This window comes from Anabaena sp. AL93, assembly GCF_001672085.1.
Classification (GTDB): domain Bacteria; phylum Cyanobacteriota; class Cyanobacteriia; order Cyanobacteriales; family Nostocaceae; genus Dolichospermum; species Dolichospermum heterosporum.
Genome location: NZ_LJOU01000010.1, coordinates 1 through 57,671, shown reverse-complemented (window position 1 = coordinate 57,671; position 57,671 = coordinate 1). Strand labels below are relative to the sequence as shown.

At 37.9% G+C, this 57,671-nt stretch carries 50 protein-coding genes (1 of these 50 running past the window's edge); 16 read left to right on the top strand and 34 right to left on the bottom strand.

Annotation, left to right across the window (positions count from 1 at the left end):
- From AN486_RS04150 to AN486_RS04125, 6 genes are all read left to right on the top strand, one after another.
- On the top strand, positions 1-457 hold the 3' portion of the coding sequence (locus AN486_RS04150; RefSeq protein ID WP_290599430.1) for a HEAT repeat domain-containing protein. 326 nt of this gene lie to the left of the window's left edge; 457 of the gene's 783 nt are visible here — the last part of the coding sequence; its start codon lies off the left edge, out of view; its stop codon occupies positions 455-457.
- A gap of 21 nt (positions 458-478) precedes the next feature.
- On the top strand, positions 479-916 hold the full coding sequence (locus AN486_RS04145) for a HEAT repeat domain-containing protein (RefSeq protein WP_290599429.1): 438 nt from the start codon (positions 479-481) through the stop codon (positions 914-916).
- 280 nt (positions 917-1,196) lie between these two features.
- Positions 1,197-1,946: a phycobilisome rod-core linker polypeptide gene (locus AN486_RS04140; RefSeq protein ID WP_290599428.1), complete on the top strand. Its 750-nt coding sequence runs from the start codon at positions 1,197-1,199 to the stop codon at positions 1,944-1,946.
- 406 nt (positions 1,947-2,352) lie between these two features.
- On the top strand, positions 2,353-2,568 hold the full coding sequence (locus tag AN486_RS04135; protein ID WP_290599427.1) for a hypothetical protein: 216 nt from the start codon (positions 2,353-2,355) through the stop codon (positions 2,566-2,568).
- A gap of 17 nt (positions 2,569-2,585) precedes the next feature.
- A complete protein-coding gene (locus AN486_RS04130) occupies positions 2,586-3,008 on the top strand; it encodes a PIN domain-containing protein (protein WP_290599426.1) in 423 nt (140 codons plus the stop codon).
- Between the two features lie 194 nt (positions 3,009-3,202).
- Positions 3,203-5,812, top strand: coding sequence for a PAS domain S-box protein (locus tag AN486_RS04125; RefSeq protein ID WP_290599425.1), 2,610 nt, complete (start codon positions 3,203-3,205; stop codon positions 5,810-5,812).
- Positions 5,813-5,820: 8 nt separating this feature from the next.
- Here the strand turns inward: AN486_RS04125 and AN486_RS04120 are convergent, their stop codons facing one another.
- From AN486_RS04120 to rimO, 5 genes are all read right to left on the bottom strand, one after another.
- A complete protein-coding gene (locus tag AN486_RS04120) occupies positions 5,821-6,258 on the bottom strand; it encodes a DUF202 domain-containing protein (RefSeq protein WP_290599424.1) in 438 nt (145 codons plus the stop codon).
- A gap of 42 nt (positions 6,259-6,300) precedes the next feature.
- Complete coding sequence (locus AN486_RS04115; protein WP_053540456.1) at positions 6,301-6,642, bottom strand: DUF1622 domain-containing protein; 342 nt, start codon at positions 6,640-6,642, stop codon at positions 6,301-6,303.
- 223 nt (positions 6,643-6,865) lie between these two features.
- Positions 6,866-7,720: a bile acid:sodium symporter gene (locus tag AN486_RS04110; RefSeq protein ID WP_168635589.1), complete on the bottom strand. Its 855-nt coding sequence runs from the start codon at positions 7,718-7,720 to the stop codon at positions 6,866-6,868.
- Between the two features lie 733 nt (positions 7,721-8,453).
- Entirely contained in the window at positions 8,454-10,013 is a 1,560-nt protein-coding gene (locus AN486_RS04105; RefSeq protein ID WP_053540454.1) for a DEAD/DEAH box helicase, read from the bottom strand.
- 65 nt (positions 10,014-10,078) lie between these two features.
- On the bottom strand, positions 10,079-11,434 hold the full coding sequence (gene rimO, locus AN486_RS04100; protein WP_290599423.1) for a 30S ribosomal protein S12 methylthiotransferase RimO: 1,356 nt from the start codon (positions 11,432-11,434) through the stop codon (positions 10,079-10,081).
- A gap of 923 nt (positions 11,435-12,357) precedes the next feature.
- Between rimO and btpA the strand changes: the two genes are divergently transcribed.
- Together btpA and AN486_RS04090 are read left to right on the top strand one after the other, a co-directional pair.
- A complete protein-coding gene (gene btpA / locus AN486_RS04095) occupies positions 12,358-13,170 on the top strand; it encodes a photosystem I biogenesis protein BtpA (RefSeq protein WP_290599422.1) in 813 nt (270 codons plus the stop codon).
- 190 nt (positions 13,171-13,360) lie between these two features.
- Positions 13,361-14,350 (top strand): vitamin K epoxide reductase family protein, encoded by a 990-nt coding sequence (locus AN486_RS04090; protein ID WP_190384521.1) that lies wholly within the window; start codon positions 13,361-13,363, stop codon positions 14,348-14,350.
- A gap of 54 nt (positions 14,351-14,404) precedes the next feature.
- Here the strand turns inward: AN486_RS04090 and nadB are convergent, their stop codons facing one another.
- From nadB to AN486_RS04075, 3 genes are all read right to left on the bottom strand, one after another.
- Positions 14,405-16,078 (bottom strand): L-aspartate oxidase, encoded by a 1,674-nt coding sequence (nadB, locus tag AN486_RS04085; protein WP_290599421.1) that lies wholly within the window; start codon positions 16,076-16,078, stop codon positions 14,405-14,407.
- 207 nt (positions 16,079-16,285) lie between these two features.
- A complete protein-coding gene (gene psbU / locus AN486_RS04080; protein WP_290599420.1) occupies positions 16,286-16,714 on the bottom strand; it encodes a photosystem II complex extrinsic protein PsbU in 429 nt (142 codons plus the stop codon).
- 293 nt (positions 16,715-17,007) lie between these two features.
- On the bottom strand, positions 17,008-17,739 hold the full coding sequence (locus AN486_RS04075) for a DUF3120 domain-containing protein (protein WP_081424289.1): 732 nt from the start codon (positions 17,737-17,739) through the stop codon (positions 17,008-17,010).
- Positions 17,740-18,786: 1,047 nt separating this feature from the next.
- Between AN486_RS04075 and AN486_RS04070 the strand changes: the two genes are divergently transcribed.
- The 4 genes from AN486_RS04070 (at position 18,787) to AN486_RS04055 (ending at position 25,527) form a co-directional block, all read left to right on the top strand.
- Positions 18,787-19,719, top strand: coding sequence for an Rpn family recombination-promoting nuclease/putative transposase (locus AN486_RS04070; RefSeq protein WP_290599419.1), 933 nt, complete (start codon positions 18,787-18,789; stop codon positions 19,717-19,719).
- Between the two features lie 244 nt (positions 19,720-19,963).
- A complete protein-coding gene (locus AN486_RS04065) occupies positions 19,964-20,875 on the top strand; it encodes an undecaprenyl-diphosphate phosphatase (protein WP_027404576.1) in 912 nt (303 codons plus the stop codon).
- 111 nt (positions 20,876-20,986) lie between these two features.
- Positions 20,987-22,318, top strand: a complete 1,332-nt coding sequence (locus AN486_RS04060; RefSeq protein ID WP_290599418.1) for a TIGR03279 family radical SAM protein — start codon at positions 20,987-20,989, stop codon at positions 22,316-22,318.
- A 299-nt stretch (positions 22,319-22,617) separates the two neighbouring features.
- A complete protein-coding gene (locus AN486_RS04055) occupies positions 22,618-25,527 on the top strand; it encodes a family 10 glycosylhydrolase (RefSeq protein WP_290599417.1) in 2,910 nt (969 codons plus the stop codon).
- Between the two features lies 1 nt (position 25,528).
- On the opposite strand, the gene AN486_RS04050 is transcribed toward AN486_RS04055, so the two are convergent.
- The 9 genes from AN486_RS04050 to dndC all read right to left on the bottom strand — a co-directional run bounded on the left by AN486_RS04050 (position 25,529) and on the right by dndC (position 33,816).
- Positions 25,529-26,287 carry a HEAT repeat domain-containing protein gene (locus AN486_RS04050; RefSeq protein ID WP_039204618.1) on the bottom strand — a complete coding sequence of 253 codons (759 nt, stop codon included), beginning with the start codon at positions 26,285-26,287 and terminating at the stop codon, positions 25,529-25,531.
- 35 nt (positions 26,288-26,322) lie between these two features.
- Complete coding sequence (locus AN486_RS04045; protein WP_053540440.1) at positions 26,323-26,889, bottom strand: N-acetyltransferase; 567 nt, start codon at positions 26,887-26,889, stop codon at positions 26,323-26,325.
- Positions 26,890-26,907: 18 nt separating this feature from the next.
- Complete coding sequence (locus AN486_RS04040; RefSeq protein ID WP_168466401.1) at positions 26,908-27,045, bottom strand: hypothetical protein; 138 nt, start codon at positions 27,043-27,045, stop codon at positions 26,908-26,910.
- Between the two features lie 108 nt (positions 27,046-27,153).
- Positions 27,154-27,555: an ABC transporter permease gene (locus AN486_RS04035; RefSeq protein WP_168635578.1), complete on the bottom strand. Its 402-nt coding sequence runs from the start codon at positions 27,553-27,555 to the stop codon at positions 27,154-27,156.
- On the bottom strand, positions 27,540-29,045 hold the full coding sequence (locus tag AN486_RS04030; protein ID WP_290599416.1) for an AmpG family muropeptide MFS transporter: 1,506 nt from the start codon (positions 29,043-29,045) through the stop codon (positions 27,540-27,542). Before AN486_RS04030 ends, AN486_RS04035 begins: the two co-directional genes overlap by 16 nt.
- A 37-nt stretch (positions 29,046-29,082) precedes the next feature.
- Positions 29,083-29,478 carry a DNA sulfur modification protein DndE gene (dndE, locus tag AN486_RS04025; RefSeq protein WP_290599415.1) on the bottom strand — a complete coding sequence of 132 codons (396 nt, stop codon included), beginning with the start codon at positions 29,476-29,478 and terminating at the stop codon, positions 29,083-29,085.
- A gap of 50 nt (positions 29,479-29,528) precedes the next feature.
- Positions 29,529-29,903, bottom strand: a complete 375-nt coding sequence (locus AN486_RS04020) for a four helix bundle protein (RefSeq protein WP_053540436.1) — start codon at positions 29,901-29,903, stop codon at positions 29,529-29,531.
- An 88-nt stretch (positions 29,904-29,991) separates the two neighbouring features.
- The gene (gene dndD, locus AN486_RS04015) at positions 29,992-31,980 is read right to left on the bottom strand and encodes a DNA sulfur modification protein DndD (RefSeq protein ID WP_168635717.1); all 1,989 of its coding nucleotides are present in this window, start codon (positions 31,978-31,980) and stop codon (positions 29,992-29,994) included.
- A 210-nt stretch (positions 31,981-32,190) separates the two neighbouring features.
- On the bottom strand, positions 32,191-33,816 hold the full coding sequence (gene dndC / locus AN486_RS04010) for a DNA phosphorothioation system sulfurtransferase DndC (RefSeq protein WP_290599414.1): 1,626 nt from the start codon (positions 33,814-33,816) through the stop codon (positions 32,191-32,193).
- 180 nt (positions 33,817-33,996) lie between these two features.
- Here dndC and AN486_RS04005 point away from each other — a divergent pair, with 180 nt between their 5' ends.
- A complete protein-coding gene (locus AN486_RS04005) occupies positions 33,997-35,595 on the top strand; it encodes a DGQHR domain-containing protein (RefSeq protein WP_290599413.1) in 1,599 nt (532 codons plus the stop codon).
- Here AN486_RS04005 and AN486_RS04000 read toward each other — a convergent pair whose 3' ends face one another.
- The 5 genes from AN486_RS04000 to AN486_RS03980 all read right to left on the bottom strand — a co-directional run bounded on the left by AN486_RS04000 (position 35,596) and on the right by AN486_RS03980 (position 40,002).
- Positions 35,596-36,534, bottom strand: coding sequence for an HNH endonuclease (locus AN486_RS04000; RefSeq protein ID WP_290599412.1), 939 nt, complete (start codon positions 36,532-36,534; stop codon positions 35,596-35,598).
- Positions 36,535-36,569: 35 nt separating this feature from the next.
- A complete protein-coding gene (locus AN486_RS03995; RefSeq protein ID WP_148760502.1) occupies positions 36,570-37,043 on the bottom strand; it encodes a DNA phosphorothioation-associated protein 4 in 474 nt (157 codons plus the stop codon).
- Between the two features lie 113 nt (positions 37,044-37,156).
- A complete protein-coding gene (locus tag AN486_RS03990; protein WP_290599411.1) occupies positions 37,157-37,717 on the bottom strand; it encodes a Uma2 family endonuclease in 561 nt (186 codons plus the stop codon).
- Positions 37,718-37,759: 42 nt separating this feature from the next.
- The gene (locus AN486_RS03985; protein ID WP_290599410.1) at positions 37,760-39,832 is read right to left on the bottom strand and encodes an AAA family ATPase; all 2,073 of its coding nucleotides are present in this window, start codon (positions 39,830-39,832) and stop codon (positions 37,760-37,762) included.
- On the bottom strand, positions 39,829-40,002 hold the full coding sequence (locus AN486_RS03980) for a hypothetical protein (RefSeq protein ID WP_015079891.1): 174 nt from the start codon (positions 40,000-40,002) through the stop codon (positions 39,829-39,831). Before AN486_RS03980 ends, AN486_RS03985 begins: the two co-directional genes overlap by 4 nt.
- Before the next feature lie 451 nt (positions 40,003-40,453).
- Here AN486_RS03980 and uvrB point away from each other — a divergent pair, with 451 nt between their 5' ends.
- Positions 40,454-42,451 carry an excinuclease ABC subunit UvrB gene (gene uvrB / locus AN486_RS03975; RefSeq protein WP_290599438.1) on the top strand — a complete coding sequence of 666 codons (1,998 nt, stop codon included), beginning with the start codon at positions 40,454-40,456 and terminating at the stop codon, positions 42,449-42,451.
- A gap of 123 nt (positions 42,452-42,574) precedes the next feature.
- Here uvrB and arfB read toward each other — a convergent pair whose 3' ends face one another.
- The 11 genes from arfB to AN486_RS03920 all read right to left on the bottom strand — a co-directional run bounded on the left by arfB (position 42,575) and on the right by AN486_RS03920 (position 56,366).
- The gene (arfB, locus tag AN486_RS03970) at positions 42,575-42,988 is read right to left on the bottom strand and encodes an alternative ribosome rescue aminoacyl-tRNA hydrolase ArfB (protein ID WP_039200708.1); all 414 of its coding nucleotides are present in this window, start codon (positions 42,986-42,988) and stop codon (positions 42,575-42,577) included.
- Positions 42,989-43,281: 293 nt separating this feature from the next.
- Positions 43,282-43,533 (bottom strand): hypothetical protein, encoded by a 252-nt coding sequence (locus tag AN486_RS03965; protein WP_053540429.1) that lies wholly within the window; start codon positions 43,531-43,533, stop codon positions 43,282-43,284.
- Positions 43,534-43,607: 74 nt separating this feature from the next.
- Complete coding sequence (locus tag AN486_RS03960) at positions 43,608-43,877, bottom strand: hypothetical protein (RefSeq protein WP_027404600.1); 270 nt, start codon at positions 43,875-43,877, stop codon at positions 43,608-43,610.
- A gap of 138 nt (positions 43,878-44,015) precedes the next feature.
- Positions 44,016-45,551, bottom strand: a complete 1,536-nt coding sequence (locus AN486_RS03955; protein ID WP_053540428.1) for an HlyD family efflux transporter periplasmic adaptor subunit — start codon at positions 45,549-45,551, stop codon at positions 44,016-44,018.
- A gap of 65 nt (positions 45,552-45,616) precedes the next feature.
- Positions 45,617-48,337, bottom strand: a complete 2,721-nt coding sequence (locus AN486_RS03950; RefSeq protein ID WP_290599409.1) for a peptidase domain-containing ABC transporter — start codon at positions 48,335-48,337, stop codon at positions 45,617-45,619.
- 21 nt (positions 48,338-48,358) lie between these two features.
- Positions 48,359-48,955 (bottom strand): helix-turn-helix domain-containing protein, encoded by a 597-nt coding sequence (locus tag AN486_RS03945; RefSeq protein WP_027404603.1) that lies wholly within the window; start codon positions 48,953-48,955, stop codon positions 48,359-48,361.
- Between the two features lie 1,554 nt (positions 48,956-50,509).
- Complete coding sequence (locus AN486_RS03940) at positions 50,510-50,896, bottom strand: HetP family heterocyst commitment protein (protein ID WP_233455432.1); 387 nt, start codon at positions 50,894-50,896, stop codon at positions 50,510-50,512.
- Positions 50,897-50,955: 59 nt separating this feature from the next.
- Complete coding sequence (locus AN486_RS03935) at positions 50,956-51,159, bottom strand: hypothetical protein (RefSeq protein WP_152608839.1); 204 nt, start codon at positions 51,157-51,159, stop codon at positions 50,956-50,958.
- Between the two features lie 260 nt (positions 51,160-51,419).
- Entirely contained in the window at positions 51,420-51,623 is a 204-nt protein-coding gene (locus AN486_RS03930) for a hypothetical protein (protein WP_152540518.1), read from the bottom strand.
- Positions 51,624-53,401: 1,778 nt separating this feature from the next.
- Positions 53,402-55,801, bottom strand: coding sequence for a GH116 family glycosyl hydrolase (locus tag AN486_RS03925; RefSeq protein WP_290599408.1), 2,400 nt, complete (start codon positions 55,799-55,801; stop codon positions 53,402-53,404).
- A gap of 274 nt (positions 55,802-56,075) precedes the next feature.
- Positions 56,076-56,366 carry a barstar family protein gene (locus tag AN486_RS03920; protein WP_053540425.1) on the bottom strand — a complete coding sequence of 97 codons (291 nt, stop codon included), beginning with the start codon at positions 56,364-56,366 and terminating at the stop codon, positions 56,076-56,078.
- Positions 56,367-56,564: 198 nt separating this feature from the next.
- Between AN486_RS03920 and AN486_RS03915 the strand changes: the two genes are divergently transcribed.
- Positions 56,565-56,939, top strand: a complete 375-nt coding sequence (locus tag AN486_RS03915) for a hypothetical protein (RefSeq protein ID WP_168635565.1) — start codon at positions 56,565-56,567, stop codon at positions 56,937-56,939.
- Positions 56,936-57,358, top strand: a complete 423-nt coding sequence (locus AN486_RS03910) for a type II toxin-antitoxin system VapC family toxin (protein ID WP_053540423.1) — start codon at positions 56,936-56,938, stop codon at positions 57,356-57,358. Before AN486_RS03915 ends, AN486_RS03910 begins: the two co-directional genes overlap by 4 nt.
- A gap of 110 nt (positions 57,359-57,468) precedes the next feature.
- On the opposite strand, the gene AN486_RS03905 is transcribed toward AN486_RS03910, so the two are convergent.
- A partial coding sequence (locus tag AN486_RS03905) for a type II toxin-antitoxin system VapC family toxin (protein WP_290599407.1) occupies positions 57,469-57,671 on the bottom strand: 203 nt, incomplete at its 5' end.

Below are 57,671 nucleotides of genomic sequence, written 5' to 3'. Positions count from 1 at the left end.
CGATTCGACTGCGGCTGTTCCTCTATTACAACTTTTACAATCTGGTACACCCCAACCCTACGAAGCCTTAATAGAAGCCTTGGGAGAATTGCGAGTCATAGAAGCACGTTCACTTGTTGAGCCATTTTTAAAACATGACTCCGAAAGAGTCCAATGTGCTGCGGCTCGTTATCTTTATCTCATCACCCAAAAACCGGAATATCTCGAACGCATTATCCAAAATCTTAATCACGAAAATCCCTATTTACGCTGGGCTGCGGCTTTCGATTTAGGAGCAATTGGTCATATAGAAGCAGCAGAAGCAATTGTAAAAGCAAAAGTTGGTAATAGCCTCAAACTATTAAACCTAAAACGGATTTTAGAAACAGTATTAGAAAGTGATATATCAGAAATAGAAAAACAACAAGCGACTCAAACCCTATTTCAAATAATTGATCAACTATTAATCCAACTTTAATAATAAACAAACTTACCAATTATGAACACAACATTAGAACAAATTGCCTCCCCAAAAGTAGAATCTCTAATTGCAGATTATCACACCTGCATAGATCAGAATGAACAAGCAAAAATTATCAGCATTCTCGCTGAACTTGGTGATGATCTCGCAATAGATTTATTGGTAGATGTGGTAGGTGTAGAAGTTGCCAATCATTGTCAAGGGAATGTACGTCGAGTAGCAGCTAGAGGCTTGGAAAAGATGGTAATTTCTACTACGGATTCTGAAAAAAGACAAAAGGCAATTGATAAGCTTTCTTGGGCTTTATTAAATGCTGAAGATTGGGCGTTGCGTTATGCGGCTGCGGTGTCTTTGGGAGCAATTGCGACTGTGGAAATAAATACTATCCTTTATCAAGCTATGACGCAAGAATCGGACAGAGTTGTTAAAGAAAGGATTCAGATGATTTTGAAATAATTGTCAGAATCAGGATGTCCACCGATTAAAGGATTTACAGGATTAAATTCCTGTTTTTAAATTATCGTCAGGATTCAGGATACAAAATATTTGATATAGGATTTCTGACTTCTGACTTCTAACTTCTAACTTCTAACTTCTAACTTCTAACTTCTAACTTCTAACTTCTAACTTCTGACTTCTGACTTCTGACTCCTGACTCCTGACTCCTGACTCCTGACTCCTGACAAATTATCAATTTTCTACAAATGTTCATTATTATTTAATAAACAATCTCACCATGACTATTCCATTAAAAACTTACGCTCCCTCCAGTCAAAACCAACGAGTTAAAGGATTTGAAATTCCTGGAGAGGAACAACCCAAACTTTACACTACTGAAGGAACTCCTTCCACAGTAGAAATGAATGAGTTAATTTGGGCTGCTTATCGGCAGATTTTTAACGAACAACAAATTCTTGTTAGTAACCGTTTATTGACTTTAGAATCTCAGTTAAAACACAAAAGTATTACTGTTAGAGATTTTATTCGCGGATTGGTAATGTCTGAAACTTTCCGTTTACGCAACTATGACACAAACAACAATTACCGATTTGTAGAAATGTGTGTACAGCGTGTTCTGGGACGGAAAGTTTACAATCAACAAGAAACAATTGCTTGGTCAATTATCATAGGTACTAAGGGGTTGCAAGGGTTCATTGATGCACTGTTGAGTAGTGAAGAATATCAAACCAGTTTTGGTGATAACACTGTTCCCTATCAACGTCGGCGGATTATTTCTCAGCGTCATCTAGGAGATTTACCTTTTAGCCAATTTCCTCGCTATGATCAATACCATCGTCAGCAATTAGAGAAACTGGGATATTTCAAAGCTAAAGCTCCTTTGGTATATTGGTGGAAATGGCAAAGAGATCCCTATCCCAAGGTTTATCAAGTGATTTCATCAGCTACTTGGTTCGCGGGAATTAGCCTGATAGCACTTGGGACTCTTGTGGTGATTCTGTCCTATTACGGTCTGGTTTCTTTGTAATTTCAAGTTAATTGAGATCAATTTTTATAACAGCCTGAGAATAAATTTTCAGGCTGAATTTGTTTTTTTCTGATAGTGTGGTTTGCTTTCTTGCGTTATGTAAAATGGAGAGCGATCGCAAAGCACTCCGCAGAAATCACTCATCTATCGTTAATGATTGTAGGGGTTTAGCAATGCTAAACCCCTACGTTTGTGGGAAAATGTTAAGATTGGCGTATCGCTCTTTCTGTTCTTTGGGATAATGGAGAGCGATCGCAAAGCTGACCTTTCGCGTAGCGTTCCGTAGGAAAGATATTGCCCAACATCAAAGAAAATAACAGCAAATTGCTTGATTAGGTTAAAAATAGGAAAAACACTCGTCAACTACGCTATAATAAAAAACTCTATAGTTTAATAATAACTAATTATGAAAAAAATAGAAATAGAACTAGATCAAGAAACTTATGACAAAATACAACAACTAACCCAGACTAATCATTGTCAAATCTCAGACTTAATTAAAGCAATGATTGAGCAATTGACTCAACCAGAAATTCTCAACGATTCATTTATTGGCAAATGGTCAGATGATGCGGAATTAGTTGATAAACTGATTGAAGATATGTTAAAACATAGAACCTAAAAAATGCTAAATTAACAGTGAAGAATAAAACTTTAATTGATACAGATATTTTATCGGAAATTCGCAAAGGTAAAAATATCCAAGTTATAGCTAAAGCGATTGCTTATAAAACTATTTTTAAACATTATACAATATCTGTAATTACAGTCTCAGAAGTTATCAAAGGATGGAGAAAATTAAACCGCAATGATAGGATTCAGGAATTTTTAATAGATTTACCACAAATGGAAATCTTATCTTTAGAACAAAAAAGTGCTGAATTATCTGGATTAATTTATGCTGATTTAGAAAAAACTGGACAAACTATAGGATTGGCAGATGTATTAATTGCTGCAATCGCTATAGAAAATAATTTAATTTTAGTAACAGGAAATACTAAACATTATCAAAAAATTCAATCATTAGGTTATCCTTTGCAATTAGATAATTGGAGAGATTGATTTAGGATAAATGATAGGTAGCGATCAAAAAAAGTTATAATACTCTTGATTAATGTCTTATGCTAACTACATACACCGCAAAATATACCAAAATAAATTTCATATAAAAACTATTCCCGTCAAAAAACATTCTGCAATTTGTAAACAAGCTGATTTATTATCTAAATTTTAACCCCCCTCTCTAAACCTTCCCTATGCTCAATCCATTCGGTATTTTCATTGGATTATTTATTATTGTTATTTTCACAACTTACTACCTTCTACAACGACAAATAACTCAACGAAAACGAGCAGAAAAGATTCTCCGACAGCAAACAGAAAGAGAACGTCTAATTAGTCAAATAGCTCACCACATTCGCAAATCCCTGAATTTAGATGAAGTGCTAGTGACCACAGTAGCAGAGGTAAAACAGTTTCTCCAAGCTGACAGAGTGCTAATTTATCAGATTTCGGAAGATGGTACTGGTTGTGCAATCACGGAAACTGTATCAGAAAATTATCCTTGTATTCTTGGAGAAACATTTCCAGAGGAAGTATTTCCCAGAGAGTATCATCATGCTTATACTCAAGGAAAAATTCGCGCTGTTACCAATATAGATCAAAGTGATGTAGAATCTTGTTTAGCAGATTTTGTAAAACAGTTTGGTGTAAAAGCTAAATTAGTAGTCCCAATATTACAAGAATTGCGAGATATTCCTACTAATTCTCAACCTTATCTTTGGGGTTTGTTGATTGCTCATCAATGTAGTGATATTCGTGAATGGCAACCTTGGGAAATTGAATTAATGGTACAATTAGCCAATCAAGTTGCGATCGCTATTCAACAATCAGAATTTTATGAACAACTACAACAACTGAATATTGAACTAGAAAACCGAGTTCAACAACGCACAGAAGAACTAGCTCAAACTAACATTTCCTTACGAGCAGAAATTATCGAACGTCAACGCACCGAAGCCGCACTTCGTCACACAAATCAAACTCTTGAATCTTTGATTGCTGCTTCACCCCGGGCTATTTTTACCGTAGATTTAGATAACAATATTAAAATTTGGAATCCTGCGGCCGCAAGAATGTTTGGTTGGACAGAAACAGAAATTTTAGATCAACCTAACCCCATCATTTCCATAGAATTAGAAGAATATCAAAAAATTAGAGAAAGCATCATTCAAGGTATCACTCTTCCCCGTTTAGAAGTCCGTCAACCCAAAAAAGACGGTACATTGATAGATATTGTTTTTTCTGCTGCTCCTCTCCGCAACAGCAATGGAGCAATTAATGGTATAGTCGCAGTAGTTGCAGATATCACAGAACAAAAACGTCAAGCTGAACAAGTGCGGTTACTTCAATCTGTGGTTGTTAATACTAATGATGCTGTTTTAATTACAGAATTTGAACCCATAGATGAACCTGGACCACGCATTTTATATATCAATCAAGCCTTTACACGCATGACTGGTTATAGTTCCGAAGATGTGTTAGGTAAAACTCCCCGTATTCTCCAAGGTCCAAAAACAGATCGGGTTGCTTTAGATCAAGTAAGAAATGCTCTTTCTCGTTGGGAAACTGTTACAGTTGAAGTTATTAATTATCGCAAAGATGGTTCAGAATTTTGGGTAGAATTTAGTGTAGTTCCTGTAGCTGATAAAACAGGATACTATACTCATTGGATAGCAGTACAAAGAGATATTACAGAACGCAAAAGAATTGAACAAGCATTACAGCGGAGTGAAGAAAGATTCCGTTCACTGATTGAAAATGCCTTAGATGTTATCACTATTTTAGATACAGAAGGGACGATTCAATATATTAGTCCATCTGTAGAAAAAGTTTTAGGTTATCAATCTGCTAATTTGATTGATTATAATTTTTTTGCTCTGATTCATCCTGATGATTTTGTCACTACTTGTTATCACATTACCAATGCAATTAAAAATCCTGATGTTGCTTTACCAGTTGAATTTCGTTATTGTCATCAGGATGGAAATTGGCGAACTTTAGAAGCTATTAGTCAGAGATTTGTTGACAATTCAGAACTAACACAAATATTTGTTAATTGTCGTGATATTACTGAACGCAAAAGATTAGAAGAAGTGCGGTTAGCATTGGAAAAAGAAAAAGAATTAAGCACCATGAAAATTCGTTTTTTCTCTATGGCATCCCATGAATTTCGGACACCATTAAGTGTGGCTTTAGCTGCTGCTCAATTATTAGAAAATTCTCCTTATGCTTGGCAAGATGACCAAAAAAGGATTCGCAATTTACACCGTATTCAAGATTCTGTAAAAAATATGGTGCAATTATTAGATGATATTTTAACTATTAATCGGGCAGAAACAGGTAATTTAGAATTTAATCCTACACAGCTAGATTTAGAAAAGTTTTGTCGTCAATTTATTGAAGAAATTAGAATTAGTGATGGTTCTGGACATATAATTAATTTTGTTTGTGAAGGAAACAAAAAACAAGCATATTTAGATGAAAGGTTATTGCGTTCAATATTAGGAAATCTCCTATCAAATGCAATTAAATATTCTCCAGAAAACATTCAAGTTGAATTTTATCTTATTTTTAAAGACAGGGAAGTGATCATTAAAATTTGTGATCAAGGAATTGGCATTTCTATAAATGATCAAAATCAATTATTTCAACCATTTCATCGGGGTAAAAATGTCCGCAATATTCCGGGTACAGGTTTAGGTTTAATGGTTGTGAAAAAATGTGTAGATTTACATGAAGGCAGTTTAAATATTATGAGTGAATCTGGTCATGGGACAATTGTTACTGTTACATTGCCTTTGTAAATCAAAAGTCAAAAATTCATTGCTCGAATTAGCACACCAATAAAACTAACAAAGCCAATTACAAGTAAAGCCACCCCGATAATTTCCGCACTGTGAGAAGTTTCGTAGGTATAGCGATTATTTTGAATTTGTTTAAGTAACTGACGATGTTCTCTCAACCCTAAAACCATTCCCAACATTCCTGTCACAATAAAAGATAGTCCCACAATCACCGAAAATCTGACTGGGTTCAGGTGATGACTAATGCGAGTATTTTCAATCGCCCTAACGATAGTGGGAATACCAAAACCAAAACCAATCAAGGAAAGACAGGTGCGTATCCACGCCATTAATGTGCGGTCTGCTGCCGCTCGACTGCGGTATTTAGCTAGTTCTGTCCGATCTGCGGCTAAATCGTTGGTAGACAATTGTTCAGGTGTTTCTGATTTGATAAGTGGCTGATTCATTGTGGTAAAATGTGCCTGTAAATTACCTCTGAATAATTACTTTTATTGTTGTTTATTGAGTTCTTGATTCAGAAAATAATTGAGGAAAGTTCTAATTAAGGCAACAATTCCTAATTTTCCTAGAGACTCAAAGGTTGAATGGTAGGTTGTAGAAAGAATATCTGCTCCTAATTGAAATTCTAATGCCAGCACTAGCCAAATGCCAAAGTTGAGCCGGATTTGCAGAAATCTGTTTTGACTATGATGATGGTTCAGAGAAATTGCTATTTTTCCGCTTTTTAATACACCCAATAAAATACAAAAAACAGAAATAGATTCTAGTAAAAATTTCAGCAAAGTCACAACAAATGATAACCAGCTCTCTAGCTGTTCAAATAATGCCATAATTTAGATTTTTACACGCAGAGACGCAGAGGCACGGAGAGGAATTGAAAACCGCATTTAGAGGATGTTTGAAAAGTTTTTAATGTATAAATAAACCCCTCTCCAAACCTCTCCCCGACGCGGGGAGAGGCTTTGAAACCCCCATTCCCTTGTAGGGAAGGGGGGAAGGGGGGTTAGGTTTCTGGAGATTATCGGTTTCATCTAATACTTTTCAAACAACCTCTTAGCTAGGTTGTTTCTCTAATTTGCGTTTATTCCAAATTGAGTAAAAACCACCTAGAACTGCTCCTACAATTACATAAGCTATGATTGTGGGAATTACCTGTTGTTGTACGTCATTCAAAATAGCGATAAACAAAGCTAAACCGACATTACGAGCAATACAGGAAATTGCTAAAATTGGTTGTGTATCATCATTATGATCTCCTAAACTGTGTCCTATTGCTAGAGAAACAATTATCATGATTGTAATCACAACCATTGGTAATCCCCAAACTTTAAAAAATAGGGGAATCCCTAAAATACCAGCCAAAATAACCAGCAGTAATAAAAGAATATCAGCAATAAAATTTAAAGGTTGGGCGATATTTTCGGCAAATTTAGGAGTAAATTTTTGCAGCAACAGACCGATACTGACAGGCAACAACTGTACCATGATCACCTGTCTAGCGACTTCTAAAATTGTCACTTTTTCTACAAGATGCTGAAATAGGGTGAAAAAAATGCCCAATGTGACGGGAGTAACGCAGACTGCAAGTATGGCGAGGGTTAATTGAAGACTGGCTGCGTAACAGAATCTGCCTCCAGCCTTTTGCGATCGCTTTGTGGTCAGAGGCGCACCTGGAGAAGCCGCTAACAAGGCTAATCCTGTGATTACTTCTGGGGGTAAGTGAAACAGTTTTAGCAGGACAATAACCACTAAAGGAACTAGCACCACAACGGCTAAAAGCGCACGGAATAGTAAAGCAGGTTTTCGCCACAGGGAGAGCATTTCTTCAAAACAGAGATTGCTGCCTATGGCTAACATTAGAGAAAAAATCGTGATTTTAACGAAAATCAGCAATAAAGGATGGTGCATGGCTTTCACTACATAACTTGCTCCCTAGAAAGATATGAAACGAAATAAAGCGATCGCCAGGGTTTAGGAACTTCCAAGAAAAAAATTATCCCAATAAATGAACAAAAGAACCACAGAGGCACAGAGAACACAGAGAGAGAAGAAATAGAGAGAGTTTTTGCGTTAGTTTTGGGACATATTTTTATTTGGAAGTCCCTTAAAAAGCGGTTAAAACCGCACGAGTCGTTTTCCTCTCAGCACTAAAGTGACTGAGTTTCCCACTTACCACAAGGTCTTATGATATCTCTAAACACAACCCCCTATTACTATCTCTGGTAATAAGCTTTATTGCTCCCAACTTCCTACCTGACATCTTGCACCAACAAAAATTGATGTTAAGTAGTGAGACAGAATTAATTACACAATAGACATCTCCGAAAATTAAATATGCGTGACATGAAACCCCTGTAGAGACGTTCCATGGAACGTCTCTACAATCTTTACCGGAGATGTCTATTGTCATTGCGTAAGCGTTGCGTGGCGTTAGCCATAGGGAACGAAGTGAAATGAAGCACTGCTGCAAGCAGTTCGCAAGGGTTGTGATTGCTTCCCTTCCCTCGCAATGACTGTAAATATTTTTGTCCAATTACTTAATAAAGCCACCTTCAAACCCGCAGGTTTTAATCTGTAGGTGAAAGTGGCTTTAAAAATCAGCTTATTAACAGGTTGTTATGGCGATGCACTGACAACCCATCTATTCTCTACCTGTCGGTAAACCTAACTTGTGGTTACTAGGACTAGGAGAAGATTCATGGTGAGTGATTTTCAACTTGGGTTTAGGACTACCGCCACCGCTGCTGCGTCTGTCGTCGTTGCCTTTACCTTCTTTTGACCAAGAGGAACGACCACCGCGACCACCACCGGAACTGCGTTCACGTTCGCCACTATCACCACGTTTGTTGATTCTGGGTTTGGGAGTTGGGCTTTCTTCAACAGGTAGGTCTACTCCTGATAGTAACCAAGCGGGGCGGGTTTGATCGTAGGCGATTTGTAAAGCAGCAGCAGCGATCGCATGAGCATCATATTCCTCAATCATCTCGCTGATAATCGGCAAGAAGGAAGCTAACCGTTCCCCAGTTAAAGCTTCAGCAACTTGTCCTCTTAACTTCTGGATATGTTGGGCTTCAATCTGTGCCTTGGTAGGAATAGACAGAATCTGCCAAGTTTGACGGTTATGGCGTTCAAATGCCTGTTGTTTGCGGCGTTCAAATGCCTGAACTAAGGAAATTGCCGTTCCTTCTTTTCCAGCCCGACCAGTCCGACCAATCCGGTGAACGTATGTTTCCACGCTATCGGGTAAATCAAAGTTGATAACGTGGGAAAGCTGGTCAACATCTAAACCACGCGCTGCAATATCAGTAGCTACCACCCAACGTACTTGACGGTTACGGAAACGGATTAATAGGCGTTCCCGGGCTTGTTGGGACAAATCACCATGATATTCATCCACACTATGACCAGCAGATTGTAATTGACTGGTTAATTCTGCGGCTGTGCGGCGGGTGCGAACAAAGATTAAAGCTGTTTCTGGATCTTCCATTTCCAGAATTGGTTGTAAAGCTTTAGCTTTTGTCCAATGACGGGGAATCATGTAAGCCACTTGATTGATTTTATTCGGTGCGGCTTTGGGTTGTTCAACGGTGACAGTTACCGGTGAGTTCAAAAATTTATTTACCAACATCCGAATTGACGGTGGCATTGTCGCTGAGAATAAGGCTGTTTGGCGTTCTTCAGGCGCTTGAGAAAGAATTCTCTCTACATCGTCAATGAAGCCCATGCTTAACATTTCATCAGCTTCATCTAAGACAAACCATCTGACTTGATCTAATTTCAAGTTACCACGATCTAGCAAGTCTATGACCCGTCCTGGTGTACCGACAACGATTTGCGCCCCACGTCTGAGTTGCATAATTTGACGGTCAATTGATTGACCACCGTAAATAGCCGCTGCTTTCAAGTAACTGTTACCAATAAATTGGGAAACAGCCGCATGAACTTGAATTGCTAACTCACGAGTTGGGGTTAAAACTATGGCTTGTACAGCTTTTAAGCTGGGATCTAATCTTTCTAAAATTGGTAGAGAAAAAGCTGCGGTTTTACCTGTTCCTGTTTGGGATTGACCAACTACATCCCGACCATTTAATAGTTGAGGAATTGCTTGGGTTTGAATATTTGTAGGTTCAGAAAAACCCATGTTTGCTAACAGTTCAGCTCGTTCTTGAGAAATGCCTAATTCTTGAAATGATAAATTCATTAATGCTCCTAGATTTGATTGTGAATTTTGAACTTGTGAACCGATACTTATTTGTAAATTAAGTCTTATACAACAGCAGATAGCAGATAGGAAGATAATCTATCACTATTGATAACTCGACCATAGAGGTCATAGGCATCGGCACTTTGAATTGCTACTTTAACGATGGTTCCTAGCCTAGCCTCTCCTTTAACATAGACTTGACCATCAACTTCGGGAGAAAATCTGCCGGAACGACCGATTAATTCTCCACCTTCAGGATTTTCTTGCTCAATCAGGACATCAACTACTTTGCCGATTTCCTGTTGATTTTTCTGGAAGGAAATTGGCTGTTGTAATTCCATTAGTTGATTACGGCGTTCCGTCATCACTTCTGCGGGAATTTGATTGGGTAGATTGTAGGCGGGAGTTCCTTCTTCTGGTGAGAAGGTGAAGACACCAACATGATCAAATTTATGTCGTTGGGTAAACTCTAATAAATGTTGAAAATGCTCTTGAGTTTCTCCAGGAAAACCAACTATAAATGTGGTTCTGAACACTGCTGATGGTAGGGCAATTTTCAGCCGTTCCATAATCCCATCATTGATTTGCCCTTGCCAAGGACGATTCATGGCCCGGAGAATTTCTGGATGAGAATGCTGTAGAGGCAAATCCAAATATGGTAAACAGTTGGGGGTTTCTTGGATGGCCGCAATTACATCGGGTGTGAGTCCGGTGGGATAGGCGTAGTGCATCCTAATCCAAGGGATATCTACTTTGCCTAATGCCCGTAGCAATTCGGCTAATTTGGGTTTCCCGTAAATATCTAAGCCGTAATTGGTGGTGATTTGGGAAATGAGAATTATTTCTTTGACACCTTGACTTGCCAGTTGTTGGGCTTCGGCGACTATTGATTCAATGGTACGCGATCGCTGGTTTCCTCGCAAATGGGGAATAATACAAAATGCACACCGATAATCACAGCCTTCTGCCACCCGTAGGTAAGCTACCCCTTCAGTGGTTGTCCGATAACGGGGTGTGGTTTCATCGGCAATATAGGTAGGTTCGGCAGTAATTTCTTTAACTCGCTCTCCCTGTTCTACTCGCTCGATGACATCAACGATTTTGTGATAATCGCCTGTCCCTACTACCGCTACTGCTTCCGGCAATTCTTCCAATAATTGTTCTTGAAAGTGTTGCGCCATGCAGCCAGTAATGACGATTTTTTTATTGGCTTCCGCTAGTTCTACTAGGGTTTTTACTGATTCCTGTCGAGCCGCTTCAATAAAACTACAGGTATTGACAATTACGTAATCTGCTAATTCTTCGTTACTATCTACACCATAGCCTGCATTTACTAGCAGCCCTAGCATATGTTCTGTATCAATTCGATTTTTCTCGCAGCCCAGGTGAGAAATGGCAATCGTTGGCTTTTCAACCATATTTTGAATAGATCTTCCGTTTTTCCTTGTTAATTAACATTCAAGCGTTGGGTTAGGAATATGCAATCACAAAAATACAGCAGGTAAATGAAGCACGAAACTTCAATCAAAAATCAATCGGGTTTTACTCGGTGATTTCTGACTGGGCGCAGGCCCTGCGCCCCTACCTCCTGAATTCTGTTGTCTTTTCCACCCAACTACCCGCTACTAATTACCAGATTTAACCTACATAACTAGCAACTTTAATTAGTAAAAGCCAGTTTATGACCTTCAGCTATCATGTTGATAGGGGTCATGTTATGATACTTCTACTAATTTGTTTCCCAGGGTAATCTTTAAGTGTCTTTGGGTAAGTTTGACACTCATTATATTTTTAACAATTCGCTTAATGGTATTTTGTATTACCGCAGCGTGGGCGTTGTTAATTTACCCGTTGGGAAGCCGACCAAGAGGTCTGTTGTGAGAAGCCGCTACCCAACTGGGGAAATCGCATGGGCGACTACGCCTATCAAGCAGTAATGCTACTCGGACATTTGCAATTAAATGCCGGGAAGCTGCCTTGCATCTTGTGAGTGGCAAACTCCTCTTGTCATCAGATTCTATCTTAACATATCTTATGGAAGGTTGAAAGTTAATTTATATCTTCAGGAGGAGGCAATAATTTGACCATGAAAAAGGTGGGATCAGGGTCCGGGAGATGGGAAAAATTACTAATTACCCATTCCTAATCATCCATTTCCTGTTTTCTGTTCCCTAAAGCAACTTATATTATTAGTATAAAAGGCGGAAGGCTGTAATGCCTAGAGAATCTGCATTTTTTTGTGTGATTCTTCCTGTCTAGTTATTGATGCCATTTTGTTACCCCCTCGTCTGGAGAGTGGGGATAGGCAAGAACTCCAGACTGTGACAAGTAAATTAAAGACGTGGACTTATATCAGTTATTTAAAACCCGAACGCCAATTATTGGCGTAGTACATCTGCTCCCTCTTCCGACTTCAGCCCGTTGGGGAGGTAGTCTCAAAGCAGTGATTGACCGCGCCGAACAAGAAGCCACAGCCCTTGCCAGTGGAGGGGTAGATGGGATTATCGTTGAGAATTTTTTTGATGCCCCATTTACGAAAAATCAAGTTGACCCCGCAGTTGTGAGCGCTATGACTGTGGTTGTGCAACGCATCCAGAATTTGGTGACTGTGCCTTTGGGATTAAATGTGTTACGCAATGATGGTAGAAGTGCGATCGCTATTGCTAGTTGCGTTAATGCCCAATTTGTCAGAATTAATGTTCTTACGGGTGTGATGGCAACGGATCAAGGTTTAATTGAAGGGGACGCTCATCAATTATTACGATATCGTCGGGAATTAGGATCTGATGTGAAAATTTTTGCTGATGTTTTGGTCAAACACGCCCGTCCTTTGAGTTCTCCTAATTTGACGGTTGCTGTTAAGGATACTATTGAACGAGGTTTGGCTGACGCGGTAATTCTATCTGGTTGGGCTACTGGTAGTCCTCCTGACCAAGAGGATTTGGAACTAGCTAGTGTTGCGGCTGCTGGTACTCCTGTTTTTATTGGTAGTGGTGCAAGTTGGGAAAATGTGGGTACTTTGTTAAAAGCCGCAGACGGGGTGATTGTTTCTAGTTCTCTGAAACGTCATGGTCAAATTCAGCAACCAATAGATCCGATTCGCGTCAGCCAATTTGTCGAAGCTGCCCGCAGACCTCTATTGTCTAAACTATGATTCTTTTGATTCTCTTGATTAGAAATTGTCTAAACTATGATTCTTTTGATTTTCTTGATTAGAAATTGTCTAAACTATGATTCTTTTGATTTTCTTGATTTAGATGATTAGGAGGATCTTTAGATTCTATTCCCCAATTACCAATTACCAATTACCCATTACCAATTACCCATTACCCATTACCAATATTATGATTCGTCGTCGTTCTACTCCTTGGATTCATAAATGGTCGCGTTCGGCGATCGCAACTATTGCTGGTTTTGGTATCCTAAATACAGGTTATCTCACCTATGAAAAGCTGACCGGTAGCACTCCGGTTTGTACTACCCCAGAAAATGTTAAAGGTTGTGTGGATGTCCTTTCTAGTCCTTGGGCTACGGTTTTAGGTCAACCATTACCTGTATTTGGTTTATTGGCATACATGGGGATGTTGATATTGGCTTTAGCTCCCTTAGCATTGAACGCAGGGGAAAATCACAAAAGTCAGAAACAACTAGAAAATTTAACTTGGTGGTTGCTGTTTGTGGGAGCGATCGCTATGTCAGTTTTCAGTGGATACTTAATGTATGTCCTGGCATTTCAACTCCAAGCTGTTTGTCTGTACTGTATTGCCTCTGCCTTGTTTGCATTAACTATGTTAGTGTTAACCGTCATGGGTAGAGATTGGGAAGACATTGGACAACTTTTATTTACGGCTGTGATTGTGGCAATGGTGACGCTAATTGGGACTTTAGGAGTTTATTCTCAAGTAAATCCATCAGGTAACATTACTGAATCAACTGATGGCAAACCAACAGCAATTACCTTTACTCCTAAAGAACAACCAAATCCTCAATTTGGCTGGGAAATTACCACTAAATCTGGTGCAGCCGAAATAGCCCTAGCCCAACATCTTGTCAAATCTGGTGCTAAGGAATATGTAGCCTATTGGTGTCCACACTGTCACGAACAAAAGCTACTTTTTGGTAAAGAGGCTTATCAAATCATTAATGATAATTCTAAGGTAGAGTGCGCTGGCGATAGTCCCAATGGTAAACCAGAATTATGTAAAGCTGCAAAAATCGAAGGTTTCCCGACTTGGATTATTAATGGTAAAAGTTATAGCGGAGTCCAGACTTTAGAGGAACTAGGAAAAATAACTGGTTACACAGGTCCGAAAAACTTTAAATATTTTCGTTAAAGTTGTTCATAAGATCCCCGACTTCTCTAAGAAGTCGGGGATCTAGTTCTGTTGTTATTTACCCATTACCCATTGCTGATTTTGGACAATAGTATGCACTTGCCAATTAGGATCAGTTTCGGGATAATCTAAACGGTAATGTCCACCCCGGCTTTCGGTTCTAAAAACAGCACTTTTGAGAATTAATTCCGCCACATCTAATAAATTACGAGTTTCCGCCCAAAGCCGCAATTCCTTTTCAATTTGTGGTTGTTGAAAATTAACTGATTGTGTTGGTTTTAAACTCAATAATAATTGACTTAAAGATAAAGCCGCAAAGTCTTCTTGCCAAGATGCAACTTGAGAAATGGCATTTTCTAAACTTGATTTTTCTCGACAAATACCTGCACTTTGCCAAACTACACGGGGTAAATTTTGGCGAATTTCTGCTAATTGTCTTTGTTGATTTTCCCACTCAATTAGAGATGGGTTAACTGCCAAACTTTCAGTTTCAATAATATTAGCAGATTCCTGTTTTCCCAGTTGCAATTTTTCATAGTCAACATTAGCCATTTGCGCCCCAAAGACAATACATTCCAACAACGAATTACTAGCTAAACGATTAGCACCATGTACTCCCGTACTGGCAGTTTCTCCAATGGCGTATAAACCGGGAATATTCGTGGCATTCATGACATCTGTGAGAATACCACCCATCCAATAATGGGCAGCAGGAGAAACAGGAATGGGTTGAGTAAAAACATCAATCCCCCAACGTTGACAAACAGCGATGATATTCGGGAAACGGTGGCGAATTTTGTCAGGGGGAATGGGGCGCATATCTAACCAGACATTCGCTGTAGCCGGGTCAGCAGCCGTTTTTTGTAAATGACTGAAAATAGCTCGACTGACCACATCACGGGGTGCTAGTTCCCCTGCTGGGTGGTAATCAAAGGCAAAACGTCGCCCGGTGTCATCCACCAAATGCGCCCCTTCTCCACGCACAGCTTCACTAATGAGAAAACGTCCTGGTTTGCTGAGGGCTGTGGGATGAAATTGGACAAATTCTAAATCACGGAGAATTGCCCCTGCCCGCCAAGCAATGGCCACACCATCACCTGTACTTACCGCTGGGTTAGTAGTTTGGGCAAATACTTGACCACCGCCACCTGTAGCTAAAATCACAGCCCCGGCTCTAATCCAGGTAATTTTCCCTTGATAAAATAGGCTAGTTCCCAAACATTGACCGGTTTGGGGTTCTATCCATAAACTCAGAGCTAAAGCTTGCTGAATTACTTTGATATTTTGACGACGTAGGACTTGATCTGTCAGGGTGGTGGTAACTTCTCTACCAGTAGTATCGGCTGCATGAAGCACGCGAGGACGAGAATGGGCTGCTTCTAGGGTTAAAGCTAAGTTACTGTCATGACGATCAAAAGCTACGCCCAGGTCAACCAGGGACTGAATACAACTGGGGGCTTGTTCGGCTAGGAATTTGACAGCGGCGATATCACATAAACCAGCCCCTGCTTTTAATGTGTCTTCAATATGCAGTTTTGGCGAATCTTCTGGGGCTACAGCTGCGGCTATGCCACCTTGCGCCCAATCACTGGCAGAGAGTGAGACTGTTTCTTTAGTAATTAAGCCGACTCGTAAGGATGTGGGTAGACATAGGGCTGTATATAGTCCTGCTGCACCGGCACCGACTACTAAAACATCGAATTGGTTAGGAATATTTATATCGGGCAAGGTATAACTATGATTTTTGTGATTTGGATGATTTTTGGGATTTACAGCCAGGAATAGGGAACAAGGGCTAACTATGATTTTTGTGATTTGGATGATTTTTGGGATTTACAGCCCAAAATTTAAAATCTAAACTTCGGGTATGGGTAATTGGGAATATGTTTTCAATTCCCAGTCCCCAGTCCCCAGTCCCCAATCCCCAATCCTTAGTTATCTGTAGATACCGTTGTTAATGCGATCGTCGCCTTCGTTGAAGTTAGGCTCCAATTCTGTCACGGTGAAATTATCCAAGTTAGCTTGCAAACGTTCTTTTTGGCTATCGGTCAATCCTGGCAGATTTAATACATCTTCTACTTTTTCGTAGGGAGCATTAGCGACAATCTTCTTAGCCAATGTGGGATAAAGTCCTGGATATTGTTGGAAAGCCCGCATATTGGTATTGTTCAAATCAATTTTCTTACCAAACTCTGTTCCTAGCTTCTGATCTGCTCTATTTTGACGAGCGATCGCTAAAACTGGAACTTGATTTCCCAGAAAGCTATTGAAACTAACAGCTTGGGCTGTCTGGGTAGTTCCCAGTATTCCCCAGCAACCTAGCAACAATGTAAACACAGTAAATAAACGCACCAATCCTTTCACGATTTTTACCTCTTTTTTTCCAGGAATAATAAAATTTTGCAGCCAAAAGCTATGAACTGTAGGGCATAAGCCGGAATTTTAAGGGTGTTAGAGCAGTTTCTTTTCTAACTTGATCCTAGCTTCTTCATGGTTTAAGCTTGAGAGCTTGCACAACAGTCATCAAAAACTAATATACAGCGTATCAATATCCATAATATTTACGACTATTTGGTTTGATTTGACTTTTGCCAAAAATCTGACCTCATAGCACCTCTGCGCCCATTTTTCGGTGTTTACCTGAATTGATGGGAATTTCACGCCAGGACTGCTGCTAACAAGAAGAGACTGTCTACTAGAATTGTACTCAAAACCGCCCCCCCAAAGGCATACCAATGGGATTGCTTATGGAGTAAAGAGACTGTTCCTACTGTCATCAGCATCAGGGCAAGAATGACTGCCCAGCCTTCTCCCCAAGGGGTTTGGACTTGTGCTAGGGCATTCTGTAAGATTTGTGAAGCACCTGATGGATCTGTTCTCATAATTTGTCGCCAATAAGGCATTAAATCCACCAAATAAAAATAAATATCGGTTAAAACTGTTCCTAGTAAAGAACCCAGGTAAAACCAATTGCCAACCTTACCCCAATTTTTCGCTAAACACCACACAGCAAAAGGTAATCCTAATGCTTCTATTGGTATATGCCAGATTGGTTCATATCTTAACCAACCCCAATAAATCGCTCCTGTTAACCAAGTCCAGCTAAAGCCAAAGAGTAAATCTCCCCACAGGTAGGTTTGGGGACGTGACATTAATTTAATACTGAACCACACCCAAAAGCCTGTCAATAATACGCTAAGAATGGGAGAAGATCGCACCAATGGAGCTTCTATGAACACTGGTACTGATACTAAGAATACTGATGCTAAAAATATTAACCAATTTTGTCGGGAAGATAGAAAATTTGGTAAATGATGATTTTTCAGGCTGTGATTGATATCTACAGTGGGGTTAGTAGCTGTGTAGGCAGAGAATGTATGATTAATCAAAGTTTTTAATATTTGTTACTAAACTTTACTTATTTCACAATATCATAACTGAAAATCCCCCAGGGGGGCATCTTGATTATACATGATATTTATAGAGGTATGCACTCAATCGGCAAAGGAATATGACCATGACCTTGGCTAAGTTTTCAGAAGTGATCACTTTGGTGACTTGGTATTGATAAATGACCAGATTAATCAGAGAAATTGCGAATTTTGTGATTGAATTATAAGTTATTTGTATAGGATTCTAGTAAAAAAGGACTTTCTCAATTATTGAGGGTCTATTCTCAATAATAATGAGAATTTTATCAATAATCAAACGATTTTTGGTGATTTCAGCTAGGGGGCTTGACAGTGTTCCGAGTTTTTGCTATACTTATGTTAAAGTAGGGGAAGTGTGCGCCTATATATAAGGCTTTTATTTATCAAGATAATTATTTCCCATATAAATTCCAGAACTAGGGAAATAAAAAAATCATATTTGTCTTCATAGCCAAAATACCAAGACGTTATCTTGTATCTTACGGTTTGCTGATAGCGTAGCGTAAGCCATAAAAGTTGTCTGTGAGGGCAGGGAACTCTTAACAGGGAACAGGAAACAGGGAACAGAAAAAACTCATGTTTAAAAACATGAGATTGAAATAATGATACTGTTTTTTTCCTGCTACGCATCTTGTAAAAACATCTCTTTTTTGACTGAAGATCTAAACTCTGAAACTTTAGTTTTTTAGGCTCTTGAGTACATAGGCGTAGCCATATTGAGGTATGAAATTCCCAAATTGAACCTTTAAAACTCAAACCTCAGTGCGTCTACTCTTCGAGATCACGAAGCGTGATTGCGCCTTTGCGTGAGACTAAAATTCATACCCTTAATCAGCAACGCCAGTACATAATATGCAAAATCTGAACAAAAAATCTCATAAAGCTTGCCATGTATAAGAAATGAGCCATATTTTGAATATTATGGCAAAATATTCCCTCTTTCCCCCGTTCCCTGTTCCCTGTTCCCTTTTTTTTGTAATATAAGAAATATTAAAATCAGGAATAATGCACACAGACACGATATTCTACCAAATCTTCCTCACTTTCCACACCCTATTATTTGAAATCCTGGGAGAACCTACAGAAAATGCCACAGATTATAAATTTACTTCTGTGGAAGTGAAAGAAAAAGCATTTCGATTTGATGGAATTTTCACAGCAGATAGTGTGAAGAAACCCATCTATTTTGTGGAAGTGCAATTTCAACAAAAACCAGATTTTTACTGGGAATTAATCGCCGAAATCAACATTTATCTCAATCAATTCAAACCTGTACAAGATTGGCAAGCCGTAGCTTTATTTCCGAAACGGAGTTTAGATGTGGGAGAATTGACTGCTTATCAACAAGAATTGATTAATAGTGGGAGAATTAAACGAATTTATTTAGATGAATTACCACCGGGTTCAATTGGTATGGGGTTAATTGAGTTAATTGTTAGTAAGGAAGCACAAGCACTGGAATTAGTTAAAACCCTTATGGCAAGAACTAAGACGGAGATTGATAATGACAGAGAAAAACAAGGTATTATAGAGTTGTTGGAGACTGTTTTATTGTCCAAATTTTCACAATTAAGCCGTCAGGAGATAGAAGCAATGTTTTTAGTGAGTGATATTAAGCAAACACGGGTATATCAAGAAGCAAAGCAGGAAGGGATACAGGAAGGCAGACAGGAAGGCAGACAGGAAGGCAGACAGGAAGGCAGACAGGAAGGCAGACAGGAAGGCAGACAGGAAGGCAGACAGGAAGGTAAAAAAGATGCAGCAACAAACCTATTGCTAAGGATATTATCTAAACGGTTTGGAAAGCTGGAAGATAGTTATACTCAAAATATCAAAAGTTTGAACATAGAACAATTAGAAAGGCTAGGAGAAACATTATTAGATTTTACAGATATTAATGATTTGAAAATATGGTTAAAATCTGAGATAAACAAGTAATTTGGGTGCATGGTTTATTTAAGAGTTAAGTAGGTGAACACAATAAAACCAAACTGTGTAAAGAAACGTAAAATCGCTGAAAACTTCTTCACTCTTGCCTCTTGCCTTTTGCCTTGCCATAACGACAATTTTCAACGCCAACCTACTTACTGCGCTGATAAGATTTTGTCTAAACAGACTGACAACAACCAAGTAAAGTTGGATAGTTTGCTAGAATTACGCATTGATTTTGGGAGTTTTGTTAATGACAACAATCTTAGAAGTGAATAGTATAAATTTACTATCATGGCAACTGTTACAGGTAGGAGTACCGGAAGGGAATCTGATTCAGTTAATTTTTCAGGCTTTTATTTTGGGTATAGTTCAAGGGATTACAGAGTTTTTACCCATTAGCAGTACGGCTCATTTAGAGGTGTTTACCAAGGTTTTTCATTGGCAGGAATTGAGTTCAAAAGCTTTTCTGGCAACAATTCAATTTGGTAGTGTCATAGCGGTATTAATTTATTTTTGGACAGATATTAAACAGATATTAACTGGAGGTTTCAAGGCTTTTCAACAAAAAGACTGGGAACAGGAAGAATGGAAATTGTTAGTAGGCATAGCTATAGGAACTTTACCTGCTGTAATCGGCGGATTTGTCCTGAAAAAAGCATTAAATAGCGAAGATTCAGCTATTAACAGTATGACTTCTATTGCAATAGTATCAATTGTTATGTCGCTGTTATTAGGTGCATCGGAAAAACTGGGCAGTCATAAGCGAGATTTTAGCACCCTAACAATTCGTGATGGTTTGTTGATTGGGATCGGACAAATGATGGCTTTAGCCCCTGGTGCGTCTCGTTCGGGTTCAACTTTAACTACAGCCTTGTTTCTCGGCTTAGAAAGGCAAACAGCCGCTAGATTTTCTTTTCTTTTAGGTATTCCGACTTTAACACTTGCTACTGTGTATCAGTTTTTGAAGGAGGCACTGGGGAAAATTGACCTGGTTGTGGTAGGTGTAGGGACATTATCTGCGTTTGTTTTTTCTTATATCTCTATTGCTTGGCTGTTGCGTTATCTGCAAACCAAGAATACTTGGATATTTGTTTGGTATCGGTTGGCATTTGGAGCAACAATATTAAGTGCGATCGCTGCGGGAATGTTAAAAAATAGTTAGAGTAGTTGAAATCTGGAAAATAGGGGACAAGGGACTTCCAAATAAATTCCTTCTGTCCTCCAACCTTTCCTGACAACTGAGAACTGAGAACTGAGAACTGACAACTGACTAATGACTACCATTCAACCTGCGAAAATTACCAAGGTGCTACCTGACTCAATTGCGGAGGAAATTGGCTTTACAGCCGGTGATGCGATTGTGGCTATTAATGGCACACAACCCCGTGATTTAATTGATTATCAATTTTTATGTGCTGATGAAATTCTCGAATTAGAAGTTTTAGATGCGACGGGGAAAACCCATCATGTCGAAATTGAAAAGGATTATGATGATGATTTAGGACTGGAATTTGCTACAGCTTTATTTGATGGGTTGATTCAGTGCAATAACCGTTGTCCCTTTTGCTTTATTGATCAACAACCACCAGGAAAACGAACTAGTTTATATTTAAAAGATGATGATTATCGCCTAAGCTTTTTATATGGTTCTTATCTAACTTTAACGAATTTAACCGCGAGAGAATGGCAAAGAATTGAACAAATGCGGTTATCACCTCTCTATGTTTCCGTGCATTCCACGGAACCAGATGTGAGAATTAGACTTTTAAAAAATAATCGTGCCGGGGAAATATTATCACAAATTAAATGGTTTCAAAAACGAAGATTGCAAATTCATGCTCAAGTTGTTGTCTGTCCTGGTATAAATGATGGTGAACATTTAGAGAGGACATTGCGGGATTTAACATCTTTTCATACTGGAGAATTACCAACGGTAGCATCAATAGCAGTTGTCCCGGTGGGTTTGACGCGGTTTCGTCCCCAGGAAGATGAACTCATACCTGTGACGCGGGAAAAAGCCCAAGAGGTAATCTATCAAGTTAAATTACTCTCCCAGGAATTTCGCCAAGAATATAATTCTAGTGTCGTCTGGTTAGCTGATGAATGGTTTTTAATTGCTGGGGAGGAATTACCTACTGAAGCTGAATATGAAGAATATCCGCAAATTGATAATGGTGTAGGTTCAATTCGCTTATTTATTAAACAGTTTACCCAAACTGCAACTGAGTTATTACCACCAAAAATTACCAATCAACGCAGATTAACTTGGGTTGTCGGTAATGCAGTGGAAACAGCATTTCAACCCTTGGTAGAACAGTTAAATACTGTCACGGGTTTAGAAGTGAATATGCGAGCTTTATCTAGCGATTATTGGGGACAAAGTATCAGTGTGACTGGTTTATTAACCGGACATGATTTACTTTTAAACTTAAAAGGGCAAGATTTAGGAGAGGGAATTTTATTACCTAGCGTCATGCTGAAGCATGGAGAATTGGTATTTTTAGATGATATGACGGTTGCAGAAGTATCTCAAAAATTAAATGTCAGTATTTTCCCTGTAGCGGGAGTTGAGGAATTAATCAATACTTGTCTTCAAGCGGACTAATAATTAACAAAATTCTTTCCTATCCTTAGCAACTAACAACTAAGTAGGTGAACACAATAAAACCAAACTGTGTAAAGAAACGTAAAATCGCTGAAAACTTCTTTACTCTTGCCTCTTGCCTCTTGCCTTGCTATAACGATAATTTTCAACGCCAACCTACTTATACTAAACACGGTTAGGACATGGACTTTTACGAAATTACGAAAAACCTAGATTTGTAGGGGTTTAGCACTGCTAAACCCTTACCCACCGAATCAAATGAATAAGCCGTGTTGAGTATAACAACTGACAACTGACTAATGAATAAAAAGACAGTCGGATTCGTTATTTTAAATATTAACTTGTTCCTGTTTAATATCTGGGGAGTATTGCCTGTAAAAGCTATTAATGATTCTCCTGTATTCAGTGTAGTTAATAGCCAGAATAATCCTGAAGAATGGCAAAGAATTAGCAACCGCTTACAGAAGCTAAATGTGAAATATTGTGTGATTCCGCTGAGTCAAGTTAAAGATAAGACTGATTGGGGTAAACCATCGGTATTATTTTTGCCCAATGTAGAGGTATTGACAACGGAACAGGCGATCGCCTTAGATCAATGGGTAAGTCAAGGTGGATATTTAATAGCTAGTGGACCAGTGGGTAATTTATCCACACCAGGAGTTCGTCAATTATTACGAAAACTTCTAGGAGGTTATTGGGGATTTAGCTTCAACACCATTGAAAATTTGCAACCCACAAATACGAATATTCCTGATTGGATAAATCAAAAAGAATTATTTGGTGCAATTCGAGGTGGTGTGATTATTCCTAATAATTCTACTAGTCAAACTCCTGTAAGTTGGGACTCCCAAGATCATCCACCAGCAATATTAACAACTGAAAAATCTACCTTATTAGGTTGGTATTGGGGAAAAGATACATCTGTAGGATTAGACATTGCTTGGTTAAAAGCATCCTTAAATCGTTATTTAAGATTACCAGTTAATAGCAAAAGTAAACTTACAAATCCTGCTTCAAACTGTCAGCCAACAATAGCTACTGAACCCACGCAACCGCAAATTCTAGAAAAATTACCGATTGTTTCCGAATCCCCACCTCCTAAAAAAATTCCCAAAAAACCCATTGCTACCTCCAAGTTAAAACCCACCAAAAAAATCTTCAAAAAAAGCACCCTTACCTCCCAATCCAAACCTCTTAAAAAAACCACTATTAATTCTCATGTAAAACCTGCTAAAAAGATTGCTAAAAAAACCACAGTTATTTCCCGGCTAAAACCTGCTACAAAAATAACTGTTACTTCCCAATTACAACCAAATCCAAAAAATACAGGATCATTAGTAGTTTCTAAAATTACTAATGAAAATTTTATTGATCCAATTAATCAACTAGAAGAAAATGTCCGCTTAGATGTTATACCTAATTCTAATCAGCCGATTGATCAAAAAGAAGGTATAGCCCTGCAAAAAGAATTAGAAAATCTGATTGGTAGATTAGAAAGTACCCATATAGCAGCATTAGCTTATAATTCTGCCAAAAATATCAACAATAGTGGCACTAATTCCCCACTGGAAAAAGCAGAATCAATCAAAACAGCATCTTCCCACCCAGAAACATCAGCATCAAACTTAGCAGAAACATTAGTACAAGCGAGAGAAACAGTTAAAAGTATCCCCTTATTAATTCAACAAAAAAACTATGTAACAGTTAGACAGAAATGGTTACAAGCTAAAGCAAATCTATGGCAGCAATTTCCCGTCAATCAACGATTAGCACAACCAGAAATTCGGGCAATGTGGTTAGATAGAGGCACTATTGTCAAAGCCGGCAATGAAGTCGAATTAGCCAAAATTTTTGATAAACTAGCAAAAGCCGGAATTAATACCATTTTTTTGGAAACCGTCAATGCCAGTTATCCCATTTATCCTAGTCAGGTAGCACCTCAACAAAACCCCCTGATTCGTGACTGGGACCCCCTAGAGAGTGCGGTGAAACTAGCTCATGCACGGGGAATGGAATTGCACGCTTGGGTGTGGGTATTCGCCGCTGGAAATAACCGTCATAATGAAATTATTAATGTTAGTCCTGATTATTTGGGACCAGTATTAGCCGCAAATCCCGATTGGGCTAATTATGACAATCGAGGTAATATTATTCCCATTGGTCAAACTAAACCTTTTTTAGATCCAGCTAATCCCCAGGTAAGAGAATATTTAACTAAATTATATACCGAAATTGTTACTCGCTATCAAGTAGATGGTATTCATTTGGATTATATTCGTTATCCTTTTCAAGACTCTCTTGTTGGTCGTAGCTATGGTTATGGTAAAGCTGCAAGGGAGCAATTTAAACAGCAGACTGGTATTGACCCCTTGGATATTTCTCCCAGTCAACGGGATTTGTGGCAACAATGGACAGCATTCCGCACCCAAAAGGTGGATAGCTTTGTGGCTGAATTATCACAGACCTTGCGACAAAAACGAAACACCCTGATTTTGTCAGTAGCTGTTTTTCCCTTACCAGAATATGAACGCGTAGAAAAAATTCAGCAACATTGGGAAGTATGGGCAAGAAGAGGAGATATAGATTTAATTGTGCCGATGACCTATGCTTTGGATACACCTCGGTTTCAAGGATTAGCTCAACCGTGGATTACTTCTACAAAATTAGGTGCTACCCTATTAGTTCCAGGAATCCGTCTGAAGTCATTACCAACTATGGGTGCATTTGATCAATTGCAACTTTTGCGAGACTTGCCAGTGAACGGTTATGCGTTGTTTGCAGCGGAAAATTTTCATCCTGAACTAGAACAAATATTTAATAGTACCCAAGGAATTAAAAACGAACCTATACCCCAGCGTCAACCTTTTCGCACGGCGGCGTTTCGTTATGCAGCTTTGCAGAGAGAATGGCGCGTGGTGGAAAAAAATAGTCAGTTACATAAGTCTGCAATCACCAATACTGAGTTTGAGAAATTAGATCAGGAGTTAAAAGATGCGTTGAATCAACTGGCATCTGTACCGTCTGCTCTTAATTTAATTACAGCCAGAAAAGCCCTCAACCAGGTTCAATTGCAATTTTCACAGATACCGGGGAAAAATCAAGCCAATCTCTATCAAGTTAAAGTTTGGGAAAACCGTCTTCTGGCTATTGAACGACTCATCCGTTTTGGCGAAAGAAGATTAAATATGCGTCAAAGGAATGGTATTTAAGCTAAAACCATCCTTCTTGTTCTAGGGTTTCGATTAATTGTAAACCACGAGGATCTCCTACGCCCAGTAGTGAGGCTTTGGTGTCTGCTCTCACTCCTAAGTCTTTATCTTCGGCAAAAGCTTGGATTAATGCGTCTATAGCTGTGGCATAGACGACGTTAGATGGTAGTTCTTTACAAAGCTGGCCAATTGTCCAAGCGGAGTTACTTCGTACAGCGGCGATGGGGTCTGTAACTAAGGCTTCAATTAGGGCGGGAATTGCGCCGACGATGGCTTCATAACCTACTTCTGTCATCTGTGCTAGGGCGCTGGCTGCCCAGAGACGGACGGCGGGAATATCGGTTCTCAGGGCATTAGTGAGGGGTGCTAAGGAACGGCGATCGCGGCAATTACCTAAAGCCCAGACTATGCCTTTGCGAACATAACCATTAAAATCGCGGTTGAGTTGCATAATTAATGGTTCTACGGCTTCTTTGGCTGGGTTACGTCCGATACCATAAGCAGCACTAACTCGCACTAGGGGACAATTATCTGTTAAAAGATGGATAAGATGAGGTGTTGCTCGTTCATCTTGAATATCACAAAAAGCACGCGCTGCTAACATCCGTTGTTGAGGCTGGGTGTTTTCTAAGAGTACCAGCATTAATTCCGCATCAGGTTTTTCCACTTCTGACTCATCAGTAAGTGGTTCTATTTTATCTAATGGGCTTTCTAGCTCAACTTCAGCATCGAGTAGGCTTAATTCGTATTCGTCGTACATAATTATTCAACTGTAACCTGTTCCCTGTTCCCTAATTAGAGTGATTTTACCATCCAGAGGGATTGTTCTTGATAACCAAGTTGATGATAAAGATTTAATGCGGGTGTGTTGGAGAGAAATACTTGTAGTCCGATTTGGCGATAGCTGGGCTTGCCGGAGACATCGCGTTTTTGTGTAGCCCAATTTTCTACATAAGCCATTAATCCTTTACCAATGCCTTTGCGCCTATATTCTGGGATGACGTACAGGAGAAAGATGTGCGGATGGCGATCGCCACTAACCTGATCTATAGCATTCCCCACCCATAAACAAGCTACGGGTGATTGGTAATCGGTGATTGGTAATTGGTGAAGAATTTCCTCCCCCACCGCCCCTACCTCCCCTACCTCCCCCACCGCCCCTACCTCCCCCACCGCCCCTACCTCTTTATAGACCCACCATAGGGGGGTATCACGACAGAAGTATTGCTCAACTGTATGTGCTAAGTGGGAAAAGTCTTGATCAGGGAATTGTTCTTGGTAAGTGCGCTGCATGAACTTGACCAAGAGGGCTTTATCGAGGGTAGAACCTTGGCGAAGAGAATAGCCGGGAATGAAATTCAAAATAGACTTATGCCTCAATTACCTAATGATCATGCCAATGGGAGCGGGAGCTACCATATCCGAGGGTAAAAAGATGCGAGCGCTGACTGCTACCAAAGCCAGGGTAAATATCAACACTGCAATCAAAGGGGCAATATATTGACGAAAAATAGCCATGTTTTTGTTTATGAATAAATAGCAACAGTATTAATTCTAGCGAATTCTCAACAATAAATTAGCCAACTTGCACTAAGCAAAATGAATTTGTCTTTTTCTGCCGTAATATTAAGGCTGATCCTGGTCTAATTCATTTAAGACTTTTTCACAGTACCAATTTTCGGGCATTCCCGGAACGTTTTGTTTGGCTTGTTCAATTAGTCTTTCCGCTGCCGCTACGTCCCCAGATAATCTAGCGATGAGGCGATTTTTGAGGTAGTTGCCGGTCACTTCTTCATCTGGTTGGTTGGGGATGCTGGGATTGAGTGCTTGCAGGGGTTCGCGTCGCAGTTGCCAAAATAGGACGTAATAAAGTGTCCCAAAAATTAGGATCAGGCTGATAGTTCCCAGGAGTGTGAGGAAACTAAAAGCCAGATTTTGCAGAACTAATTGTGAGAGGACATAGCCCAGTAATAGACCTGTAACTATTAGAACTAATGTACCGACAATAATAACTACTTGTGTTCCCATATATCTTCTTCTAGTCCTGGTCTGGTGGCTGCTAATACCTTGGGATGCCAAGGGGCAACCATAGGTAATAGTAGCAAACCAGGTAACGCCGCTACAAGAGAGAGTAAGAAAAATGTCGGCCAACCTGTGGCTGTAGCCCAACTACCTGCGGGGGCGGAAAGTACGTCTCGACTGATGGCCATGAGGCTGGAGAATAAAGCAAACTGGGTGGTTGTGAATCGGTGGTTACAGAGACTCATTAAAAAGGCAACTGTAGCGACTGTGACTAATCCAGCAGAGAAGTTTTCGATGTTTACGGCGATGACTAGTAGGGAATAATCTTTTTTATTAGCCACAGCTAGGGCATAATAACCCAAGTTACTGAGTAATTGCAGCGCTCCAAATACCCACAAACTGCGATTTAAGTTAATTTTGGTCATGATCACACCCCCAGCTAATACGCCGACGGTGGTGGCAATAAATCCCATTCCGGCTTGGATTGCGCCGATTTCGGTTTTTGTAAAGTCTATTTCTCGTAAAAATAAGTTGGCTGTAATGCCGACGAGGGAATCACCTAGTTTATAGAGGAGAATAAAACTGAGTGTTAAGCTGGCTTGTTTGATGCCAAAGCGGTGAAAAAATTCTTTAAAGGGTAGGAAAATAGCTGTTTGTAAGTTTTCAGGCGGACTATCTTCGCTAACTTCATTTAGTAGGGAGTTTGGTAATAATACGGATGCAGTTATCCAAGCTACTAATAATCCTGCTAATAACCAATAAAATACAGGTTGGGGAATGAAGCCGACAAAAACGCCAGCTATTAACCCTGCTACTAGTAACGTGATCATGACTATAAAAATCACGTCTTTTCCAGAAATGGGGGCTAGTTGTGTTTTATTTTGTAGTTTGTGTTCTGCGGGCGACCACAAAGTAGTAAATATACTTCCCGCCATAATCACTGCCATGAGCAAATATACGACATTCCAAGGTAGATAATCTGCTAACACTAAGGCGAGGGAACTGGTAATAAATAGGGCGATCCGGTAGCCTAATACCCACACAGATGCCCCTGTTTGCGCCTCTAGGGGGTTTAAAATGTCGGTACGGTAGGCATCACCAGCGATGTCCTGGGTGGCGCTGAGGAAGGTAATAATCAGGCAGTTGATGGCGAGGATTTGTAATACTTGTTCGCTTTGGGCTGGTTGTTGAAGGGCAAGGGCAGCGATCGCTAATACTAACCCAATTTGGGTAATAATTAACCATCCGCGTCTGCCACCTAGCAATGGTGGTGTAAATCTATCTAATAGGGGCGACCACAGGAATTTTAAGGAATAGGGTAAACTTAATAACCCAAATAAGGTGATTTTGGCAATATCAACTTTGGCATCTTGCATCCATAGTTGTAGGGTTCTACTCGTCAGGAATAGTGGTAAACCTGATGCAAAACCTAGTAATAATAAAGCACCCATTTTCTGGCTTTGGAAGGCCTGTCTGAGTGCTTGAATTTCTTTCATAAGAGTTATCTTGTCATTTCTACTAGACGGTGCAAAATCAGGATTTTACGTTCTTTGTAGCCTGTTCAATTATATCTTCAACTTTCTTAATATTCTGATTTCCGGCTAAGTAACCAATACCCCGATGTAAATGTAAGCGAAATTGCGTAATTAGGGTTTCTCTATCTGTATCTAAGCCGTCGTTGTAGCAGCGTTGTTTGAGGGCTAAAAGTAAAATATCGGACATTTCTCCCCCAAAAACCCGCCATGTCATTTCGACGTTGCTATCTTGGGGGATAGGTACGGGGGAAGGTGCGGCGGCTTCTGCGAGGGAACGACAAAACGCCCACCGACATAATATGTTCCATTGTTCAATTTTGGTGCTGCGTTTGAGTTTGAGGAGTTGTTCTTTGGCTGTTTGGGAAAGTTTGATTCTTTCTATTGGTGATTCCATTTTGGTAATTGGTGATTGGTGATTGGTGATTGGTGATTGGTGAGGAAAACCTATTTGTTACTATTTCCAGTTCCCAATGAGTTTAAGTAAGCATTTAATTTGGGTGAAAGTTCCTCTATTAACGGTTTGAGAATATTTACTTGTTCAACTGTTAATAATTTACGAACATAAGCAAGTCGCATCCAATGAATTGTTTCATTTAGAGAACCTCTAGCAATTTTAATAAAGCGTTTATTGTCTTGAATATTGTAACGTCCTCTACCTTCTGCTATATTTGCTCCAATGCTATCTGCTGAACGAACAATCTGCTTACCAATAGTATCTTTAGCAAAATTATCCCATCCCATAACTACTTTCCAAATTTCATTTGCTAATTTTTCTGATAACTTATAAACTTGTAACTCTTCAAAATCCGGTCTTCCCATAAATTTTATTTCAACCAATTACCAATCACCAATCACCAATCACCAATTACCAATCACCAATCACCAATCACCAATCACCAATCACCAATCACCAAAAATAACCAGGTTTTATTGTGGTTTCTCTTTTGTTGGAGTTATATTGGAGTAGGTATTCGCGGGCTATGGCTTCGGTTTCTTGGAGGTTTTGGTATTCTTTTTTGCCAATTTCGGTGTCGGTGGAAAGGAGGATTACTTGATGGCTGGCTGAGGGAAAGTATCTTTCTACTAGGTTGTTTCGGTGGGAGGAGTCTAGTCTTCCTAATGGGGTGTCTATGGCTATGGGTAAGCGTCTTCCTGATACTTTGGCTAATCCCCACAAAAATGCGATCGCTAATAGTTGTTTTTCACCGGCGGAAAGCCGATGTTTGGGGACTTGTTTTCCGTTTAAATCATATAATGATAAGCCGAAGGTTTTACTATCAATAGCTATGCGATGTACTAAGTCTGATTTGTGTAATAAATATAGAAAACAGTTTTTGACTTCTTCTTCTAATTTATTTAATTTTCTCAAAGTCAATCTTTCTCGAAATACTTTTAATGTTTGTTGAACTTTTAATGCAGAATCAATAATATGTTCACTATTTTGATATTTGATATTTTGTACAGTATATTCATTTAGTTCTTGTCTCAATTTTTTGGTTTCTGTATCTAATTCTATCAGTTTTTGAGTCATTATGTCTGACTGAGATTTAATTTTATTAAATTCAGTTTGTGCTTCTTTTACTGCTTTTTGTAGTTTTGTATATTCTTCGGGTGCAGCCGCAGTTTGTACTTGTCTTTCTAAGGTGAGGATTTCTTCTTCATAATTAGTTAATTCATCTAATTGCTTTTGGGCGTTATTTTGGGAAACTTGTAAACGATAGGTTATATTGTCAAGTAAACTTAAACTTTCTTCATCTCCATTTAACCAAGTATTTTCTGTTGATAAGTTATTAGTATATAAGTTATTGATATCTTCAGCTAAAAAAGATTGAATATTAGTAACTTTATTATTTTCCAGATTTAATTGTTGTAGCCAATTTAGTAATCTTTCATCTCTAGCAATTAAGACATCTTTCGCTAATTGAATTTGTTGAGTTTTCAGTTCTTTTTCTCCCTGTCTTTGCACTTGAGATAATAAAGGACTAATTAAGGCTAAAGGTAAAACATCAGCAGCTAGTTCACACAAAGATTCACGAACGTTATTAGCAACTTTAATTTTCTCTTCCTTTTGTTGTTCTAACTGACTACGTTCAGCAGCAATTTTACCACCTTCATTCACAAATCTGTCTAAAGCCTCTTCATGAACTTTTTCTAATTCTGTAACTTGAGTATTTATATCTGCTAGTTTTATCTGATTGTTTTTGTATTCTTCCTGTTTTTCATGGATTCGGGTTTCAATTACTTCTAATTTTGCTAAATCTTTAGTATCTGCAAATTCTCGTCTTTTACGATTTACTAATATTTCTAAATCAATTGCTAATTTATCGGCTAATTCTAAACCCAAAAGTCCGTTAATCGCATCTACAACTATGGGCGGGGGTATTTCCTGTTCTGCAAGTTCTTTAACTTGTTCACCGTCAAAGAGAAATAAATTAGAAATACCTAAAGGTAAAATATTTTCTATATATTCATCCCAAATATTTACTAATGAATCAATTGGCCATGTTTCATCATCTCCTAATATTCCTAAATGGTCTTTTCCATCTTTAGGATTTTTTTCCCAAGTCCGCACAACCCGATATTTTATTGGTCTATCTTCTTCGATATGTTCAAAAACTAATTCTATTCTGGTTTTTTCTGTGGGGGTACTTTTACTATTCACGCATTGGGTGAGAAAATCACTATAACTCAAATTTCCCCTGGTTGAACATTGGGCGCGTTGTCCATATAATGCTAGGCGAATGGCATCCATAAGGGTGGTTTTTCCGCCGCCATTCATTCCCCCTAATAAAATAATTGGGCGGGTGTTGTCTTCGTCAATTTGGGGGTTGAGGTTGATGATTTGTTTACCAGCATAAGGACCGAAGTTTTGCAGGACTAATTCTAGGAAGATCATGGGTTTTTGGGTTGGGTATTCTAGTTTTTTTAAACGAACCACAGAGGCACAGAGGACACAGAGAAAGAGAGAAGGGAGATATTTATCTCGTTCCCTGTCTCTGACAGGGAATGCTGTCAAGAGGCTCTGCCTCGGTTATAATGAGTTGAGGTAAAACCTCAAGATTGGCATTCCCAGCCAGAGGCTAGGAACGAGGGTGGGGAGGATATTCTATTGGTCTGGGTTATCATCTGGGTTCTTTTGTGCATATTTGAAGTTAGCCCAAGTTTGTGGTTTAGTCTCTTGTTTTTCGGCGGTATCTCCTAAACTTAATTGTTTGAATTTTTCCCGAATTGTGGCAACATCTCCTTCTAATGCTGCTTGTCTTAAATCCCGTTTTAAATGGGCATTTGCGATCGCTTGTTCTGGTGAACGGGAACTTGTATCAAAGCATTTTTCTAGGCTTTCGTAGATACCCACACGGCGAGTTTTTTTCTTGAATTGTCTTTCTGTATCTAATAGTCTGGCCATTAATTCTAGGTGCATTCCGTCACCTTCACAAATTTCTTCTAATACTCCCCATTCGTCACTACCAAGTATGCTTTGATCTGCACCAGGACGAGGATCTTTAAATACTTCTCCTGTGACTTCTTCATATATTCGGGGTAAGCTATCATCAAATTCGTGTTTTTCTTCTAACCAGATTCGGCGAATCTCACTTAATTCAGCTTGAGAAATAAGAGTAAGATCACGCATATTTTCTGGCGCATTTCGACGCATTTCTGTTTGCGCTGTTAATAATTTTCTTAGCCAATATTCTCGCCAATATTTGGTATAGGGACCATGTATAGGTTCAACAGATGTTTCACCATTTACATTACGTTCAAATAATTGAACTTCTCCCCGTAACCGACGAAAATCTCTTTTTTCGCGGTCACGGTCAACATCTAATTCAGCACGAAAATCAACTAATGGTTGTAACCATTCTTTTTCTTCATCATTTTGAATCATTGCTTGCATAGATTTATCACTATTAACTAATGTACAAACCCAGCAACCAAAGCGAGAACTACCACAGCTAGGAGTAGAAGTATCAACAACTAAAGGACATTCATTATCTGCTGTTGCACCTCTATACATAGTAAATAAATCTTTATTGCTATATCCCCAAGGATTTGAAAACTGCATTAAATACATCCAAACTTCATCAGTTCGCCAATCTTCAATAGGTGTGTAAAGTAAAGAATTTATTAAATTAGGATGAGGACAAAGGCGCTCTCTGACTCGACCTATTTCACGTTTTATCATAATCAAACCGCGAGTTATGCTTTCAGTCTTGCGAGTTCCTAAAATAACAATTGTTTCACCATTAGCTCTCACAACGTCACGAATAAAAAGATTAGAAGGCTCAATTTTTAGCCGTCCAGTACACCAGCGGAATTTATTGCGTGGCGCTGGGTAGCCTTTACCAATTAAACCTGCCCAATATGTTTGTTTAGTTTCTGGTTGTAGTAAATGAGGTTGTATTGGCATTTTTTGCTCTTCAGCCGCTACTTCCATTTGTTTTAATGAACTTTTTACCCAAGCAGAAACATAGGGATTTTCTACCCCTGTATCTGTTGTAATTACATGAATTGGTTTAGTTCTTTTTTCCGCTGGAAGTCCAGAAATTGCATTCCAAATAAGCTGTAAAGTAGCAGTGCTGTCTTTTCCACCTGAATAGCCTACTACCCAAGGTATTTCATCTAAACAATACAATTCTTGAATTTCTGTCGTCAAAGCTTGGATATACTCCACTAACTCTGGTACAGTACGATTCGGCTGATTTTTATTTTCTGGCTGTTGTGTTGTAGTCATTTTTCCTTACCTGTGGATACATGAACATAGAATCAATACTTCCCTTTGGGGGCATGAAATCATCTAGTATATAAATAAATCTAAGCTAGGCGTGCAGCATATTTTTAAAAATCGCATCCTTAGTATCCATCTTTTTGGACAATAAAGCAAGAGTTAGTCACCAAGTTTTCAAAAATTAACATGAATGATAGTACAGATACACTAAATAATCAACTCACTAACGAGTATTTAGAACGAGAAAATCAGGATAAACAGGTATTAGCTTTACTGCTAGACAGGTTTTTAGAGAAGAAAGACCAAATTCTTGTCCAAAAGACAGAAATGGGTGGTACTGAGGCTTATATAGGTTCTGTGACATTGGAATGGTTCGCGGGACGGGTACATTTTGCCTCTGGTTTACCCCTGCTGCAAAAAAAGTACAACCCAGAGACAGAGAATATTGAAATTGATGCTGATAGTATTGATGACATTCAACAACGTCCTATTGATTGGTCGCGTCAAGCACCGTTAGTACAATATTTAGCAGCGAGAAAAAACCATAAATTTCCGGCTGTGTTGGTAGTAATTAATCAACCTTGGGTAGATAACCCCAAAGCAGCGGAGTGGGATAGTCAAGGACGGGCTAAAAAAGCGACTACTGATTTTATACCTTTAGATAAAGATGGTAAAGTCGGTTTACTGAATATTTCTGAAGACAATGTGACAATTTATGCTTTAGATGGTCAGCATAGATTAATGGGTGTCCAAGGTTTAATGGAGTTAATTAAATCTGGTAAACTGCAACGTTATAAAAAGGATAAAACTGCTGACGAAAGTTTTATTACTCTATCTGATTTGATTGATAAATATCAAGTAGAACCTGCTTATTTACAAAATTTATCTAAAGAAAAAATTGGCATTGAATTTATTTGTGCTGTGAATACTGGGGAAACTCATGCAGAAGCAAAACGACGGGTAAGATCAATTTTTGTTCATGTGAATTTAATGGCTGCACCTTTAACTAAAGGTCAGTTAGCACAATTAAATGAAGATGATGGTTTTGCTATTGTAGCGCGAAAGATTGCCGTTACACATCCACTTTTAGAACAAAAACCCAATCGCAATCCCCGTGTTAATTGGAATAGTGCCACAGTAGCCGCTAATTCTACGGTTTTGACGACCCTGCAAGCCTTACAAGATATGTCCGAAAGGTATTTGGGGCAAAAGTTCCCCCACTGGAAACCTTTGGAAAAAGGGTTGATTCCCATGCGTCCAGAAAATGAAGAAATTCAGGAAGGAATTGCCGATTTTAGGCTACTTTTTGATAATTTAGCGAATCTTCCCAGTTATAAAATATTGGAACACGAAGATACAACTGTTTTGCGGCGCTTCCATTTTGAGAAAGACGGAGGTGAGGGAAATATGTTATTTCGTCCAGTTTCTCAAGTTGCTTTAGCGCAAGCTTTGGGAACTTTGGTATTTAAAAAAGGTTTTACTTTGACGGATATTTTTAAGAAGTTGGAGAAATTTGACCGTCAAGGGGGTTTTAGTAATATGGAATATCCTCAATCTTTATGGTATGGGGTTTTATATGACCCCAATAAAAAGCGGGTACAGGTAGTAGGAAAAGATTTAGCTGTGAAGTTATTTATTTATATGTTGGGAGGAATGACTGAAAAAATGGAAGTTACTGCTTTACGTAAAGCTTTAGCTAATGCTAGGACAATGGAAGAACAAACTATAGGTTTTGATGGTAAGTTAGTAAAACCGCAGGAGGTAGGACTTCCTGTTATTTTATAATTATGGCTGAAATATATGATCACGATGCCATTGCAAAGCTTCAATATCTGGAAAATATTTCTCCACTTTCGGTAATATAAGTATTTCCCCATGAAATTCTGTTATTGTTCTAGCGTGGGGAGATACTTCTTCTAATTCTTTACTAACGATTATTTTGTATTTATCATCAACAGCAAACCAACCCCTATCAAAAGCCCAATGATGATTTTTACAAAGTGCTATTCCGTTATGTATTCTACTGTCATAAAAAGCAGAAAATGGCTTTATATGTGCGCCGTCAACAATATTTTGATTACCAGTTTTAGTAACTTTCAACCCACAAAGAGCGCATTGACAATCATATACAGAAACAACCGCTTTTCTAAAGAAAGCATTTCTAATTAGTGTTTTTTTTAAACTCCATTGAGGGTTGTTGGGTAAATTTCCAATATCATCTAGTTTTTCTACTTCTGGATAATCTTGAAATGTTTGATTAATTTGTAGAAATTCCTCAATTTCATCTTCATTATCCGAGAAAAAAGCAGCTACAAGTGCATCAATTAATTCTTTGCGAGAAGATTCATCTTGTAAATAGTTAAATAATTCACTGTCTAAATATGCGTATTCAACAGCCTGTTTTAATTGGTTAGTTGTTTTTGGTTGTAAATTATTAAAACCTGCTTTAATTTCTACGTGCCAAAATCCCTCATTTTGCAGATGAAAAAATGGATAGTGTAAACCCCCTTTATAAGATTGTGAGCCAATAACATTCCAATATTTATTAAAAGCTTGAATTAATTCATCTGAGACAAAAATTTGATTATTGGTAATAACTCCTCTCATAATCAAATCAATTACGGTTAAAAGTAATATTGGTTTATATTGAGCATTACCACGTTTTCGGCTACTACTTACTTTTAACTTAGAAAACTTTTCACAATAAAAACGAAGACTATTCATATCTCACTACTTTATAAAAACGCGAACAAAATGGATTATTTTAAAAATCTAGTTAAATTAAATTCTCCTTGTATATTATTTTCTTGATAATCTATTGCTTTTCTTAAAATCAATAGAAATTGTATTTCATAATCAACAACTCCGCGCAATTCACTTTGTAATATTTCTAATCCCCCATTAGCATACTCTTCAAATACTTGAGTCCGTTTATCCTCATATACATCTTCTCTAGAAGCAAGTATTTGGATATCACTTGTCTCAACAATTCCTAATAATTTGATAATTTTGTCATAACCCAGTGAAGCAAAATTTTCTTGTGGAATTGGAGAAGGCTCTCTTTTTGTAGTATCTCCCAGAGGAACACTTTTTTTATACTTTACTCCTAATGCTGCCGCAAATATCATCACCTCCACATAAGTTTGGAAAAGTCCCGGTGTTTCCTTAGACGCTAGTAACGACTTCACCAACTCAGCCTTATCTTGAGCAATTTTGATTCTATTTGCAGCCATAATTATAAAATATACACCCTTAACATCATAAACCAAACCTAACCTACTAATACTACAATCTTATCCTCTTCTTTGCGCCTTTGCTACTTAGCGTCTTTGCGCGAAACAAAAAATCAAAAAACATCCTCATAAACCAGAGAAAGAGGAAAAGTAAAATCAACACTAACTAAATGTACATTATCACCCTCAACAAAAGGATGTAACTCCCATAAACCCCTATCATTTAAGCGAAAACAATCCAAACCGATTTTATCAGCACTAATTAAAACATATTCTTGCAAAGATTCAATCCGTCTATACTGCTGAAACTTTCCCCCCCTATCATAAGCTTCCGTACTTGGAGAAAGCACCTCAACAATTAAGCAAGGAAATTGAATAAACTTAATAGCTTGTTTATCCCGTTCATCACAACTTACCATGACATCAGGATAATGAAACGGACCATTTTCCGATATACCCACTTTAGCATCTGCCATAAAAGGACGACAATTACCACCCCGCAAATGATTTTTTAACCCAGAAGCCAAATTTAAAGCAATAGTAGTATGGGGAATAGTTCCCCCAGTCATAGCAAAAACTTCACCATTGATATATTCATATTTAATATCTTGCTGTTCCTCCCACTCCAAATACTCCAGAGGACTCATATAACTTTTCTCAAAATTAACAACCATTTCTTTCTTCCTTTGCGCCTTTGCGCCTTTGCGTGAGATATATTAATTTCGTTCAACCTCAACAATTTCAGTATATTCAAAACCATTCAAACTCTGTCGAACCAAAGCATATCGTTCCCTCCCCAACTCAATAAAATCCTGTTCACAATTAGGCTTAGAAGAATAATAAACCAAAACATATTCCTTCCCAATCTTATCAGCAATTTCCTCCTCAACCTCAACCCGCCACTGAGTCTTAGTCACCAACACAACCAACTGATTTGCTAACTTAGGAATAGTTCGCGCAATGTGACGACGAGAATTAGCATCTAAACTCCCAAAAGGAGAATCCATAACAATAGGAAAAGTGCTACTATCAGGAACCATCATCATTTTCCGCTTCTCACTCCAGTCACGCACCTTATCAATAATACTAGCGATAAAAGATAAACTGAGAATTTGATTTTCTCCCGTAGAAGCTGCGACTGGTGCTTCAAATCCCGTCGTATTTTCCACCAAACTCAACTCATACTTTTCGCTAATTTTGGGAACATAAGGAGTAAAAGAAATATCTGAGAAAATTTCCTGTACCCGCTGTTCCAATTGGAGACGAAATTGATTTTCTTGACGGTTTTTAACTTCCGATAATCTGTCAATTGCATCTTGAGTAGCATTAATGCGACGCTGTGCTAAGGATTGTTTTTCCTCATTTTGTTTTTGCTTAGATATTTGTTTTATCAAAGCATCAATAGCTGTTTTTAGATGAGAAACTTCCTGTTGATTTGCACCTTGTTCTCGATTTAAGTCATCAATTTTAGCTTCAATTTCATCAAGACGTTTTTGTAAACTACTAATTTCCTCATTGGGATCTTTTCGGAGTTGTTCTTGAATAGTTGCTAATTCCAATTCAACTTGATTAAGATTTTCCCGTAACTGTTGAATTCGTACTTGTTCCCTGTCCGCTTCTTCCCAAAAAGCAACTGCTTGTTTATCAATTTCATCAACTTGCGCGCTCATTCTAATTGCGGTTTCTTCCACAGTGGAAGAACCAGATTTTCTCATTAAATTCTTGACATGAAAATGGGTGTGAGTTCCTTCCCTTAAATCTGCACCACAAATACAACGTCCAGTATTGAGTAAATCATTGACAAATTCCCGGGAAATTCCTGCTGTTAATTCACCCTTTTGTTTTAAATCTGTAAATATTTCCCGAAACTTAGCCGTAGTTTCCGATAACAGAACAGTATAACCCCGTGCGGAAATAGTCTTTTTTAAATTCTCCCGTGTTTTCTTCAACTCTTCTCGCAAACTATCTTTTTGAGATTCTAAACTTTGCTTTCTTTCCTGTAATTCTTTAACAGCACTCAATTCTCGTAACTTATTACTAACTTCCTTTTTGAAAGTCTGTTGATATTCCAACTCTTGATTTATTTCCGTTTGACGTTTATTAATATTGTCAATTTCCAGTTCTTGCTTTTCTTGCTGATTCAACAACTGTTTAGTTTCCGCGTCACCAATATGTTTTAACTCAGTTTCTAAACTCTTTTTAGCATCTTTCAAATGTTTAATCGAAAGTTCAATAACTTCCACACCCAAAAAAGTTCTAATTGCTTCGGAAATTTCCGCTTTATTATCAGAACGGACAATTTCTTCAATCCGTTCACCGTCAAAGAAAAAATATTGATGTAAACTGGCTGGTAAAATCTGAGTAATGATTTCCTCAGCTTGCTGAAGTGGGAAATACCATTTTCCGTCATCTCCAGCAACTTGAATTTTTAACTGAGTTTTCCCAGCTTCGATTACATCACTTTCATTTTTGTAAACCCGACAACCACGAGTAGCACGATAACGATTACCTTCATGTTCCCAACCAACTTCCACCCAACATTCCACAGGTTGACTAGGTTGAGATTCTGAAATTGCGCGTTTATTTACTAACTGTTCCGTTGACGCAAAAGCCGCACTAAACTTTTCATATAAAACCCAAGTAAACGCATTCAAAATACTAGTTTTACCTGCGCCATTACTACCATAAATCATAGTAGTATTGCGAACATCTCCACCAGCCAAAGTTATCTCTGGAGTTTTCCCATAAAAAGAACGAAAATTACATAATTTAATCGAAGTTAGCTTCATTGCACCGCTTCCTTCACAATAGTGAGAATATCATCATTAATATGACCCTTACTCTTTCTATCTAATCGGCTTTTCTCCAACCTCCATACCTTCTCAATAATTTGCTTCACCTCCGGTGGTGCGCTGGTAATTGGTTCTTGAACATCTTCAATATTTGCTTCTGGTATCATTTCAAAACAGCAATAGATTTATTTTCTATTTTAACCAGTTCTGATACTATAGATATAACCCACGCAAAAATTCTCTAAAACCTTTATTCCTTCGGGACAGAATAACAATCATCCATATTTATCTGTGTTTATCTGCGTTTATCTGCGTTTATCTGCGTTCAATTATTTCAAAAATCTTAATTTGCTATCATTCCTATGTAATTACAAGTATAAATTGATATTTAAGTAAAAAAATTTTCTTTTTTTAAAGTTTTGGGGGTTGACTTGCGCCGCTAGGGGTGATATTTTGATAATGGGAGTGCGTGCCTCAATAAAAATTTTATCACCACTCCATTATATTAATATAGCACATCGCCGGCGATGTTGCAAGCCAAACCCCGAAAAAAAAATTTCGCGCCAAACGTAAAACTGAGAAATTGTGTAGAATTGCTAGGTGTAACGTTGAAGCTAGATAATGGATTTTAATCTCCAAGCACCTTTTGTCCCCACCGGTGATCAACCACAAGCGATCGCACAACTTTCTGCTAGTATTCAAACAGGAAATCATTATCAAACATTACTGGGTGCGACAGGAACCGGTAAAACATTTTCCATAGCCGCAGTCATTGAAAAAGTCGGTAGACCTACCCTAGTATTAGCCCATAATAAGACATTAGCCGCCCAGTTGTGTAACGAACTGCGGGAGTTTTTTCCTCATAATGCAGTTGAGTATTTTGTCAGTTATTACGATTACTATCAACCCGAAGCATATCTACCCGTTACTGATACTTATATAGAAAAAACATCAGCGATTAATGAAGAAATAGATATGTTACGACATTCCGCCACTCGTTCCTTATTTGAACGCAAAGATGTGATTGTTGTGGCTTCAATTAGTTGTATTTACGGTTTAGGAATGCCGGCGGAATACCTGAAAGCCGCAATTCGATTACAATTGGGAATGGAAATTGATCCGCGTCAAGTTTTACGAGATTTAACAGCAGTTCAATATACTCGCAATGACATCGAAATGGGGAGAGGAAAATTTCGAGTTCGGGGTGATGTTTTAGAAATTTCTCCTGCTTATGAAGATAGAATTATTAGAGTTGAATTCTTTGGTGATGAAATTGATGCAATTAGATATGTAGATCCTGTGAGCGGGGAAATTCTCCACAGTTTAGAAGCAGTAAATATCTACCCTGCGCGTCACTTTGTTACTCCTAAAGAAAGAGTAGAAATAGCTTGTGAAGATATAGCCACCGAATTAAAACAGCAACAATTAACATTAGAATCAATGGGTAAATTAGTGGAAGCACAACGCATTGATCAACGCACCCGTTATGATTTAGAAATGTTAAGAGAAGTGGGATATTGTAACGGTGTAGAAAATTATTCCCGTCATTTAGCAGGTAGACAAGCGGGAGAACCACCAGAATGTTTAATTGATTATTTTCCCAAAGATTGGTTATTAGTGATAGATGAATCTCATGTTACCGTTCCCCAAATTCGCGGAATGTATAACGGAGACCAAGCGAGAAAAAAAGTATTAATAGATCATGGTTTTCGACTTCCTAGTGCGGCGGATAATCGTCCTTTACAAGCCGAAGAATTTTGGCAAAAAGTCAATCAATGTATTTTCGTTTCTGCAACTCCAGGAAATTGGGAATTGGAAATTTCGGAAGAGAATATTATTGAACAAGTAATTAGACCGACGGGAGTAATTGACCCAGAAATATTTGTGCGTCCCACGGAAGGACAAATTGATGATTTATTAGGAGAAATAAAAGATCGAGTTGACCGTCAAGAAAGAACGTTAATTACTACATTAACTAAACGCATGGCGGAAGATTTGACGGAATATTTAGCAGAGAGGGGAATTAAAATCAGATATTTACATTCAGAAATTAATTCTATTCAACGGATTGAAATTTTACAGGATTTGCGAAATGGTGTTTTTGATGTGTTAGTCGGTGTAAATTTATTGCGGGAAGGTTTGGATTTACCCGAAGTTTCGTTAGTTGCAATTATGGACGCAGATAAGGAAGGATTTTTGCGGACTGAACGTTCTCTAATTCAAACTATCGGCCGCGCAGCCCGTCACATTAGAGGAAAGGCAATTTTATATGCTGATAAATTAACAGGTAGTATGATTAAAGCCATTGATGAAACTGATAGAAGAAGAGGAATTCAAACGGCTTATAATAAATTGCACGGAATTACGCCGCAACCGATTATTAAAAAACAAACTAATTCAATTTTATCATTTTTAGATGCCTCTCGTCGTTTAAATGCAACTGATTTAAAAATGGTTGATGAACATTTAGATGAATTATCGGTGGAAGATATTCCAGAGTTAATTACGTTGTTGGAAAAACAGATGAAGGAAGCAGCGAAGAAGATGGAATTTGAGGAAGCTGGAAAATTGCGCGATCGCATTAAACATCTGCGCGATAAAATGTTAGGACGTTAATATATAATATATGGTATTTGTTGTTTAACGAACCACAGAGGCACAGAGGACACGGAGGAGGAGGGGATGTTTTTATTTTATTTAGGATTTCTGTATATTAGCATTACAGTAATAGTGTCGTGATTATTCTGTGATTTTTCCTCTAGTCAATTTAATTTGTCCCCGCTTGTTTTTACTATCAAGACGTTTTCTTTGAGAACTGCGACTTGGTTTTGTCCGTTTGCGTTTTCGAGGTAACACAGATACACTTTTAATCAGTTCTTGAAGTCGTCTGAAAGCTTCCTCTTTGTTCTGTTCTTGACTGCGATATTCCTGCGCTTTAATAACCACAACTCCCTCAAGGGTAATGCGATGATCTTTCAACTTCAAAAGCCGTTCCTTATAGATTTCTGGTAAGGAAGAAGCCCCAATATCAAAGCGCAAATGAATAGCAGTAGCAACCTTGTTAACATTTTGACCACCTGCACCCTGGGAACGAATTGCACTAATTTCAATATCGCTATCAGGAATAATTACTGTCTGAGAAATTTCTATCATTTAAGTAGGTTAGCATTGAAAATCGTCGTTATGGCAAGGCAAGAGGCACTCATCCAAGAGGCAAGAGTGAAGAGGGTTTGGGCGATTTTACTTTTCTTTACACAGATTGGTTTTATTGTGTTCACCTACTTATTATATGCAGTAATTCATATCTATAATCCTAGATTATAACATACAGCAGTTTTCATATAACTGTAAACAATTATCAGCAAGAACAACAAAAAAGAGGAAGTTTTTACTTCCTCGGAGATAAGCGGTGGGGTGTAAAGAAAAAATAACCACCTAATAATTGTTCACAATACTAAATAGACAGCACTTCTAGCCAGATCAAGAGTAAAAATTTTATTATCGTAGAAACTCAATGGGCCACGATATGCTGTTTGCAAATTATTTATACCATCATAAACAGTCGTTAAAGCAACATCACGTCCACCCAAGAAAGGTAAAGGTATAATACCAGTACCTAAAATTTGTTGTATTTGCCCTGAATTTAAGTCATCCAAAAATATCTTTTCCTGCAAGTCAGAAATTATGATTGTAGCCATGATCTTATTTCCCTATTAAACAGTGAACAGTTTTGGTAAATGTGACAAAATCGCCCTTGAATATGCGGAAATAATTAACGATTTACCCAAGCATTAACTGTCCGAGCATAATCTATCGTATTAAATTTATTATCATGAAAGCTACCGGCTCCTTCATAAGTTGTTGAGATGGTATTTACACCATCATAAACAGTGGTTACAAAAACATTAGGACTTAGCCCTAGAGGGGGATAAAACCCTCCTAAACCTCTTCCTAATAAAACATACAATTCTGGTGGCATTAAATCATCAATAAAGGTTAATAAATGACTAGGATATAGGTCATTTATCACTATTTTCTTCATTGTCTTACCCTCTCATCTTTAGTAATTTCAACTATTTCATTCTGACATTTTTCTCTTAAAAATAATCAAAAAGTTGCATATTAAAGCCTTTAAAAAAAGACATAACTTATTAAATTATGTCTTTGATACTAATTTTATTTAAAGCTCTAAACCACTCTTTTGCAACTTCTTGAATGGATCTAAGATAAAGTCAATAACATGACGCTGACGAATGATTACTTCCGCACTTGCTGTTTGTCCAGAGGTAATAGGAATCCGTTTGTTACCGACTTGAATATAAGGATTTTCTAAAGCGATATCTAATTCATAAGTTTCTATGCGGTTAGAACTATTTTCTTGAACTCTAGAGTTAGGTGAAATCCAACTAATACGTCCTGACACAATTCCGTATTCTTGGAAAGGATAAGCATCAAATTTAATTTTGACTGGCATTCCTGCCTTGACAAAACCACTATTTTGACTAGGCATACGTGCCTTCAGGATCAAGGGAGCATTTTCGGGAGCAATTTGAGCAATCATTTGTCCTACTTGGACAACAGAACCAGATTTTTTAATAGGTAATTCAAAAATTATTCCATCAATAGGAGAACGGATAGTTCGCTGTTTTAGTTGTAAATTTAAGGCTGTAATCTGTCCTTTTGTCTGCATCATTTCTGATTTAAGGGAAATGATTTGATTTTGAATGTCTTTAAACTGTTCTTGACTTTTTAATAAAATTAATTCTCCGCCTTTTAGAGAACTTTTATAACTACTTTCTTCTTCTTGTAACCGTAGTTTTGCCTGTTCAATATCTGATCTAACTTGATTCATTAGTGACTGATAACGACTGACTTCCTCCTTTAGTTTTAACTTTGCTGTTTGCAGATTAAATTTTGCTTCTTCTTGAGAACGTTGACTTTCTTCAGCAATTTTTTCTAATTCTATTATTTTAGTTTGAGCAATTATTCCTTCCTTTAATAGCAGACGATAACGTTGAACTTCCGAAATATCTCGACGTAAGCGACTTGTAGCTAATCTGTAGTTAGTTTGATTAGATTGTATATTCTGTTTTGCCTGATCAATTTGAGCTAATTTTTCCAAATCTTGGAAATTATAAGCACTTTTTTTAGTCTCAAATGTTTGTTTAGCTTGATTAAGTTGAGCAATTTTTTCTAATGATTGAGATTGGTTTTGCTGACGTTGAATATTAATTGACATTAAGACTTGATTTTTTAATATCTCTAGTTGAGATTGGCGATTAATCAACCCCTCTAATTTAGATTGTGCTTGTTGAATTTCTGTTTGTAAAACATCAGATTCCATTGCTAATAAAACTTGTCCAGCTTTAACAGTTGCTCCTTCTTTAACATTGACATTAACAACACTACCAGTTACCGCACTATCTAATTTTTGTGTTGCTCCTTTGGGTTCTATTCTCCCACTAGCATTACCTGTTTCATCAACTTTAGTTAACATTGCCCAAGGCAAAATAATGGTAGCAAAACTAACTAGTAAATACAACATGGAACGAGTCCATGCTTTTGGTAAAGCATCTAATAATTCCTCTGTGCCATAAAACCAATCCTTGGCTTTATCTAATATCTGGATTTGCTGGTTTGTTATTACAGCAGTAGATTCAGGTTGATGCTGCGGCTTTATAGTAGTAGTTGGTTGGGTGTAAACTGACTGTGGCATAAATAATTAGAGAATTTTGGTTATATATCCCCGACTTCTTGAAGAAGTCGGGGATATGGTGAAAATTAATTTTTTTGTGCTAATTGTTGTTGATTAAGATAGAAATAATGTCCTCTTTTGGCGATTAATTGTTCATGTGTACCGCTTTCTACTAAAACACCACGATCTAAGACTAAAATTAGATCAGCATGACGAACTGTGGAAAGACGGTGAGCAATGATTACACTTGTACGTCCTTGCAAGATTTTTTTAAGGTTGTTCTGAATAATCCGTTCTGATTCAGCATCCAGGTGACTCGTGGCTTCATCTAATATTAAAAGTCGGGGATTTCCTAATAATGCGCGGGCAATTGCTAACCGTTGGCGTTGTCCTCCAGATAACATTCCTCCCCCTTCACCAATTTGAGTTTCATAACCCATTGGCATCCTTTTAATAAACTCATCTGCACCTGCAAGTCTGGCTGCTTCTATAATCTCTTCTAAAGAGGCTTCTGGATGAGCAATTGTGATATTTTCCCGAATTGTTCCTCCAAATAAAAAGGTATCTTGATCAACAACTCCAATTTGCGATCGCAAGGAATGTAAGGAAATACTAGTAACATCTTGATTGTCAATCAGAACTCTTCCATCTGTCGCTAGATATAAACCCAAAATCAACTTAGAAAGTGTTGTTTTTCCAGAACCACTGCGACCAACAACTGCTACAGTTTGTTCTGGCAAGATTTCAAAACTGAGATTTTCTAAAATATTAATCTCACTTTCAGGATGATAGCGAAAGGTAACATTATTAAAACTAATTTTCCCCATTAATCTTGGTAGAAATTGCCGAGGTTTATGTTCTAAATCTTCCTCTGGTTGTGCTTCTAAGACATCATTAATTCGTTCTGTGGCGACAATTACTTCCTGTAACTGATTCCACAAAATAATTAATCTTTGGAAAGGCTGAATAATATTGCCTAATAACATATTAAAGGCAACTAATTGACCAATGGTAAGTTGATTTTGAATAACCAACCAAGCTCCAAACCATAATAATCCTGTACTTGCCAAAGATTGAATAGTAGAACTAACTAATTGCAGTTGATTACCAATTACTTGACCACTAAAGTTCTTTTTGATTAAATTATTTAGCAATTCTTCCCAATGCCAACGTACCGTTTGTTCAATAGCCATTGAGCGAATCGAAGAAATGCCAGTCAAGCTTTGAATTAAATAACTATTTTCCAGTGTTCCTGCTGTAAATACCTCCCGACTAATCCGCCGCAAAAATGGTGTAGCAAAGAATGTTAAAATCACAAATGGCGGCACAATTGCTAATGTCATTAATGCCATTGGTGGACTATACCAAAACATTAATCCCACATAAATAAAGACTGTTAGTAAATCCAATCCAATGGAAAGAGCTTCACCAGTTAAAAAACGTTGAATTTTTTGATTTTCTTGGACACGGGAAACAATATCCCCGACATAACGAGATTCAAAAAATGCCAGCGGTAGACTAAATGTATGTTTAATAAAACCTACCATCAAGGCGATACTAATGCGGTTGGCTGTATGATCTAGTAAATATTGTCTTAAGCCATTAATGGCAACCCGAAACAAGCCGAAAATTAACAATCCAAACCCGACAGTATTTAAAGTTAAAACACTGCCTTGAACAATGACTCTATCTAATAGAAGTTGAGTAAATAAGGGCGTGATTAATCCAAATATTTGAATTAAGACCGAAGCCAGGAATACTTCTAGAAGAACTTGAAAATGAGGTTTAACTAAATCCAATAACTGCCAAAATGGCGTGTTAGCTTCTGGCGTTTTTTTGAGGGAAGCTGTAGGTTGTAATAGTAAAGCGTAACCAGTCCAACCTGTGAGAAATTCCTTGGTAGTCAGCCGACGTTGACCAATGGCAGGATCAGCAATAATTACCTGTTTTTTGGTAATTTCATAGACAACAATGTAATGTTTACCTTGCCAATGAGCGATCGCTGGTAAAGGCTGTTGAGCAAATTTATCCAAACTGGCTTTTACCGGACGGGTAGCAAAACCAAGGCTTTCCGCCGCTGCACTCAAACTTCGCATAGATGCACCACTCCGGCTAATATTAGCCAGATCCCGCAGCCGATTAATACTCAGGTTTTTCCCCCAATAACGACCAATCATAACTAAGCAAGCAGCACCACAATCCGCAGCACTTTGTTGTTCAAAAAATGGGTAGCGTTTAGTAAATTTTCGCCACCAATTGCCAGCAATAACAGTAGGAACAGGAAAATATTGAGAGGGTTTCTTTGTTGATGTTGGTGGGGGAATAATTGGTTGAGAGAAATTAACAACTTTACCATTTCTTGGTAATTCAACAATCGGTATATCTGGAGACTTAGGACTGTTAATTAACTCTGCCTTATTCAGCAAGAAATTATAAACAGGAGGAAATTCTCCCATAACCTTTTTCACCGTTTTTTCGGGAAGATAGGCAACCTTTAAATTCACAGAAGCTCTAGCAACATAACTGCTAAAATCTTGGTCTGGAAATAAAGTTAACTCCCCAAATGATGATCCTGGCGTGAGAGTATTAATTAAATTGTTGGAGCTATCAAGCAATCTTACCTTACCCGACAGCACAATATAAATTCCCGGATTGGCTGTAGTCGCTTGCCAAAATTGCTTTGCTACAGGTGGCTCAATAATTTCTAAAGCCTGGATACAATCTTTAACTACTTGATCTGATAATCCATCACCCAAGACTTGCTTAATATATGTAGCTAATTGTTCCTGAGAAAACGCTGATAGCACTTCCTAACCTCCAAAACACTATTATTTATTGGTCTGCATGAGATTAAATGACCAATGAAAACTAGGTTCAGGTAGAGAATGCAAATCACTAATTTTAATTGCTAAATCCTGATTTTCAGTAGTTATCAATGGGGAACTTTTGCGTTTAGTAGACAGTCCCATTTGTTTAAGGAGGCGATTAATGTGGCGATCGCTAATTTGAATTCCCAACTCCTTCGCCAAATGTTTACTCAACCATTGAGCCGTCCAATCACCGAAAGCATAGCCATATTCACGGGGACTACAATTAACTAATTCCTTTAATCTTTCAATATATTCATCATTAACAATCTTTGGTCTACCCAATGGTCGCTGATTCCATTTATGCGCCATCCCCGCCTCAGCAATACCGATCCAGTATCTCGCCATCTCCTGAGAACAACCAATCATTTCACAAATATGAGTTTGCGACTTTCCCATATCTGCTAACAACATAATCTCAATTCGTCGCCGATATTCTGGTTGCGAATTATTTTGTAAATTTTTTAGCAACACCTTTCGCTGAAAAGGTGTTAAAAACTTACTTTCATAATTATCGTAAATATTCACAACCTGATCTTGATGAGAATAAGATGACATAATTCTTACCAGTTGCTTTCTACTTTCAAATTCGGGCAAATTCATCTATTACATCTATTCCTAAAATCCAGATGCAAAAACTTTCACAGATATGCAATATTTAATCTGTAGGATGTTTCCTGAATATTCATTTAATTTTCAATATCTATGTAACAGGCATAGCTGTTGTGTCCCCCCAATAAACAGCATTGTCTGGCAAAACACCCATAAACAAACTCCCAAGATTTAGCTTGCTAATGCCAAAAATCTACATAGGGAATGATATTACCCCTAATTGAGATGGGAGTCTATTGATAAACACTGGTATTTCAGTTAATTAATTGATGCAGTTATAACTAACTAACAATTACGTAACTTTTCAAAAATTGTAGCCTCACACTAAATAAACTTAAGCAGGATGTAATCTATCTCTTACACTATCCTAAAAATAGAAAACTCTCATCAGCAAACTTTCTTAAATATGAAATTGTTTGTCTGATAGCATGGCGTTAGTCATTTAGTTTAGATAAAAAAGTGACAAAGCTTTAGTTCTTATCTTTAAATTCTGCTACATCTTCTTCTAAAATTTATATAAAAAATAAAATCTTCATCTAAACTTCATGAAGACTTTATAGAAAATTCATATTAACTTAAAGTTGTTGACACTCTCCGGTCTAAAGACGCGGAGATTCTATAGAGAGTTTCAGTCTATATCCCTCAGTTATCCCACAAAATTGGGTAATTTATTTTTTGGTGTTCCCTTAATAGCCATTACGGGTTGGGGTAAATAAATTTTTCTTCTTCCTTCTTCCTTCTTCCTTCGCGCTCTTTGCGGCCTAATGCCTACGGCACGCTCCGCGAACGTGGCTCATTTCTTCTTTATCCGTCAAAATTTATTTGACAGACTACTAGGATTAAGTTCTAGTGAAATCAGTAGAGGCGCATTGATATCGCCATTAAGATTATTTATTTGGTTTTAAGAATCCCCGTCTCTTTAGAGAGCGGGGAGTGTCAACGTTATATCAATTGCCAGTTGACATAACAGTAAAAATTTGTAAGTAAGAGCATGATTTGACCATAATCTTTCCCTTTCCTTATCTACCTTAATAACTAAAGTTAGCCAAACCTTAGTTACAGAAAATTTGGTAGTAGAAGTTATCTAGCCATATCAATTTTATTAGGGTAATCCACCACCCCAATTGAAAAGCATTCAGACTTCTTAGGAAAAAGAACCACCTTTAGTTATGGTTCATCAGTCTTAATGAAGAATTTATTTAATTAATCAGGAACTGAATGCCAAAACAATCAGACCCTATCTTTCATATGCAGACGCAAACAGTTTTTTGGGAAAACCGCAATTAGTCTGCTATTTCATGTGCAACCGCAAACAGTTTTTGGGAAAAATGCAATTAGTCTGCCATGAATCTTTGTTTAGGTTGCTATTTCTAATCTATAGGATGTTATCAGTGTGTATTTGCCATTCTGGCAGATTTTTACAACGAAGTCAGTAATTGCAGTTACTCACATTGCCGATCAACTGATCTGAGTAACAAGCAATTACGAGATTATCAGCAACTATGCCGACTTTTTTTCTCTACCGTTGGCGCGTGATTCAGCATGATGCTTACCTCCCACTTCCATATAGGCTATATCCTTAATCTTACTTAAACAGTTAGATGCCAGATTACCTTCGGATCTTTTCTCTGTGGTGGAGTTAGCAATTTTTAGAGTTTCATTATTTTGGGAATTGGAGCGACTCATACGAGCATTTTCTTTGAGAATGCGGTTATAAGTCCGATAAGGGATATAGTGCATTGGATTATAGCCCACGAATCGTAACATTAAAACACAAGCCCAAGAATACTTCCCTGCCAAAATCGCTTCAACTACTTGGTCTAACTGTTCGGGATGGATTTTTGGTTCTAAGTTGTTACCACTGCCAGCAATATCTTGATTCATCATCTTAGTTATTTTTGAATTGAGTAAATAAATTAGTCCAGTTTCTGCAAATGCGATGGTCTTCAGCCAAATTGCTGTTGCGGGAATGACCAGAACCTATAAATAATCAATTGGTGGCAGATGTGGAAAATAGTAACAACTTGTTGCAAAAATACGGTAATTGCCAACACGGATACCTGGATAGAACGGATTTTAGAAAACTGCATCTCTAAAACTACCCGTTGAACTGAGCTAAAAAACGCATTTGACCTGATGATTTTTTTCATAACCTGACCTGTGATTGAAAACCTGATTGTTTTTAATCAAGCCTCTGTACTACTGTGCTTACCGTGTATACCCTGGTTTTCTAGGCAGTTTTACAGTTTTCAATTAGTAATATCTATAGCTCACTCCAGATAATATGTATTAATTGCGTCTGGGCTTCAGATTTATACTTACTAATGAATCAAAGGTAAAAATTTACCAAATTTTCTGATTTCTACCGAGAGGAATTGAGTTTGACGTAGCTTTTCGTAGATGCCGTTGTTTACTGTTGAAACTTCCAAGTGGAAATTTTTGGCTTCACCCTAGTTACTGCTGTATAACTTCTTACCATTGATTCTGCCGCTTTTGCTGTAAAAGCTGACAATTGCACCAGTGGAATCAGGAAAACCATTAATTTCTCAATTTCAAAAGCCACATTTTTATTTATACTATTTTTTGTCGCTAATGTCATCTGCCAAGGTGGCAAGATTTAAGTTAAATTTACTGAACTTATCTAGATATTTACTTATGTCTTGTGCAAGTTTGGGTTTTGTCCCCACTTGGCAAAAAATGAGGGGTGTTACCCCCCACTTTAATCTCAATGGCAGATGTTATCATTGTCATACAAGACGAAAACACCACTAATATGGTCTACCTAAGCTCTTAGTATATAAATAGTTTGAATGAACAGTCATATCCAAATAAATTAAATTTTTATCGAAGAAATAAATGCTTAAATTTACATTTAATTCAGGCAAAGTCCTTGCTATGTAAGCACTTTATGGATTTATAATTTTTATAAATAGATACAAATATCAATTAATAAATAATTCAAAAATTAGTAAAGTATTTTTCTGTTAATAATCTAATATTGCTAACTAATTAATTTTATCAAGATAGTTATTTTTGGATAAAGAAGACATCCAGCTAGATGTGGACAACAAAAACCGTATCACCATGAACATTTAACTATTATCTTATTTGGTTACTCATAGCTATTTATTTATTAGGCATTATTGCCATCAACTGGAATTAGTAGTCTGCTAATTATATGTATACAATTTATTGCTATAAGTAAGATTACAGGATGTTAATTCAGCTAATTCGGTAGGAATAACTATCATTATTTATTGTCAATGGCTGCGGATTCTTTTGGGTAAAGCCGATACTTCGGTATTGAGTCAGGATTGAGTCCCTATGGCTAAGTAATTCTTAATAAATTAAATCGGCTAAAATTTCCAGATGTGAACTGCTGCTATTCAGGGTTGAGCAGGAATTACCAACTCGGATTTTCTGGATAACTTTCCCAAGAATTTCTGATGTAATTGCTTGACAGATAAAAATGAGGAGGTTATAGTGTAACTCCCAAGCTGTTTAAGCTGTTAAACAACAGGTGTATTTTTTCAAGCGATAGCGTTCGCGGAGCGTCCCGGAGGGAACTAGCGCTGTTGCAAGCAGTTCGCTCTGAATCAAAATCTTTGAATATTTGCGAACTAACTGGGAACTTATCGCCAATACTGCCAGTCATAGATACCAACAACCGCGTTTGAACCTGACCAACCTGACTAAATAGCTTGATAAAGCTCCTGCTGTCCTTGCTTTATTCAACTATCCTGCAACTACTGATATTTTTACACAGTTGGAGTTTACTGATAAATTCTCATCTGTCGTCAACTAGATTGGGGAATTCTTTGGTGTAGGTAATTTCAATTTTTTAATCTACCATAGCCCTAAATCAAGTAGGGAATTGGTGATTGTCTTTACTGTGTCTAGGAAAAAAGTTACTTGAAGTGATTACCGTTTTAACGTGCTATCATTGCCACAGCCTCTACCCAACATTCGTGATACAATCAAATTGTCACTAAAGACATAAAAAGCTACCGGGGGACTCTCGGAAAGTTACGCTTGTCAGATATGATTTCGCCCGCCAGGGCCAACGAAATCAGGGCAAGAACCCAAATATTTAAGGAACCCTGCCTGAAACTGGGATAACTGAGGGATATAGACTGAAACTCTCTATAGAATCTCCGCGTCTTTAGACCGGAGAGTGTCAAGTTCTGTGTGGGTTTAGAAGTTATCCTTGTGGCTAAATAAAGGAAAAAAGTGCATCTTAAGACATTTGTTTTCAGATTTAAGTTCCTCAACTCTTAACCATTACTGATTTTTTCGCGCAATTCCGGAAACAACAGGAAAATAAAATTGAATAACAAGAATAACAATATCCCCGACTTCTCTAAGAAGTCGGGGATATAAAGAACTTTGGATTTAAGGAATTAGTAAATAAATTCCCCAAATAGCCATAGCGCGGAGATAGGTACTAGCGCGGAAAGTGCCATTAGCGGTGATTGCTTCCGGGGTGCGAAATTGCAAACCATTGTCGTAAATTTGCCTCACCACAGCCTCAGTTAACCGCATTGCCTCATTTTTCATGTTCATTTGCACCAGGAAAGCTGCTAGACCAAAATTGATTCCCGTCCAAACTTCCAAAGGATGAGTAGAATTGGGATTTTCGGGTAAACCATTGGGAAGAACACCATTAGCAGCGCCAAATTCACCATTTTGAAACTTGAGAAAACAGGAATCATATACTTTTGTTAAGGCAGACAAAGCGCGATCGCTCGGCACAATATCTGGTAAACTCAATAAGCGAGCGTAAAATTGCCCACACAATTGGTCAGCCATAACTACATCAGAACCACTGTCACTATCCAAACGGTAATACTCACCATTCCAAAGCTTCTCCTGATAAATTGGCTTCGATTGACTTAACCAACCTTGATAAATAGACCCTTGCACCTCCACCTCTGCGTCCTCTGCGCCTCTGCGGTTCGTTAAAATCTTAGAAATAGCAATAGCAGCTTCCAAAGCAGATAACCACAAACCACCACAATAAGCGCTGACACCTTGCAAGCGCCAATCATCGAAAGTTTGGTCAGGTGCGCCAGAATTTTCTGGTATACTGTCACCATCGAGATCAAAAGTTTTCACATAATCGAGAGTTTGGACAATAGCATCCCAACAATCTGCTAAAAACTGGATATCATTTGCACCGGTAAACAGAAAATCTCGATATACCTGCAAAACAAAGTCACAACCTAAATCTTTCCACAGGTTGCAATCTTGATAACTAGTATAATTGGTTTTTTCCCAAACGTGTTCATTGGGTGCGCCTAAATCGTGGGGTGTCGCACCGGCAATTTTCCGAACTGCGTTAGGACTTTCCGATTTGATAGTCAGATAATAACCGATAATTCTAGTTCTGTCATCACTTTGGGGAATTGCTCTAGCAAAGGCGCGAATTACCGACTTTTCCAATTCTGGGAATAACATCAATAATCCAAAAGAACCGTATAACCGCACATCTAGACTTTCGTACCAACGGTAATCTAAACATTCTAACACGGCAAATTGACCAACGGGATCAATTTCCGAGGCGGCACTCCAGAGAGTTCCGCCGCTGGTCAAGTCGTAGAGTTCGTTAAATAAAGCCATTTTGAACCAGTCAGGTAAATCTGATTTTTCTAAAATGGGGTTTTGCCAATTTTCGATGAGCGATCGCCAATTCTGATATTCTTTAAGAGCAGTAGTGGCAATCTGCCAAGCATTCTCACCATTACAACCAAAAAAGTCTGTATATCTGCGGTAATAGTTCACCCCCGCTGCAAATTCCGTAACGGGGAAATCCCAACTTAATACAAAAGGAACGTCCAAACTTTCCCCAGGTTGCAAAGTAAAACGCACCGCAATTGCTGCACCTAAACGAGTATTTTCATCTGCGGGAGTTTCATCTAGATAATTAGGTAAAGAACCATTTGCAGAGAAACTTTGCCAAACATCTTCACCATTACCCACAGGATTAAATCGGGAATGATGAAATATTTCCACTTGGGGATTTTTAGTAGTCGCAATACACCAAGTTCCATCTCCTTCTTGAACAGTTCGACTATTAGAAACTTGACCTAAAACGCAACCAAAATATTGATGATCTTCTGCTAAACAATTATAATTTCCTTGACTTTCTCCCCAACGTGGTAGATATTCATAAACTGGACTGCCATCATCTCTAACTCTAACTTCGGGAGATTTCAAAGTATTGGTAAACCAACCCACCATATTTTCCCAAGTTAGCATAATGCTAATAGTAATTGGTGTATTTGTAGGGTTGTGCGCTTTCCACAAAAAAACCGCAACCGGATAACTTGCTTCTTGATAATTATCTGCCCAAATTGGCGAAAATTGCTCACAAGTTAATTGAGTTTTTAAGACATTTTCATAAACAAACCAACTGCGGGGATAAAGTGCATGATATGTACCTGACCCCAACCCGTCCACAGAGAGGGGAGAAGGTGGATACCATTGCCAAGATTGCAGTGTATGATCTTCTGGAGGTTGGGTAGATAATGCGTAAGCTTGTCCCGATTCAAAAATACTAAATTGACAAGCGGGAACGGTTTTGAAAGTATGTTCTCCCCCGTCAATGTGCCACAGGTTAAAGTCTCCCCGTGAAGAACGTCCTATACACCCTGCACCAAAGCCACCAAGAGGCATTCCGTGCCAGGGACCATCATCAATATTACTAGGATAACGGACGGTGTAGGGTTTCTCCCAGCCTAAGCCAATGGGACGTTTCCAGGTACAGGGGGGTATTTGGGGGTGGTTTGTCATGGTTTGAGTTTCACGGGTTGACGCTATGAAGACTAGCGCGATGTGTGATTTTTCTCAAGTCAATCATGAAAATATTTTTATTTCGCTGAAAATTTCCTAATGTTACTAGGAGGTTAGAAAATAAGTAAATTGTCTGATAACATAGCGTGGCGCAAGCCATATCAGGATATCCACCGATTAGAGGATTAACAGGATGTTTTTTAGGAAATATAGGTTTTTGTGAATGATAGAAAATATATTTTTCTCTAAATTATAATTTATAATCATTAAATATTCACAGAAAATCTATAAATAACAATCCTGTACATCCTAAAATCCTGGTAATCCTGATTCTGACAACCACAACAAACAATCTCCAAATAAGAAGCCAGGGAATTAATTCCCTGTCTAAAAGCTCAAGTCGGTTTAAACCGACTATTGGGAATGATTGAATATTACATTTATCAAAAGCATCCCAGTTAGCGCCGAAGTATGTAGGAAATTCCATTGCTTCAGCAGCTTGTTTTAAAAATGTTTGTTTGCTATTAATTTTTTTACCATCAAGATAAAAAACTTTATGATTCATAAATTTGTGGTGAAGAAATATGTTAGCAAAATTGTCTGAATCAGGATATCCAAGATTAAAGGATTTACAGGATGATAAAATATAAAATGGGCGATCGCTAATAAAATTCTATAAATCTTAAAATCATGTAGATGATAATTTTAACTATTTTCAAGTATTATGTTATAATCAATTCAGAGTTAGAAGAGTAAAAATATCATGATTTTAGCTGTTAAAAATGCTCTTTCCACAATTGCACCCAAGTTAACTTATGATGTGTTGATTGAAAATCAAGCAGATGGTACTGTGAAAGCGACATTATTAAGTTTACCAGAATGTCAAGGTTTTGGTGCGACTAAAGAGGAAGCATTAAATAATCTGATTCAACTTGTTCAAGCCCGAAAACCAGAAATAGTAACTTTAGAAATTGAACCAGCTAAAACAGAACATCCTTGGCTGAAATTTGCGGGAATGTTTGAGGATGATCCACATTTTGATGAAGTGCAGGAATATATAGCAGAATATCGTCGTGAATTAGATGCAGAAATGGAGGAATATTACCAAGAAATTGAAAATCAGGAGCATATAAAATGAGTTTATGGGTACTTGATACAGATCACGTTTCTCTCTTTCAACACAGAAATCCATTGATTGTACAGTGTGTTAATAGTGTCAAATTTGAAGAAATTGCCATAACTATAATTACTGCTGAAGAACAATTGCGTGGTAGGTTTAATGTTATTAGAAATGCCTCATCATCGGATAAATTAGTATTAGCTTATGCAAATTTTCAGAATAATTTAGATTTTTTACAAAGTGTGAATTTACTGGAATTTAGCGAAGCTGCTGGTAATATTTACACTAAATTAGTTAAGCAGAAAATCCGCGTTGGTACTCAAGATTTACGCATTGCTGCAATTACATTATCAGTTAATGGAATTTTAGTAACTCGTAATTGGAAGGATTTTGAAAAAGTGCCTAATTTGCGTTTGGAAGATTGGAGTATTAGTTAAAAATGTCTGAATCAGGATACCCAGGATTAGAGGATTAACAGGATGATAAAAAATAAAAATGTCATCTCCAAATAGTGAAAAAGTAACTTTATATAGCTTGTGCTACACTATCAGACAATTTCCCAATCTTCAATTTGTAACCCTTTAACTCGTTTAAATTCCCTGACATTGTGAGTAACTAAAATTAGATTATTCACTAAAGCAATAGAAGCAATTTGTATATCATTTGAACTAATAGGAGTTCCAGAATTTGCTAAATCAGCGCGAATTTTGCCATAATTTTCTGCACATTCATCATCAAAAGGTAAAGAAA

Bases quoted from the DNA above. Each gene is read 5' to 3' on its own strand.
- rimO (WP_290599423.1), bottom strand. From the start codon at position 11,434: ATGGTTGAAAAGCCAACGATTGCCATTTCTCACCTGGGCTGCGAGAAA.
- AN486_RS04120 (WP_290599424.1), bottom strand. From the start codon at position 6,258: ATGAATCAGCCACTTATCAAATCAGAAACACCTGAACAATTGTCTACC.
- AN486_RS04050 (WP_039204618.1), bottom strand. From the start codon at position 26,287: ATGTACGACGAATACGAATTAAGCCTACTCGATGCTGAAGTTGAGCTA.
- AN486_RS04060 (WP_290599418.1), top strand. From the start codon at position 20,987: ATGACTACCATTCAACCTGCGAAAATTACCAAGGTGCTACCTGACTCA.
- AN486_RS04135 (WP_290599427.1), top strand. From the start codon at position 2,353: ATGAAAAAAATAGAAATAGAACTAGATCAAGAAACTTATGACAAAATA.
- AN486_RS04115 (WP_053540456.1), bottom strand. From the start codon at position 6,642: ATGGCATTATTTGAACAGCTAGAGAGCTGGTTATCATTTGTTGTGACT.
- dndD (WP_168635717.1), bottom strand. From the start codon at position 31,980: ATGATCTTCCTAGAATTAGTCCTGCAAAACTTCGGTCCTTATGCTGGT.
- AN486_RS04090 (WP_190384521.1), top strand. From the start codon at position 13,361: ATGATTCGTCGTCGTTCTACTCCTTGGATTCATAAATGGTCGCGTTCG.
- AN486_RS04110 (WP_168635589.1), bottom strand. From the start codon at position 7,720: ATGCACCATCCTTTATTGCTGATTTTCGTTAAAATCACGATTTTTTCT.
- AN486_RS03945 (WP_027404603.1), bottom strand. From the start codon at position 48,955: ATGTCATCTTATTCTCATCAAGATCAGGTTGTGAATATTTACGATAAT.
- AN486_RS04140 (WP_290599428.1), top strand. From the start codon at position 1,197: ATGACTATTCCATTAAAAACTTACGCTCCCTCCAGTCAAAACCAACGA.
- AN486_RS03910 (WP_053540423.1), top strand. From the start codon at position 56,936: ATGAGTTTATGGGTACTTGATACAGATCACGTTTCTCTCTTTCAACAC.
- AN486_RS03920 (WP_053540425.1), bottom strand. From the start codon at position 56,366: ATGAATCATAAAGTTTTTTATCTTGATGGTAAAAAAATTAATAGCAAA.
- AN486_RS03980 (WP_015079891.1), bottom strand. From the start codon at position 40,002: ATGATACCAGAAGCAAATATTGAAGATGTTCAAGAACCAATTACCAGC.
- AN486_RS03940 (WP_233455432.1), bottom strand. From the start codon at position 50,896: ATGATGAATCAAGATATTGCTGGCAGTGGTAACAACTTAGAACCAAAA.
- AN486_RS04065 (WP_027404576.1), top strand. From the start codon at position 19,964: ATGACAACAATCTTAGAAGTGAATAGTATAAATTTACTATCATGGCAA.
- AN486_RS03960 (WP_027404600.1), bottom strand. From the start codon at position 43,877: ATGAAGAAAATAGTGATAAATGACCTATATCCTAGTCATTTATTAACC.
- AN486_RS04035 (WP_168635578.1), bottom strand. From the start codon at position 27,555: ATGGGAACACAAGTAGTTATTATTGTCGGTACATTAGTTCTAATAGTT.
- AN486_RS04055 (WP_290599417.1), top strand. From the start codon at position 22,618: ATGAATAAAAAGACAGTCGGATTCGTTATTTTAAATATTAACTTGTTC.
- dndC (WP_290599414.1), bottom strand. From the start codon at position 33,816: ATGACTACAACACAACAGCCAGAAAATAAAAATCAGCCGAATCGTACT.
- AN486_RS04070 (WP_290599419.1), top strand. From the start codon at position 18,787: ATGCACACAGACACGATATTCTACCAAATCTTCCTCACTTTCCACACC.
- AN486_RS04040 (WP_168466401.1), bottom strand. From the start codon at position 27,045: ATGGCTATTTTTCGTCAATATATTGCCCCTTTGATTGCAGTGTTGATA.
- AN486_RS04105 (WP_053540454.1), bottom strand. From the start codon at position 10,013: ATGAATTTATCATTTCAAGAATTAGGCATTTCTCAAGAACGAGCTGAA.
- AN486_RS04145 (WP_290599429.1), top strand. From the start codon at position 479: ATGAACACAACATTAGAACAAATTGCCTCCCCAAAAGTAGAATCTCTA.
- AN486_RS04125 (WP_290599425.1), top strand. From the start codon at position 3,203: ATGCTCAATCCATTCGGTATTTTCATTGGATTATTTATTATTGTTATT.
- AN486_RS03965 (WP_053540429.1), bottom strand. From the start codon at position 43,533: ATGGCTACAATCATAATTTCTGACTTGCAGGAAAAGATATTTTTGGAT.
- AN486_RS03935 (WP_152608839.1), bottom strand. From the start codon at position 51,159: ATGAAAAAAATCATCAGGTCAAATGCGTTTTTTAGCTCAGTTCAACGG.
- AN486_RS03985 (WP_290599410.1), bottom strand. From the start codon at position 39,832: ATGAAGCTAACTTCGATTAAATTATGTAATTTTCGTTCTTTTTATGGG.
- arfB (WP_039200708.1), bottom strand. From the start codon at position 42,988: ATGATAGAAATTTCTCAGACAGTAATTATTCCTGATAGCGATATTGAA.
- AN486_RS04030 (WP_290599416.1), bottom strand. From the start codon at position 29,045: ATGAAAGAAATTCAAGCACTCAGACAGGCCTTCCAAAGCCAGAAAATG.
- AN486_RS03955 (WP_053540428.1), bottom strand. From the start codon at position 45,551: ATGCCACAGTCAGTTTACACCCAACCAACTACTACTATAAAGCCGCAG.
- AN486_RS04000 (WP_290599412.1), bottom strand. From the start codon at position 36,534: ATGAATAGTCTTCGTTTTTATTGTGAAAAGTTTTCTAAGTTAAAAGTA.
- dndE (WP_290599415.1), bottom strand. From the start codon at position 29,478: ATGGAATCACCAATAGAAAGAATCAAACTTTCCCAAACAGCCAAAGAA.
- AN486_RS04020 (WP_053540436.1), bottom strand. From the start codon at position 29,903: ATGGGAAGACCGGATTTTGAAGAGTTACAAGTTTATAAGTTATCAGAA.
- AN486_RS03915 (WP_168635565.1), top strand. From the start codon at position 56,565: ATGATTTTAGCTGTTAAAAATGCTCTTTCCACAATTGCACCCAAGTTA.
- AN486_RS03925 (WP_290599408.1), bottom strand. From the start codon at position 55,801: ATGACAAACCACCCCCAAATACCCCCCTGTACCTGGAAACGTCCCATT.
- AN486_RS03995 (WP_148760502.1), bottom strand. From the start codon at position 37,043: ATGGCTGCAAATAGAATCAAAATTGCTCAAGATAAGGCTGAGTTGGTG.
- AN486_RS04005 (WP_290599413.1), top strand. From the start codon at position 33,997: ATGAATGATAGTACAGATACACTAAATAATCAACTCACTAACGAGTAT.
- AN486_RS03990 (WP_290599411.1), bottom strand. From the start codon at position 37,717: ATGGTTGTTAATTTTGAGAAAAGTTATATGAGTCCTCTGGAGTATTTG.